The 52,763-nt window shown below is 40.5% G+C and carries 48 protein-coding genes and 1 other annotated feature (1 of these 49 running past the window's edge); of the genes, 7 read left to right on the top strand and 41 right to left on the bottom strand.

Annotated features, from left to right (window positions below; genetic code table 11):
- Nucleotides 1-225: 225 nt before the first annotated feature.
- From pstB (FFM66_RS04010) to FFM66_RS03940, 15 genes are all read right to left on the bottom strand, one after another.
- On the bottom strand, nt 226-984 hold the full coding sequence (pstB, locus tag FFM66_RS04010) for a phosphate ABC transporter ATP-binding protein PstB (RefSeq protein ID WP_048604917.1): 759 nt from the start codon (nt 982-984) through the stop codon (nt 226-228).
- Between the two features lie 30 nt (nt 985-1,014).
- A complete protein-coding gene (pstB, locus tag FFM66_RS04005; RefSeq protein WP_137605046.1) occupies nt 1,015-1,821 on the bottom strand; it encodes a phosphate ABC transporter ATP-binding protein PstB in 807 nt (268 codons plus the stop codon).
- 12 nt (nt 1,822-1,833) lie between these two features.
- Nucleotides 1,834-2,718 (bottom strand): phosphate ABC transporter permease PstA, encoded by an 885-nt coding sequence (pstA, locus tag FFM66_RS04000; protein WP_048604915.1) that lies wholly within the window; start codon nt 2,716-2,718, stop codon nt 1,834-1,836.
- A complete protein-coding gene (gene pstC / locus FFM66_RS03995; RefSeq protein ID WP_048604914.1) occupies nt 2,718-3,638 on the bottom strand; it encodes a phosphate ABC transporter permease subunit PstC in 921 nt (306 codons plus the stop codon). Before pstC ends, pstA begins: the two co-directional genes overlap by 1 nt.
- A 99-nt stretch (nt 3,639-3,737) precedes the next feature.
- Nucleotides 3,738-4,592, bottom strand: a complete 855-nt coding sequence (locus FFM66_RS03990; protein ID WP_048604913.1) for a phosphate ABC transporter substrate-binding protein PstS — start codon at nt 4,590-4,592, stop codon at nt 3,738-3,740.
- A 244-nt stretch (nt 4,593-4,836) separates the two neighbouring features.
- Nucleotides 4,837-6,285, bottom strand: a complete 1,449-nt coding sequence (cls, locus tag FFM66_RS03985; RefSeq protein WP_137605045.1) for a cardiolipin synthase — start codon at nt 6,283-6,285, stop codon at nt 4,837-4,839.
- A gap of 146 nt (nt 6,286-6,431) precedes the next feature.
- Nucleotides 6,432-7,316, bottom strand: a complete 885-nt coding sequence (gene ftsX / locus FFM66_RS03980; RefSeq protein ID WP_082147287.1) for a permease-like cell division protein FtsX — start codon at nt 7,314-7,316, stop codon at nt 6,432-6,434.
- The gene (gene ftsE / locus FFM66_RS03975; protein ID WP_048604910.1) at nt 7,309-7,995 is read right to left on the bottom strand and encodes a cell division ATP-binding protein FtsE; all 687 of its coding nucleotides are present in this window, start codon (nt 7,993-7,995) and stop codon (nt 7,309-7,311) included. The genes ftsX and ftsE overlap by 8 nt, the downstream gene beginning before the upstream one ends.
- Before the next feature lie 113 nt (nt 7,996-8,108).
- A protein-coding gene (gene prfB / locus FFM66_RS03970; protein WP_137605044.1) for a peptide chain release factor 2 occupies nt 8,109-9,216 on the bottom strand; the annotation gives its coding sequence in 2 pieces (ribosomal slippage) (nt 8,109-9,143 and nt 9,145-9,216; 1,107 coding nt in all).
- Nucleotides 9,217-9,372: 156 nt separating this feature from the next.
- Complete coding sequence (gene secA, locus FFM66_RS03965) at nt 9,373-11,883, bottom strand: preprotein translocase subunit SecA (protein ID WP_048604909.1); 2,511 nt, start codon at nt 11,881-11,883, stop codon at nt 9,373-9,375.
- 204 nt (nt 11,884-12,087) lie between these two features.
- The gene (gene hpf / locus FFM66_RS03960) at nt 12,088-12,642 is read right to left on the bottom strand and encodes a ribosome hibernation-promoting factor, HPF/YfiA family (RefSeq protein ID WP_048604908.1); all 555 of its coding nucleotides are present in this window, start codon (nt 12,640-12,642) and stop codon (nt 12,088-12,090) included.
- Between the two features lie 142 nt (nt 12,643-12,784).
- A complete protein-coding gene (locus tag FFM66_RS03955; RefSeq protein ID WP_246038416.1) occupies nt 12,785-13,324 on the bottom strand; it encodes a ComF family protein in 540 nt (179 codons plus the stop codon).
- A 143-nt stretch (nt 13,325-13,467) separates the two neighbouring features.
- Nucleotides 13,468-14,772 carry an ATP-dependent helicase ComFA gene (locus FFM66_RS03950; RefSeq protein ID WP_137605042.1) on the bottom strand — a complete coding sequence of 435 codons (1,305 nt, stop codon included), beginning with the start codon at nt 14,770-14,772 and terminating at the stop codon, nt 13,468-13,470.
- 101 nt (nt 14,773-14,873) lie between these two features.
- Nucleotides 14,874-15,197, bottom strand: coding sequence for a PTS sugar transporter subunit IIB (locus tag FFM66_RS03945; protein WP_048604905.1), 324 nt, complete (start codon nt 15,195-15,197; stop codon nt 14,874-14,876).
- 109 nt (nt 15,198-15,306) lie between these two features.
- Nucleotides 15,307-15,594 carry a DUF7662 domain-containing protein gene (locus FFM66_RS03940; RefSeq protein WP_048604904.1) on the bottom strand — a complete coding sequence of 96 codons (288 nt, stop codon included), beginning with the start codon at nt 15,592-15,594 and terminating at the stop codon, nt 15,307-15,309.
- 109 nt (nt 15,595-15,703) lie between these two features.
- Here FFM66_RS03940 and FFM66_RS03935 point away from each other — a divergent pair, with 109 nt between their 5' ends.
- Nucleotides 15,704-16,336, top strand: a complete 633-nt coding sequence (locus tag FFM66_RS03935) for a YigZ family protein (protein ID WP_137605041.1) — start codon at nt 15,704-15,706, stop codon at nt 16,334-16,336.
- Nucleotides 16,337-16,375: 39 nt separating this feature from the next.
- Here the strand turns inward: FFM66_RS03935 and FFM66_RS03930 are convergent, their stop codons facing one another.
- Together FFM66_RS03930 and FFM66_RS03925 are read right to left on the bottom strand one after the other, a co-directional pair.
- Entirely contained in the window at nt 16,376-17,080 is a 705-nt protein-coding gene (locus FFM66_RS03930) for a GntR family transcriptional regulator (protein ID WP_048604902.1), read from the bottom strand.
- Nucleotides 17,081-17,228: 148 nt separating this feature from the next.
- Nucleotides 17,229-21,473 carry a 2-hydroxyacyl-CoA dehydratase gene (locus FFM66_RS03925; RefSeq protein WP_137605040.1) on the bottom strand — a complete coding sequence of 1,415 codons (4,245 nt, stop codon included), beginning with the start codon at nt 21,471-21,473 and terminating at the stop codon, nt 17,229-17,231.
- Between the two features lie 183 nt (nt 21,474-21,656).
- Here FFM66_RS03925 and FFM66_RS03920 point away from each other — a divergent pair, with 183 nt between their 5' ends.
- Nucleotides 21,657-22,265 (top strand): TetR/AcrR family transcriptional regulator, encoded by a 609-nt coding sequence (locus FFM66_RS03920; protein ID WP_048604900.1) that lies wholly within the window; start codon nt 21,657-21,659, stop codon nt 22,263-22,265.
- 49 nt (nt 22,266-22,314) lie between these two features.
- Here the strand turns inward: FFM66_RS03920 and FFM66_RS11320 are convergent, their stop codons facing one another.
- The 5 genes from FFM66_RS11320 to map form a co-directional block, all read right to left on the bottom strand.
- A complete protein-coding gene (locus FFM66_RS11320; protein WP_171000785.1) occupies nt 22,315-22,476 on the bottom strand; it encodes a hypothetical protein in 162 nt (53 codons plus the stop codon).
- 102 nt (nt 22,477-22,578) lie between these two features.
- Nucleotides 22,579-24,645, bottom strand: coding sequence for a heavy metal translocating P-type ATPase (locus FFM66_RS03915; RefSeq protein WP_137605039.1), 2,067 nt, complete (start codon nt 24,643-24,645; stop codon nt 22,579-22,581).
- Nucleotides 24,646-24,793: 148 nt separating this feature from the next.
- Entirely contained in the window at nt 24,794-25,978 is a 1,185-nt protein-coding gene (locus FFM66_RS03910) for a glycosyltransferase family 4 protein (protein WP_048604898.1), read from the bottom strand.
- A 24-nt stretch (nt 25,979-26,002) separates the two neighbouring features.
- On the bottom strand, nt 26,003-26,917 hold the full coding sequence (locus FFM66_RS03905; protein WP_137605038.1) for a YihY/virulence factor BrkB family protein: 915 nt from the start codon (nt 26,915-26,917) through the stop codon (nt 26,003-26,005).
- Between the two features lie 22 nt (nt 26,918-26,939).
- Nucleotides 26,940-27,704, bottom strand: coding sequence for a type I methionyl aminopeptidase (map, locus tag FFM66_RS03900; protein WP_048604896.1), 765 nt, complete (start codon nt 27,702-27,704; stop codon nt 26,940-26,942).
- A 166-nt stretch (nt 27,705-27,870) separates the two neighbouring features.
- Between map and FFM66_RS03895 the strand changes: the two genes are divergently transcribed.
- Nucleotides 27,871-28,314, top strand: a complete 444-nt coding sequence (locus FFM66_RS03895) for a flavodoxin (protein WP_137605037.1) — start codon at nt 27,871-27,873, stop codon at nt 28,312-28,314.
- 65 nt (nt 28,315-28,379) lie between these two features.
- Here FFM66_RS03895 and FFM66_RS03890 read toward each other — a convergent pair whose 3' ends face one another.
- On the bottom strand, nt 28,380-28,952 hold the full coding sequence (locus tag FFM66_RS03890; RefSeq protein WP_137605036.1) for a TetR/AcrR family transcriptional regulator: 573 nt from the start codon (nt 28,950-28,952) through the stop codon (nt 28,380-28,382).
- 246 nt (nt 28,953-29,198) lie between these two features.
- Between FFM66_RS03890 and FFM66_RS03885 the strand changes: the two genes are divergently transcribed.
- From FFM66_RS03885 to zwf, 3 genes are all read left to right on the top strand, one after another.
- Complete coding sequence (locus FFM66_RS03885; RefSeq protein ID WP_137605035.1) at nt 29,199-30,434, top strand: aminopeptidase; 1,236 nt, start codon at nt 29,199-29,201, stop codon at nt 30,432-30,434.
- A gap of 116 nt (nt 30,435-30,550) precedes the next feature.
- Complete coding sequence (gene efaR, locus FFM66_RS03880; protein ID WP_137605034.1) at nt 30,551-31,207, top strand: transcriptional regulator EfaR; 657 nt, start codon at nt 30,551-30,553, stop codon at nt 31,205-31,207.
- Between the two features lie 5 nt (nt 31,208-31,212).
- Entirely contained in the window at nt 31,213-32,736 is a 1,524-nt protein-coding gene (gene zwf / locus FFM66_RS03875) for a glucose-6-phosphate dehydrogenase (protein ID WP_048604891.1), read from the top strand.
- Nucleotides 32,737-32,773: 37 nt separating this feature from the next.
- On the opposite strand, the gene ileS is transcribed toward zwf, so the two are convergent.
- From ileS to FFM66_RS03790, 17 genes are all read right to left on the bottom strand, one after another.
- Nucleotides 32,774-35,566 carry an isoleucine--tRNA ligase gene (ileS, locus tag FFM66_RS03870; RefSeq protein ID WP_137605033.1) on the bottom strand — a complete coding sequence of 931 codons (2,793 nt, stop codon included), beginning with the start codon at nt 35,564-35,566 and terminating at the stop codon, nt 32,774-32,776.
- 100 nt (nt 35,567-35,666) lie between these two features.
- Nucleotides 35,667-35,885, bottom strand: a binding site (T-box leader).
- Nucleotides 35,869-36,627, bottom strand: a complete 759-nt coding sequence (locus tag FFM66_RS03865; RefSeq protein WP_048604889.1) for a DivIVA domain-containing protein — start codon at nt 36,625-36,627, stop codon at nt 35,869-35,871. Its footprint overlaps the feature before it by 17 nt.
- Nucleotides 36,628-36,648: 21 nt before the next feature.
- Nucleotides 36,649-37,431 carry a YlmH family RNA-binding protein gene (locus FFM66_RS03860; RefSeq protein WP_048604888.1) on the bottom strand — a complete coding sequence of 261 codons (783 nt, stop codon included), beginning with the start codon at nt 37,429-37,431 and terminating at the stop codon, nt 36,649-36,651.
- A gap of 17 nt (nt 37,432-37,448) precedes the next feature.
- Nucleotides 37,449-37,712 (bottom strand): YggT family protein, encoded by a 264-nt coding sequence (locus FFM66_RS03855; protein WP_048604887.1) that lies wholly within the window; start codon nt 37,710-37,712, stop codon nt 37,449-37,451.
- A gap of 60 nt (nt 37,713-37,772) precedes the next feature.
- Nucleotides 37,773-38,357, bottom strand: a complete 585-nt coding sequence (locus FFM66_RS03850) for a cell division protein SepF (protein ID WP_137605032.1) — start codon at nt 38,355-38,357, stop codon at nt 37,773-37,775.
- Between the two features lie 14 nt (nt 38,358-38,371).
- Complete coding sequence (locus tag FFM66_RS03845) at nt 38,372-39,049, bottom strand: YggS family pyridoxal phosphate-dependent enzyme (protein ID WP_137605031.1); 678 nt, start codon at nt 39,047-39,049, stop codon at nt 38,372-38,374.
- A gap of 12 nt (nt 39,050-39,061) precedes the next feature.
- Nucleotides 39,062-40,300 (bottom strand): cell division protein FtsZ, encoded by a 1,239-nt coding sequence (gene ftsZ, locus FFM66_RS03840; protein WP_048604884.1) that lies wholly within the window; start codon nt 40,298-40,300, stop codon nt 39,062-39,064.
- 24 nt (nt 40,301-40,324) lie between these two features.
- Nucleotides 40,325-41,644, bottom strand: a complete 1,320-nt coding sequence (gene ftsA, locus FFM66_RS03835; protein WP_048604883.1) for a cell division protein FtsA — start codon at nt 41,642-41,644, stop codon at nt 40,325-40,327.
- A gap of 159 nt (nt 41,645-41,803) precedes the next feature.
- Nucleotides 41,804-42,772 carry a cell division protein FtsQ/DivIB gene (locus FFM66_RS03830; RefSeq protein ID WP_137605051.1) on the bottom strand — a complete coding sequence of 323 codons (969 nt, stop codon included), beginning with the start codon at nt 42,770-42,772 and terminating at the stop codon, nt 41,804-41,806.
- Nucleotides 42,773-42,872: 100 nt separating this feature from the next.
- Complete coding sequence (gene murG, locus FFM66_RS03825; protein WP_137605030.1) at nt 42,873-43,964, bottom strand: undecaprenyldiphospho-muramoylpentapeptide beta-N-acetylglucosaminyltransferase; 1,092 nt, start codon at nt 43,962-43,964, stop codon at nt 42,873-42,875.
- Nucleotides 43,961-45,346, bottom strand: a complete 1,386-nt coding sequence (murD, locus tag FFM66_RS03820) for a UDP-N-acetylmuramoyl-L-alanine--D-glutamate ligase (protein WP_137605029.1) — start codon at nt 45,344-45,346, stop codon at nt 43,961-43,963. Before murD ends, murG begins: the two co-directional genes overlap by 4 nt.
- Before the next feature lie 12 nt (nt 45,347-45,358).
- A complete protein-coding gene (mraY, locus tag FFM66_RS03815) occupies nt 45,359-46,321 on the bottom strand; it encodes a phospho-N-acetylmuramoyl-pentapeptide-transferase (protein WP_048604880.1) in 963 nt (320 codons plus the stop codon).
- A 17-nt stretch (nt 46,322-46,338) separates the two neighbouring features.
- Nucleotides 46,339-48,543 carry a penicillin-binding transpeptidase domain-containing protein gene (locus FFM66_RS03810; protein WP_137605028.1) on the bottom strand — a complete coding sequence of 735 codons (2,205 nt, stop codon included), beginning with the start codon at nt 48,541-48,543 and terminating at the stop codon, nt 46,339-46,341.
- Nucleotides 48,544-48,948: a cell division protein FtsL gene (gene ftsL / locus FFM66_RS03805; RefSeq protein WP_048604878.1), complete on the bottom strand. Its 405-nt coding sequence runs from the start codon at nt 48,946-48,948 to the stop codon at nt 48,544-48,546.
- A 1-nt stretch (nt 48,949) separates the two neighbouring features.
- Entirely contained in the window at nt 48,950-49,912 is a 963-nt protein-coding gene (gene rsmH / locus FFM66_RS03800) for a 16S rRNA (cytosine(1402)-N(4))-methyltransferase RsmH (RefSeq protein ID WP_137605027.1), read from the bottom strand.
- A 21-nt stretch (nt 49,913-49,933) separates the two neighbouring features.
- On the bottom strand, nt 49,934-50,365 hold the full coding sequence (mraZ, locus tag FFM66_RS03795; protein ID WP_048605333.1) for a division/cell wall cluster transcriptional repressor MraZ: 432 nt from the start codon (nt 50,363-50,365) through the stop codon (nt 49,934-49,936).
- A 161-nt stretch (nt 50,366-50,526) separates the two neighbouring features.
- Complete coding sequence (locus FFM66_RS03790) at nt 50,527-50,895, bottom strand: DUF3397 domain-containing protein (protein WP_048604876.1); 369 nt, start codon at nt 50,893-50,895, stop codon at nt 50,527-50,529.
- 174 nt (nt 50,896-51,069) lie between these two features.
- On the opposite strand from FFM66_RS03790, the gene FFM66_RS03785 reads away from it, so the two are divergent.
- Nucleotides 51,070-52,026, top strand: coding sequence for a magnesium transporter CorA family protein (locus FFM66_RS03785; protein ID WP_048604875.1), 957 nt, complete (start codon nt 51,070-51,072; stop codon nt 52,024-52,026).
- 348 nt (nt 52,027-52,374) lie between these two features.
- On the opposite strand, the gene FFM66_RS03780 is transcribed toward FFM66_RS03785, so the two are convergent.
- Nucleotides 52,375-52,763, bottom strand: partial view of a dihydrofolate reductase family protein gene (locus tag FFM66_RS03780; protein ID WP_137605026.1) — the 3' portion only. 337 nt of this gene lie beyond the right edge of the window; 389 of the gene's 726 nt are visible here — the last part of the coding sequence; its start codon lies off the right edge, out of view; the stop codon is at nt 52,375-52,377.

Here is a 52,763-nt window from a genome sequence, read left to right as displayed (position 1 = left end):
ATAAAGTGGAACTGACATCCTCGTTCATTTTGATGTATTAAATTTTCTTTTAGAAAATTTAGTTTGTTTTTCACTACCTATATCATTCCACTAGTACACTTAGATAAAGTGGAACTGACATCCTCGTTCATTTTGATGTATTAAATTTTCTTTTAGAAAATTTAGTTTGTTTTTCACTACGTATATCATTCCACTAGTGTACTTGAAAAAAGTGGTTTCTTGGTTTTAGCCGAATCTTCCTGAGATGTAGTCTTCTGTTTCTTTTTTTCCTGGTTGTAAAAAGATTTTTTTCGTATCATCAAATTCAATCAGGTTTCCATCTAAAAAGAAGGCCGTTTTATCAGAAATTCGTGAGGCTTGGGAAAGATTATGGGTAACGATGATCATCGTATATTTCTCTTTCAATTCCAACAAGGTCCCTTCGATTTTCGCGGAAGAAATCGGATCTAGCGCACTGGTAGGCTCATCCAGCAAAATGATTTGCGGATCCACCGCTAGAACACGTGCAATACAGACTCGTTGCTGCTGACCGCCAGACAAGGACAACGCACTGGTATGCAATTTGTCTTTCACATCATCCCATGCAGAGGCAGCTTTTAAACTTTCTTCAACTACCTGATCAAAGACATGCTTGTCTTTTTCACCCTTTAATTTTAACCCATAAATGATATTTTCGTAAATTGAAAAAGGAAAAGGATTTGGCTGTTGAAAAACCATGCCGATTTCTTTACGCAATTCAACGGTATCCTGCCGAGGACTGTAAATATCCTGTCCTTTATATAGAACATTTCCGGTGATTGTCACATTTGGAATCAAATCATTCATTCGATTCAATGAACGCAGATACGTGGATTTCCCACAACCGGAAGGACCGATCATTGCAGTGATCTCTCCCTTGTTGATTCCCATAGAAATGCCTTTCAAGGCTTCTTTTTTTCCATAATATAAATGCAAATCTTTTGATGCAATAATTTCCTCTGCCATAAATGCCTCCGTTTTTCTCGACAACTTGGATTACCCAAAGTGGCCGGAAACATAATCTTCTGTCGCTTGGATTTTCGGGCGGGTAAAGATTTTTCTTGTCTTATCATATTCGATTGCTTTTCCAAGATAGAAAAATGCGGTATAATCGCTGATCCGTGCCGCCTGCTGCATATTATGTGTCACAATTACAATCGTATAGTGTTCCTTCAAGTTTATCAGTGTTTCCTCCACCGTCCCAGTAGAAATCGGATCCAACGCGCTGGCTGGTTCATCCAACAAAAGGATATCCGGTTTCATGGCGATTGCTCGGGCAATACACAGCCGCTGCTGTTGACCGCCAGATAGGGCCAAGGCACTTTTATCTAAACTGTCTTTGACTTGATCCCACAAAGCGGCTTGCTTCAAACTTGTTTCAACGATTTCATCTAATTTCTTTTTATTTTTTTCCCCATGGCGTTTGAGGGCAAAAGTGATATTTTCATAAATAGATTTACTGAAGGGATTTGGGCGTTGAAAAACCATCCCAATTCGTTTGCGCATTTCGTAAACGTCGACATTGTCCTGATTGACATCGACTTCTTTGTACATAATCTTGCCGGTAGTTTTCGTATTGGCGATTCCGTCATTCATTCGATTTAAAGATCGTAGATACGTTGATTTCCCACAGCCGGAAGGACCGATTAATGCCGTGATTTTATTCTTTTCAAACTGCAAATCGACACCTTTGATTGCTTCGTTTTGTCCGTACCACACATGCAGGTCTTCCGTGTATAACGCAATTTCCTGCTGTTCCTCCATCGTGATGATATGACGATCCTCTAAATTATATTTACTCATACTTGAATCTCCTTAAGCAGATGTCATTTTCTTATAAAGTCGTTTGCCCGCTGCCCGTGCACCTATGTTGAACAACAGTACAGCAATAATCAAAACAGCTGAAGCTCCAGCGGAAACCTGCACACCATCTGGCATCGTTCCTTCGGTATTTATTTTCCAAATATGCACAGCCAATGTTTCTGCTTGCCGGAAAATACTGATAGGGCTAGAAACACTTAATGGATTCCAATTACTAAAATCCAATGCTGGTGCGCTTTGTCCGGCGGTATAGATCAAGGCAGCAGCTTCTCCAAAAATTCTGCCTGAGCTAAGGATTACGCCCGTTAAAATTCCAGGGGTTGCTTCAGGAACAACCACTCGTGTCACAGTTTCCCAGCGTGATAAACCTAAGGCTAAGCCTGCTTCTCTTTGGGTGTAATGAATGGCTTGTAAGGATTCTTCCACATTTCTGGTTAATAAAGGTAAATTGAAAAAGGTCAATGCCAATGCACCGGAAATAATTGAGAAGCCATATTGAAATTGAATAACAAAAATTAAAAAGCCGAACAAACCGACAACAACTGATGGCAAAGAGCTTAGAATCTCGATGGATGTACGGATGACATCTGTCAGCCAATTTTTTCCCGCATACTCGGAAAGATAAATCCCTGCTCCCAAAGAAATGGGAAAACTGATTAGCATCGTGATAAACAGCAAGTAAAAGGAATTAAATAGCTGAATGCCGATTCCCCCACCCGTTTGATAAGCCTTCGAAGGTTGGGTTAAAAAGCTCCAAGAAATATGAGGTACACCTCGGACTAAAATATAAAGCAATAAGGCTGCCAAAATCAAAACAATGATTCCGGAGATTCCGTATAAAACCCCAGTGGCAATTTTATCTGAGCGTTTGGCATTCATTATTTCAGTGCCCCTTTCTTCCCAATCATGCGAATAATTATGTTAAATAGTAAGGACATCAATAGAAGAATCAATGCCAGTGACCATAAGACATTATTTTCCACTGTTCCCATGATGGTATTTCCGATACCCATGGTCAAGATGGATGTCAAGGTTGAAGCGGGGGTTACCAAACCGGATGGCAACAAAGCCGCATTCCCGATAACCATTTGAATCGCCAACGCTTCTCCAAAAGCCCGTGCCATGCCAAAAACCACGGCGGTCAAAATTCCTGGAACTGCTGCACGTAAAACAACCTTATAAATCGTTTGCCAACGGGTGGCACCTAAAGCCAAGGATGCCTCACGATAATGGCGAGGAACAGCTTTCAAAGCATCTGCCGTCATAGTTGTTACGGTTGGCAAAATCATAATGAATAAGACAAACGTTCCTGCCAGAATCCCAAAACCAGTTCCACCAAAAACGGAACGAACGGCTGGAACAATGACGGATAACCCGATAAATCCATAAACTACAGAAGGAATTCCAACCAGCAACTCGATGACTGGCTGCAAGATTTTCTGTCCTTGTTTTGGTGAAATTTCTGTCATGAAAACAGCAGCGCCAATCGCAAATGGAGTCGCGATAATCGCTGATAAAAATGTCACAATAAACGAGCCGGCAATCATTGGCAAAGCTCCTACTAAAGGTTTGCCATTTGAACCAATTTGACTAGGATTCCATTCAGTACCAAACAGAAAATCAAACACATTAATTCCATCCGTAAAAAATGTTGCCAATCCACGACTAGCAACGAAATAAAAAATCGACAGCACAACCAGAACAATCAATGCGATACATAAAAAGCTGATGATTTTTCCTCGTTGCTCAATTCGCGCACGCTTCGATTTCCTTAACAATACTTTTTTTACATCTTCCAAGAGGGCTCCTCCTCAATTTGAGTGTTTCATACCATACGCTCTTAGTTTACGCCGTCAACATCAATTTGCCTTTAACTTAATGTAAATTTTGTGTAAAGATTAGTTGACGATATTTCCCTGCCAATCCCGTTCGACTTTCATGTCAGAAATCGGGATGTAGCCCAGTTTGCCTACAATATTGTCTTGGACTTCATCTGACAGCATGTATTCCATAAATTCGGCTGTCAATTTTTCTGGTTTTCCTTTTGTATACATGTGTTCATATGCCCAGATTTTCCAATCATTCGTTGTCACATTTTCATCGGTGGGCGCTACTCCGTCAACCTTCAATGTCGCTACCGCATCCGTGACATATGAAAAAGCAACATAGCTGATTGCCCCCGGCGTATCTGCCACGATTTGACGGACCATTCCACTGGAATCTTGTTCTTGGGCTCGGATAGCTGTTTTATCTTCCAACACCCACTTCTCAAAGGTACCTCGTGTTCCACTACCGGCAGCCCGGTTTAAAATGACGATTGCCTGATCAGCGCCCCCAAGTTCTTTCCAATTGGTAATTTTTCCTAAGAAAATATCCCGTAAATCTGCTAATGCAATATCTTCAATTCCGATTTTTTTATTTACGATTGGTGTGATTCCCACCGCTGCGACTCTGTGATCCTGCAATTTTGATGCATCAATGCCGCTTTTTTCTTCCGCAAAAAGATCTGAATTTCCGATTTCAACAGCTCCAGATTGAACTTGACTTAATCCGGTCCCGCTGCCGCCTCCTTGTACATTGACAAATTTTCCCGGAAATTTATTTTGATATTCTTCAGCTACCGTTTCAACAAGGGGCTGTAAGGCGGATGATCCAACCGCTGTAATCGATTCTCCGCGATCGATCCATTTTGCACAGCCGGTCAAAAGTAGGATCATTCCCAAAAATGGGAGTAAAAATTTCAATTTTCTCATTTGATTTGCTCCTTAATTGGTTGATTAAAACAACTCTATTCTACCATTATCCACTAGGAATACGAAAGCCTTATTTACTGACCACCATGAAAAGAACCCCGAGCTTTATTGTTCACTTTCTAAAATAGAAGCTGTACTAAGGAAATCTAGGCTTGTTCCTACGTTTCTGTTTTCCTGCTCCTATGCCGAAAAAAAGCAAACCGAAACGATTTCCGGCTTGCTTTTATTTCTACAAAAAATTTTCTTATAATAATGGCGAAACCAAACGACCTAGTCCTTCTTTTAACTTGATCACCACACCTCGTTGTGCGTATCGTTCTTTTGTCAATACTTGCGATTTTTTTGAATCTTCTAAAAAAGCCTGCTGAACTTGTTGGGTGATTGCTTCATCATAAATGATTGCATTCACTTCAAAATCCAATCGGAAAGAGCGGACATCAATATTTGCCGAACCAACGGACACAATGCCACCATCGATAATCATCGTCTTGGCATGAACAAATCCATTTTCATAGGTTTCAATAATTGCCCCAAACTCGATTAGTTCTGCCGCAAAAGAATAAGTAGCCCAGTAGACCAACGGATGATCCGGTTTGTTAGGGATTTGCATCTGCACTTTAACCCCTGACAATAATGCCAGTTTTAAAGCTTCATGAATTGATTCATCCGGAATATAATAGGGAGTTTGAATCAAAATTTCTTCCTTTGCCATGCTGATCATTTTCAAGTAAGTCATTTTGATTTGTTCAAACTTAGAATCAGGACCGCTTGTCACGATTTGAATCGCTTTCTTCCCATTTGACTGAATTGGCGGAAATAACTCTTTGGCATATTGGACTTCTTGAGTATGTTGGGAATTCCAATCCATTAAAAATCGGTTTTGCAAAGAATAAACAGCTGGACCATGAATCCTTAAATGATTGTCCCGCCAATAACCAAATTTTTTCACCAAACCTAAATACTCATTACCAACGTTAAATCCACCAGTATAGCCAATTTCTCCATCAATCACCACAATTTTTCGGTGATTCCGATAATTAATTCGGGGATTGATGTAAGGAACAAATAATGGGAAAAAGAACGCCACGACACCACCATGTTCTTTCAAAGGTTGAAAAAAATTCTTGCGGACTTGCGTTGAGCCCCATGCATCAAGCAGTACCCGTACCTTGACTCCCCGTTTTGCTGCGTCTACTAATGCATTTCGGACCTCTACTCCTAAGGTATCATCTCGATAAATATAGTATTCAAAATGAATATGGTCCTTTGCGTGACGGATATCCTCGATCAATTGATCGAATTTTTCCCGACCATCGATAAATAATTGAATTTCATTAGTAGATGTGTACAATGAATGCTCAAAAACCGTCAGCATATAAACTAACTGCTTGACGTTCACCTGTGCGGTAGATGGATGAGGAAATAAATCTCGCTTCAACGCTTGCCGTTGTTCTTCAATTTCCACATTCATCCCGATTTTTCCTTGCATTTTTAAATCAAAAATCTTATCCTTTGAAATTCCTCGGCCAAAGAAAATGTACAAAATAAAACCGACCACCGGAATAAACATCAATACCAGCAGCCAAGCCCAAGTTTGTGCCGTTTGTTTGCGTTCGCGGAAAACAATAATAAATGAAAGCAAAATATTTGCGACCGTCAAAATCGTAAACACATTTTCAGTAATGTACTGCACGTTTCTCCTCCTCTGTATTCTCTACTAAAGAATAGCGAAGTTGCGAAAAGAAGTAAAGGCATAACCGCTGATTTCTCCCCGTGTTTCACATTTTTTCGTCAAAAAAGCACCCTGCAAAAATAGCAGGATGCTGTCAAAATCAATTGTTAAGCTTTTAAGAATCGACGCATGGAAATGATTGAACCAAGAGAACCGATTACCATACCCAAAACGACCATCAATAAACAAATTTGCAACGTAAACGTATCCGGCTGCAATAAGCTGTAGTTGGAACGCAAGAGCATTGGATTGACTAAACGATAAACTTGACGATACCCAAAAACCATAATCAACACAGGAATCACAGCGCCTAAAAGACCAATCCAACCGCCTTCAAGGAAAAACGGCCAACGAATATACCCATTCTTGGCACCTACCAGACGCATGATCTGGATTTCCCGTTGCCGAGATAAAATAGTAATTCGAATCGTGTTGGAAATCAAAAACATTGCAACGAACAGCAGCAATACCGCTCCTGCTAAGCCCCAAGTTTTGACACCATCAGCGATTCCAAAGATTTTATCTGAATTGGCACCACCATAATCGGCCTTAAACACACTCGGCAGTTTAGCCGCTTCTTTTGAAATTTGTTTGGTGTAATCCGGACTCTGAGTGCTGACAACGAACACATCATAAAGAGGGTTACTGTCGCCTTCGAATAAATTCCAAGAATCTCCCATTGCTTTTTGGATTTTCTTTAATTCGTCATCTTTATTTGAAAAAGTGACTTTCTTTACGTGCTCAATCCCTTTTAATTCGGTTTCTAATTTATCAATATCCTCTTGTTTTGTACCAATATCGATAAAAACAGAAACATCCACGTTTTTTTCAATATCTTGTGCTAATTTTGTGGCATTCATGATAACTGCCATAAAAATTCCCACTAGAGTCAATGTGATGGTTACCGCACTGACGGAAGCGACTGTCATCCAGCCATTACGCTTCAGACTTTTCATGCTTTCTAAAAGATGTCGGAAAAAAGTTCTAATCATCGTATCCATATTCCCCTTCCGCTTGGTCACGAATTATCCGACCGTTTTCAATCGCAACCACCCGATGGCGGATCGTGTTAACGATCGTGCTGTTATGGGTTGCCATCACTACCGTCGTTCCTTGCGCATTGATGCGATCCAACAATTTCATGATTTCCCAAGAATTTTCAGGGTCAAGGTTTCCGGTAGGCTCATCGGCGATCAATACTTTCGGCGTATTGACGATTGCTCGGGCAATCGATACCCGCTGTTGTTCCCCACCAGATAATTCACTTGGAAATACCCGTACTTTATGTTTTAAACCAACCAAGTCCAAAACTTCCATGACACGTTTTTTGATGTCGCGTGGTTTTCTTCCGATAACTTGCATTGCATAAGCAACATTTTCATAAATCGTTTTCTTTGGCAACAATTTATAATCTTGGAACACGATACCGATTTCTCGACGCAATAAAGGAACATCGCGGTTTTTTATTTTCAACAGGTCATAGCCTGCAACGTTGAGGGTACCCTTTGTCGCTTTTTCTTCACGATACATAAGTTTGATAAAGGTTGATTTCCCAGCCCCAGAAGGACCGACCACATAAACAAACTCACCTTGATCGATATTGATCGTGATATTACGGATGGCTGTAGTACCATTTGAGTACTTTTTCATTACATCCTTCATTTCAATCATGGCTATCTCTCCATCTTCTTTTATTCGATACTGACGTATTATAGCACGGGAATATTTCAGCATTTTTTCACAACTTTACAGTTTCATTTCAATTGAATGAAACTTGCTGATTCTTATGCTTTATTTAATTTCATTTTTAAATATGCATCAATAAATCCATCTAAATCTCCGTCCATCACCGCTTGGACATTCCCAGTTTCATAATTGGTTCGATGATCCTTGACCATTGAATAAGGATGGAAGACGTAAGAACGGATTTGCGAGCCCCAACCAATCTCCATTTGATCCCCACGAAGAGCAGCGGCTTCTTGTTCTTTTTTCTCCATCTCCAATTGATACAATTTTGCCTTCAACATGCTCATGGCTGTATCCCGGTTTTGAAATTGTGATCGTTGTGCTTGACTGGCAACCACGATCCCTGTTGGAATATGTGTGATTCGAACAGCAGAAGAGGTTTTATTGATATGCTGTCCACCAGCACCGCTTGCCCGAAAAACATCGACTTTCAATTCATCCGGATTGACTTCAATATCAATGGTATCATCCAATTCCGGCATCACATCCACCGAACAAAAAGAAGTATGACGACGATTGGCTGAATCAAAAGGAGAAATTCGAACCAACCGGTGAACTCCTTTTTCTGATTTCAAATACCCAAATGCATTGTGTCCCTTGATTAATAAAGTCACACTTTTGATACCAGCTTCGTCCCCAGACTGATAATCCAGCATCTCCACTTGATAGCCATGCTGTTCGCTCCATCGCGTGTACATTCGCAAAAGCATGCTGCCCCAATCTTGGGATTCTGTTCCGCCAGCACCAGGGTGTAATTCTAAAATCGCATTGTTGCGATCGTAAGGTTCATCCAATAGCATCGCTAATTCATAGCTTTGCATTTTTTCCTGTAATTTCTGTAGGCGTTCTGACAATTCTGTTTCCATTTCCGAGTCAGATTCTTCCTCCAACATTTCTTCCATGACTGTCAATTCTTCCACTTCATCTGTCAATTGATGAAATTGATCGTAGGCTTCCTTACGGACATTGTTTTCACCAATGACTTGTTGTGCAGCTTCGGCATCATCCCAAAATCCCGGTTCTGCCATCTGAGCTTCCGCTTGAGCAATGTCTTCTTCCAACTGATCTAAGTCAAAGAGACCTCCTGAAGCTGACCGTTTTTTCTTTCATTTCTGTTAATTGATTTCGCATTTCCGCTAATTCCATTGGATAAGTTCCTCCTTAAAATGATGAAAATTTTTAAAATTTCCACTGTTTTTTTCATGCAACAGAGGCTGGAACTTAACTCAACAATTGCGAGCTACGTCCCAGCCTTCCATTTCCACACGCGTATCTTTTAAAAGATACATTTATCGCCTAGATTCAGGCGTCTTTGCCATGACAATTTTTGTATTTTTTGCCGCTTCCGCATGGGCAAGGATCATTACGCCCCACTTTTTCAACGTGTACTGGTTTTTGTGGTGTTTCTTCTGTCTGCTCGGTTTGTTCTGCCTCACCTTGTGCCACTTGTTCCCGTTGAACGTTTTGGCGAATTTCTGCCTTCATGAAGAGTCGTGTTGCCTCATATTCGATAGCACCCACCATGTCTTCAAACATGTTGTACCCTTCCGTTTGGTATTCTACCAATGGATTGTTTTGTCCATACGCCCGCAAACCGATTGATTGACGCAATTGATCCATCGCATCAATATGGTCCGTCCATTTTGTATCAACAACCCGTAGGATAACAACTTTCTCAAATTCCAATAATTGTTCAGGGCTGTTTAACTGCGCCGCTTTTTCATCAAAAATTCGTTGTGCTTCTGCGAAAAGAGCATCTTTGATTTCTTGCGGTGTTTTTCCTTTGAAATCTTCTACGGATACTTTGTCTTCGTGTACCAGCGCATTGCCGGCAAAATCAACGATTCCTTCCAGATTCCATTGGCTTTCTTCTAACTGAGTATGGCTGTCTACAACGCGTTCAATCGTCCGTTTGACCATATTCATCAAGGTCTGAGATAAACTCTTGTCTTCCATGATTACTTCTTGACGTTGTCCATAGATGACTTCCCGTTGTTCCCGCATAACATCATCGTATTGCAAAACATTTTTACGGGTATCGTAGTTATTTCCTTCAACCCGTTTTTGGGCAGCTTCTACTTGACGTGTCAGCATTTTACTTTGGATCACGGCATCGCCTTCTTCAATCTTCATCCGATCCAAGAATGCTTTGATCCGTTCTGAGCCAAAGCGTTTCATCAAATCATCTTCCAGAGAAAGATAAAATTGTGAAACCCCTGGATCTCCTTGACGTCCAGAACGTCCCCGCAACTGATTATCGATACGACGTGATTCATGACGTTCCGTTCCAATAACTGCCAAGCCGCCAAGTTCTGCAACTCCTAAGCCAAGCTTGATATCGGTTCCCCGACCAGCCATGTTGGTAGCGATGGTGATGGCACCTTTTTGCCCTGCATTTAAAATGATTTCGGCTTCTTTAAAGTGATTTTTCGCATTCAAAACTTCATGTGGAACTTTTTCTTTATCCAGCATGTTGGATAGCAATTCTGACGTTTCAACGGCTACTGTACCTACCAGCACTGGTTGTCCCTTACGGTAACGTTCCTTAATATCTTGAACCACCGCATGGAATTTGCTTGATAATGTCGGATACAATAGGTCTGCCCGATCATCCCGCACGATTGGTTTATTGGTTGGAATTTGGAAAACCTGCATATTGTAGATTTCTCGGAATTCTTCTTCTTCCGTTTTTGCTGTACCGGTCATCCCAGCAAGTTTTTTATACATCCGGAAATAGTTTTGGAAGGTGATTGTTGCCATGGTTTTGCTTTCATCTTCGATTTCCACGCCTTCCTTAGCTTCAATCGCTTGATGCAGACCGTCAGAATAGCGACGGCCATCCATGATCCGTCCAGTAAATTGGTCTACAATTAAAACTTTCCCTTCTTGAACAACATAGTCAATATCCAGCAGCATGATATAGTTTGCCCGCAAGGCTTGATCCATGTGATGAGTCAGGGCAGTATTTTCAATATCATAAAGATTATCCAAACCAAATGTTTCTTCGGCTTTTTCGATTCCACTTTCTGTCAGACCAATCGTTTTTGATTGGATATCAATTTTATAATCTTCTTCATTTTTCAAACGTTTTACAAAATTATCTGTTCGCGTATACAATGCCGTTGATTTTTCAGCTTGTCCAGAAATAATCAACGGAGTCCGCGCTTCATCAATCAAAATCGAGTCTACTTCATCGACAATCGCATAGTTTAACGGACGTTGCACCATTTGATTGCGGTAAACTACCATGTTGTCCCGCAAGTAGTCAAAGCCTAATTCATTATTGGTACTATAAGTGATGTCGCAGGCGTAAGCAGCACGCTTTTCTTCTGATGATTTAGAATTGATATTCAATCCCACAGTCAAGCCAAGAAAATTATATAACTCACCCATTTCCGTTGAGTCACGAGTAGCCAAATATTCATTGACCGTAACTACGTGAACCCCTTCACCGGAAAGTGCATTTAAATAAACCGGCATCGTGGCAGTCAATGTTTTCCCTTCACCTGTCCGCATTTCAGGAATATTCCCATCGTGCAAGACCACGCCACCCATCAGCTGAACATGGTAAGGATAAAGACCCAACACCCGTTTGGCAGCTTCACGAACAACTGCAAAGGCTTCTGGTAATAATTGGTCTAACGTTTCTCCCTTTTGATAGCGTCCACGAAATTCATCTGTCTTATTTCGCAATCCTTCATCTGTCAATTTCGCCATTTCATCGGCAAAGGTTTCTACTTGATCGGCTATCGCAGACAGCCGTTTTAATTCTTTTTTATCATTTTCAATCAGGGTTTTTAAAAAATTGGCCATACGTAAATAAATCTCCTTTAATTTCCATTTTCTCAGTTCTAAAAGAAACTCTCCATCCTATTCTATCATTAGTTTTCTTCAAAAGAAATAGCTAGAATCTCATTAGAAGTTTGTCATGAAAAAAATTTAACTTTTTCGATTGATTTTTGAGAGAAAAAAGAAGATACCCACTGAAAGCGAGTATCTTCTTGAAAATTTCAGAAATCAATCGGTTTCGATCAAACCATATTTGCCGTCTTTCCGACGATAAACGATGCTGGTACCATTTGTTTCCGCATCTTCAAAAATGAAGAAGTTATGTCCCAACATGTTCATTTGCAATACAGCTTCTTCACTGTCCATTGGTTTTAGAGAAAGACGTTTTGTACGTACGATATCTAATTCTGATCCGTTTTCTTCACCAGGCTCCTCATTAAAGATTGCCGTGGCTGCTGCTGTATCAGGTAATCCTGTTTCACGAGACTTGCGGTTGATTTTTGTTTTGAACTTGCGAATTTGGCGTTCTAACTTATCAACGACCAAGTCAACACTTGCATATAGGTCAGGCGAAGTTTCTTCTGCCCGTAAAACCAAATAAGGAAGTGGGATCGTTACTTCTACTTTCGCCGTTTTTTCTGTATAAACTTTCAGGTTCACATGTGCTGTTGCATTAGGTACATCATTAAAGTAACGTTCTAATTTCCCAACTTTTTTTTCGACATAGTCGCGAATAGCATCTGTAACTTCAATATTTTCGCCGCGTACATTGTATCTAAACATAACAATTGCCCCTTTCATCTACCAATAAAAGAAGGAGAAAGGACCACTCTTTTTTCCTTCTTCTTACCTTTATTATATCGAACTCTAATGCTTTTGCAAACTTAAACGCTAACAAATTCATCGAATTTTAAGTCCCGTTATTTTATCGAGCAAAAGAGAATGTTCGAATGAGCTTTGCATCAGCTTTTAGCAAGACCTCTGCACCATGAAAAAGCGTTCGACCAGTGGTATAGACGTCATCTACCAACAAAATTTGTTTATTTTTGACTTCTTCCATCGGGACCGCCAACTCATAAGGCTGCTCCATTGCTAGCCGTTCCTGGCGATTTTTTTGTGCCTGCGGTTTTGTATCCATCTTTCGTTGAAGAAAGGCATAACGGGGAATCCCGGCAGCTTCCAACACTCCCTCCACTTGGTTAAATCCTCGTTGAGCAAACCGCTTGGAAGATAACGGAATGCCACAAATCAAAAAATCGGAATAGTCGCCTAATTCTTTTTTAACTTCTTTTGCGATTACTTGTCGCAGGCGATAATCTCCTAAAAATTTATAGGCATGCAGCCAGTCTTGAAAACCTGAATCATAGTGATACATGGCTCGATGTGCAAAATCATAGTTGCTGTATTTTTTTCGCCAATAGTCGCAATCATTGCAACGAAAACCCGGCGAAACAACTGGCTTCATACACGTTGGACAAGTTCCTTCTCTTGAAAGTTTCGCTAATTTTTTTTGACAGACTAAACAGCATTCTCCTTTAAGCTGCCATGGAAAAAATAGTTCTGTCAGCAATAAATTGCGAATAATCGTTTTTTGACACCACAGACACTTCATGTTTCCAGCCATTTCTTAGCAAGCAGATTCATTTCACGAATTTCTTTGCATGCGTTACGAATGCTTCGGGTTTGCTTATCATAGAAAAATAAAACTTCCCCTTGATTAAACTCTCCTTTACGATCGACTCTACCGGCGATTTGGACCAACGCTGATTTGCTGAAAACCGGATGATTGGCGCCTATTACGATGACGGAAACATCCGCAAAAGTCACTCCTCGCTCTAAAATCGTGGTACAAAGCAAGACATCATACGCTTCTTCCCGCATTTGCTGCACCTTCTCTAATCGCTGCTCATCTTCTGCAGAAACTGCCTGAATTTGGTAGTCCGATAAGATTTTTTGCAGTGGTATGACAAGTGCCTTCATCCATTCAATTTTCGGGCAAAAAATGAGCACCCGATTCTTTTTTCGCAAGTTTTTCACGATTTGTGCTAATCGTTTTAACTTGCCAAGAGACTGGGGCAATCTCTCCCATTGATGAAACCAGACCAGTTTCGGTTCAATCAATGGACGTTGATGAAAGCGCAAAGGCAGTTTTTCTACAGAAAATGTTTCACTGACTTCTTTTACTAATTTTTCAGAAGGTGTCGCAGTCAAATAAATGCGGCACCCGTCTTTTTTGGCCGCCTGCTTACTGGCAAAATAAAGGCGCGAATCCCCTTCATAGGGAAAGGCATCAATTTCATCGATAATCAATAAATCAAATACTTGATAAAAGTGAAGCAATTGGTGGGTCGTCGCCACCAAAAAAGCAGTATCTCGATAGTCTTCTTCCGCAGCTCCATGACTCAACAAAATATCCTCTTGCGGAAAAGCTTCCTTAAATCGTGGAAACAACTCCCGACAAACATCGATTCGTGGCGAAACTACTGCTACCCGCCCGCCAGTTTTTAAAGCACTGTAAATCACCGGAAACAGCATCTCGGTTTTCCCCGCCCCTGTTACTGCCCACACCATGGTTCCTGCTCTCTTTTCAAATTGCTGTTGCAACTTATCGGCAACTCGTTGCTGATACACCGTCAATTGTCCTTGCCATCCCCAAAAAATAGAACAATCTTCCCTTTCAATTTTGAGTGTTGGTGTAAAAAGAACGGCATCGCTAGTAATACGCCCAAATTCGATACAGGCGGGACAATAATAAACACCGTTTGGCAGCTGCAACTGGTCTTTTTTTTCTTGCGACCCGCAACGCATACAACAGATTTCCCCCTTCCTTTCAATCATTGCCTCTCGAAAGGTTCCTTCTGTATCTGCTAAAGCTGTTTTTATTATGATTTGTTGTCGTCCCGTCCACTTCATGTCTTTTTCCCTCCCTTAAAAGGAAGTACGAAAAAGTCTGCTTATTTTTTTTCAAAAAAAATAGAAGCCGAAATTCGGCTTCGGCTTCTATTACTAGCTGCTTATTTTTCGTCGATTAATGTCAACGCTTGTTTCAATACTTTTTCACCATTCATCATGCCGTAATCTGCCATGTTGATGACATCCATTGGAATACCTTTTGGTGCCAAACGTTTTTCGAAATCACCCTTCATAAAACGAACTTGAGGGCCTAAAAGTAAAACGTCTACATCTTTCTTTTCAAGATTATTGTCAGCATCAGAAGCTGCGACCGCAAAGATATCTGCTTCCAAACCGTCTGCTTCCGCCGCTTTTTGCATTTTTGTTACTAACAGACTGGTACTCATACCAGCTGAACAAACTAACATAATTGTTTTTTTAGCCATGATTATTCTCTCCTTCTACAAATAAAGGAATAATTTTCAATATTGTTATCCCTGTATCTTATTATAAAACAACTACTCATTTTGTCAACGCTTTCCACTTTATTGAAGATTAATGGAGCAGCCAACTGGATTTAACCAATTTATTAAACACAACGTACTCTTTTTCCAAGTTGATATGAACGACCTCATATCCGGCATTCAGCCAGGCATAGGCGCCTTGCTCCGGATGCTTGTGGTCATTGGCCCACCAATCGGTTTGCTGCCGTGCCGATCGAGGCAGACCTGTAGAAGGAAACAGCAATTCATCAAATTGTGTAAAGGTCAGGGTGACCTGTGAACCACCATTCTTTTTTAAATAATGTGTGATCACATCATATTTTTTTCTGCGTTTGCCCATTTCCTTCACCCCTCTTTTATTATCACTATTTTTTGAAAATTATGCAACCGCTAGCTTAGTTGCAACTTGTCTTTTCTTTCACTATACTGAAAGAAAAAAGGAGAACTCCATGCTGGCTACTTATCTTACTATCAAAGAAGACGGACAAGCAGAAACAGAAATTAAAAAATCTCGTTTCATCTGTTCGCTAAAACGAGTACAAACAGAAGAAGAAGCAAAAGAATTCATTCAAGCAATCAAAAAAGAACATTGGAAAGCCAACCATAATTGCAGCGCATTTTTGTTAGGAGAAAAAAATGAGATCCAACGTAGCAGTGATGATGGTGAACCCAGCGGTACTGCCGGTATTCCCATGCTTGAGGTCTTGAAAAAAAACAACTTGATCAACGTGGCGGCAGTTGTCACCCGTTACTTTGGCGGGACAAAATTGGGGGCTGGGGGCTTGATCCGTGCATATTCTCATGCGGTTTCTAACGGTCTGGAAAAAATCGGCATCGTTCAGGGAAAATTGCAGCAGGAAGTTTTGGTAACCATCCCTTATCCATTAGTAGGAAAACTGCAACACTTTCTTGAAACCCAAAAAATTTCGGTGAAGGATACCATTTTCGCCACTGATGTTACAATGACCTGCATGATTGATGAAGAGCAGCAAACCCTTTTTATCCAGCAAGTAAATGATTTGTTAAACGGCAAAGGTCAATTTGCCAAAGGAGCCGTCAGCTATGTAGAAGAGCCCATCTAAAAAAAGAACTAGAAAGCACATGTTCCTAGTTCTTTCCTCTTATCTTTCTAAATAAAATTCAAAACGATTGCCGACATATTGGGTCCGCACATATTCAAAAGGTTGACCATCTTGCAAATAGGAGATCTGGCGCATTCGTAAAATGGCATCTCCTCGTTTGATTTGTAAATATTCTGCAATTTGCTCAGAAGCCAACATTGCTGAGACCGTTTGATTTGCAGGACCAATCTTTTCCCCTTTTTCTTCCAACGTTTTATAAAAGGACTTGGTGATTTCTGATTTACTAAAATCATGGATCAGCTTTTCAGGGATACTGGCCACTTCAAAACAAATCGGAATATCATCGGCAAAACGAATTCGTTCCATTCGCAGAATACTTTCATTTTTTGTCAGATGAAGTTTTTCCAGCTCTGAAGAACTAGGCGCTGTCACAAAATACGATACCACTTTGCTTGAAGGTACCTTTCCTTGGGAGAGCATAATTTCAGTGAAGCTGGTGGTACCAGACATTTTTTCTTGAACTTTTTGGCGAGCGACATAGGTTCCTGAACCTATTTTTCGATCTAAAATTCCTTCATCAGCTAAAGTTTGGATTGCTTGCCGCAAGGTCATTCGACTAACACTAAATTGGATGGCCAGTTCCCGTTCGGAGGGCAGTCGATCACCGATTCCCCAGACCCCTTCTTCAATTTGTTTTTTGATTTGATCATGGATTTGGATATAAACTGGTAAACTATCAGACACGATAGACTCCTCCTTAATTCTTCTTATCGAACATTATAACTGGTATATACCTAACTTGGCAAATAGAAAATACAAAACAGGCTGTTTTCCACGAGAAAAACAGCCTGTTTTGCTATATCGTTACTTTTTGTTTTCATTTTGGTACAGTTTATTGATGTACCGTTTGTTTCTTGATTGCTTTATTGGCTGTCGCCATCATCAACCGAATGCGGTTCAATTGATTGACGATGGAAACCCCGGGATCATAATCGATTGCGGCAATATTTGCCATTGGGTATTGGTGCCGTAATTCTTTAATCACGCCTTTTCCAACCACGTGATTTGGTAAACAGCCGAAGGGTTGCATACAAACGATATTGTTGACGTCATTCTTCAACAAATCGATCATTTCACCTGTTAGGAACCAACCTTCCCCCGTGTGGTTACCGATTGAAAGAATTTTTCCAGCATCCTCTGCCAATTGGTAGATGGAATGAATCCCTTCAAAGCGTTGGGATGCCCGTAAGGCCTTATCCATCGGTTTTTCAACAAATTCAATCACACGAATGGCAAATTCTGCCAATGTTTTGCTCTTCTTTGCCATGCCAAGATTTTCATATTTCCAAATTTGATTGTACAAAGAATAATTCATGAAGCCAATAATATCTGGCACCACCGCTTCAGCACCTTCTGATTCCAGTAAGCGCACGATATCATTGTTGGCAGTTGGTGAATATTTCACTAAGATTTCGCCTACAACACCGACTCGCGGCTTCACTTCATCAGACAATGGTACCGAATCAAAATCCGTCACGATTTTTTTCATGTTGCGATTAAACAGCGTCAACGAACCATTCCGAATATTTTTTTCAACTTTTTTCAGCCACTCTTGATGCATGCGATCAATTTGTCCTTCTTCCAATTCATAAGGACGTGTCCGATAAACGACACGTTCAAAGAGATCGCCGTATAAGAAAGCAACAACTAATCGTTTTAGCATCGGCAACGTGAACTTGAAGCCGGGATTTGATTCCACACCCTTGTTCCCCATCGAAACAGAAACCACCGGAACTTGACCAAACCCGGCATCTTTCAATGCCTTACGCAATAATGGAATGTAATTAGTTGCCCGACATCCGCCACCGGTTTGTGTCATCAGTACACTGGTATTGTTTAAATCATATTTTCCACTTTGTAGTGCTTCTACCAGTTGACCGATGGAGATAATTGCAGGATAGCAGGCATCATTGTTTACAAATTTCAAACCAACATTGATTGCTTCCCGATCTTCTGCCGGCAAACAAACCACATTGTACCCAGATGCCTTCAAGGCTGTATCTACCAGTCCTGATTGATGAATCGGACTTAACATTGGTAAAAGCAGTGTATGTTGTTTTCGCATTTCTTTGGTGAAAATGATTTTTTCCGGTTCTTCAAAACGTTTGACCGGCTCAAAATTCATTTTATCCCGCTCTTTTACTGCCGCTTTTAATGAACGCAAACGAATTCGGATCGCACCTAAATTCGAGCCTTCATCGATTTTCAATACGGTGTAGATTTTTCCATATTGCTCCATGATTTCTTCTACTTGATCCGTTGTCACTGCGTCTAGTCCACAACCGAAAGAATTCAGTTGAACCAGTTCCAGATTTTTTGATTTTGCAACTACTCTGGCTGCTGCATACAAACGAGAATGGTAGACCCACTGATTTACCACCCGCAGATTACCAACATCACCCAAATGAGAAATACTGTCTTCTGTCAATACATGGAATCCTTCTTGAGTAATGACTTCAGCAATACCATGATTGATTTCCGGGTCCAAATGATACGGACGGCCAGAAACCACGATTCCACGTTGATGGGTTTCCTGTAGCATCGCCAAGGTTTCTTCCCCTTTTTGCCGGACATCTTCTTTAAACCCTTCAAGTTCTTCGTACCCATGGTGCAATGCGGCTGTAATTTCTTCGTGAGTGATTCCTAAATCTTGGAAAGTTTGATACAGCACGTCAGCTACGGATGCTTCATTTGCCAAATTGATATAAGGATTGCGGTAATCAACTTTTCCCTCTCGAATGTCATCCACATTATTACGAATCACATCCGGATAACTTTGGACGATGGGACAATTAAAGTGATTATCGGCATTGGCTGATTCTTGTCGTTCAAAAATTACGCCTGGATAAAAAATCATTGGGATTCCTTGATCGATCAATGCTTGAATATGTCCATGGGTGATTTTTGCCGGATAGCAAGCCGTATCGCTTGGGATTGTCTCCATGCCTTTTTCATACAAGCCTTTATTCGAACGCGGAGACAATTCTACCCGAAAACCTAAATCAGTAAAAAAAGTATGCCATAAAGGATAATTTTCATACATGTTCAAAACACGAGGTATCCCAACCGTTCCACGAGTTACTTCTTTTTTCCGTAAAGGACGATATTTGAATAATCGTTTGTATTTGTAATCCACTAAATTTACTTTGCGATCCTCTTTTTTGATTTTGATCCGTGCACCGCGTTCACAGCGATTGCCGGTGATAAACTGACGACCATCAGAAAAAATTGTCACGGTCAGCATGCAATTATTTTCGCAAAGCCCACAATGCGTAAATTCCTTTTCCGCAGTAAAAGCATCTAATTCTTCAAGAGAAAGCATGGTGCTTTCTTCGCCAATATCATAATTTTCCAAAGCGATCAATGCCGCACCATAAGCCCCCATCAATCCAGCAATCGATGGTCGAACGACTTGACGACCACTGATTTCTTCAAAAGCCCGCAGCACCGCTTCATTATAAAAGGTCCCGCCTTGGCAAACGATTTTTTCACCAAGTTCTTCGGGACGACGAATTTTAATAACTTTGTAGATAGCATTCTTGATGACTGAATAAGACAAACCCGCCGAGATATCCCCAACCGATGCTCCTTCTTTTTGAACTTGTTTTACTTTTGAATTCATAAAAACCGTACAACGAGAACCGAGATCTACCGGTGCTTTTGATTGTGTGGCGGCCAAAGCAAAATCCTTCACGTCATAATTCAATGATTTTGCAAATGTCTCGATAAAAGAACCACAACCGGAGGAACAGGCTTCATTTAATTGGATTGAAGACAAAACACCATCCTTGATGGTCATGGCCTTCATATCCTGCCCACCGATATCCAAAATAAAATCTACTCCCGGTTGAAAATGGTTTGCTGCCTTATAATGGGCCATGGTTTCCACTTCACCGATATCGACTTTCAACGCATTTTTGATTAAGTGTTCGCCATAACCAGTAACCGCCGTTTTGCCAATAAAAACATCTTCTGGTAATTGATGGTACAACTCTTTTAATACCCGAATCGTTGTTTCCAGCGGCTGCCCTTCGTTGTTTCCATAGAAAGAATACATAATGCGGCCGGATTCATCGACTAGGGTCACTTTTGTCGTCGTAGAACCGGCATCAATTCCAAGAAAAGCTGCCCCTTTATGTTGCGCCAATTCTTTTTCTTCCGGTGTTGCTTTAGCATGACGCGCACGAAATGCTGTCAATGCCTCCTCATCTGCAAAAAGTGGCTGCAACGTATCACTAGGTTTTAATTGCTGTTGATTCCCGGAATTTAACCGAGTCAATAAATCCGCCAGCGTGGTTGGTTCGGCTGTTTCTGCATAAAAAGCTGCACCCATCGCAACAAAAAGCTGCGGATTTTCTGGAAAAATTACATTTTCCGGCTGAATATCCAGCGTTTCGATAAATCGTTTTCGCAATTCTGACATGAAAAACAGCGGACCACCTAAAAATGCCACGTTGCCTTTGATTTTTCTACCGGCAGCTAATCCAGCAATCGTTTGGTTGACGACCGCTTGAAAAATACTCGCTGCAATATCTTCTTTGGCAGCTCCTTCATTAATCAGCGGCTGCACATCGGTTTTAGCAAACACGCCACAACGAGAAGCAATTGGGTAAAGGGTTTGGTAACTTTTTGCCAGCTCATTTAACCCATTGGCATCTGTTTTTAACAGCACCGCCATTTGATCGATAAACGCCCCGGTTCCCCCAGCACAACTTCCATTCATTCGCTGTTCTAACGAGCCTTCAAAGAAGGTGATTTTCGCATCTTCTCCTCCTAGCTCAATCACACAATCGGTTTGAGGAATCACTTCTTCTACCGTACGTGTACAAGCGATTACTTCTTGGACAAACGGAATTTCCAAGACTTCTGCCAGACCAATTCCACCGGAACCTGTAATATTCATTGCAACGGAAGCATCGCCAATAATGGCTTGGGCTTCTTCTAAAATTTTTTTTGTCGCCGTTTTAACATCTGAAAAATGCCGTTCATATTTTGCAAAAATCGTTTGGTTTTGTTCATCAAGGATCACCAGTTTGACCGTAGTTGATCCCACATCGATACCTGCTCTTAATTTCATACGATTCATCCCTTTTCATAAAAAATCAAACACTTTGTTGATTATCTTACAAGTCGTTTGATATAATACTTATGTCTATTTTAAATAGAAGCAGTTGATTTTTCAATAAACAAAGGACTTTCAATTGTGAGATAAACAACAATTAACGATTGTTTGTCGGGTAAAAAGAGAGGAATTTCACAAATGGCTAAAAAAACCGATCTACGAGTCAAACGTACCAATAAGATGATCATTGAGGCCTTTATCAAACTGGTGGAAAAAAAAGGATATGAACAGGTAACAATCCAAGACATTGCTGACGAAGCAATGATTAATCGTGCAACTTTTTACGCCCACTATAAAGACAAGCCCGATTTATACGAAACGATTTTTGATTACGCAGTTACCGCCTTTTCCGCCATTCTTGATCCAACGGAATTAGTAAAAGGCAACCGCATTAAGCTAAAACAAATTGAATTTGTACTGACCAATATTTATTTGAGTATCCAAAAGAATCGTGCTTTTTACTTAACGATTATGGACGGGTCCTCCAATGAACTGCTGCGAAAAAAAATTGCAGATATTTTATACGATCAATACGCCCACGTCTTCGATCGCTTAAAAATTACCGAAAATGATATCGAAGTTCCCATGGATTTCATTATTGAATACATGACATCCATTTTTATCGGGACACTGCACTGGTGGTTGACCACCAGCTCAGATATGACACCAGACCATCTGGCAAAATTGGTTATTAAATTGGTAGGTAATGGTCATTTAACTGTTTTAGGTATCGAAATTGAGAAATAAAAAACTGTTTAGAAGCTGTCAAAACACAGCTTCTAAACAGTTTTTTATTTTAATGATTTTTTGACTGCCACTTGATGGTGTGGCGGGTCGGGCGCTGTCCGGAGATTTTTACTTTTGCTTTCTTGACATCCACTGCTACTTTGTATCGTTCCGTTTTCAACAAATCATAGACTTTTTCAGCCGCCTCAGTGATCGTTTCACTTAATTTCATTACCAAACACCTCCTCGCTTTACTACTAGCTTAGCTTATTGTCTTTTTTTCGGCAATTAAAAGAAAACCAGACGGATTTTTTTCGTCTGGTTTTTCCTGATTTTATTCTTTCACTCGCAAACAACGCATGGCGTTTAATACCGCTAGTAGTGTCACCCCTACATCAGCAAAAACCGCAGCACCCATTGAAGCAAAACCGATTGCCCCAAGAACTAACACGACTGCTTTGACCGCTAAAGCAAAGACAATATTTTGTTTGACGATCCGCAAGGTTTTTCTTGAAAGGCGAATGGCAGTTGCTAGTTTCGAAGGAGCGTCATTCATAATGACAACATCTGCCGCCTCGATTGCGGCATCACTGCCTAACCCCCCCATCGCAACACCAACATCTGCCGTTGCCAAAACCGGGGCATCATTGATTCCATCCCCAACAAAAGCGACAGTTCCTTTTTCCTTCATGATTTCAGTTAAATGCGCAACCTTATCTTCTGGAAGCAATTCACTAAAAACGTGAGAAAGACCTAATTTTTTCCCAACATATTCGCCAATTCGATGGTTATCTCCGGTCAACATCACCGTATTTTTCACACCCGCCTGCCGCAAATCTTGAATTGCTTTAGCTGCATCTTCTTTAATTTGATCGGCAATGACCAAATACCCCACAAATTGTTGATCGATAGCGACGTAAATCGTTGTGCCGATTGCTTCGACTCTTGGCAGTTGAACATTTGAAAATAACTTTTCATTTCCAACTAGCAATTGTTTTCCATTGACGCTGGCTTGAATGCCTTGACCGGCAATTTCTTGAAGATTTACGGCTTTTGGCAAACTGAATTTGCTTGCCGCATCTACGATTGAACGAGCGATTGGGTGAGTCGAATATTGCTCGACCGCAGCAGTATAAGTCAAAAATTCATCCTCTGGCAAATTAGTTTCAATTTGTTGTAGAGCAAAACGACCTTCTGTCAATGTTCCTGTTTTATCAAAAACCACCGTTTCAACGGTTGCTAAAGTTTCTAAATAGTTACTACCCTTAATCAAAATCCCTGCTTTGCTGGCACCGCCGATTCCACCAAAAAAGCTTAGGGGAACAGAAATCACCAATGCGCAAGGACAAGAAATGACTAAGAAAGTCAACGCCCGATACAACCATTCATGAAAATCTTGTTGAAAAAATACCGTTGGTAAAATCACAAGTAATGCAGCTAAACCTACAACAGCTGGAGTATAGTACCGAGCAAACTTTGTGATAAATTTTTCTGCCGGTGCTTTTTGACTGCTGGCATTTTCTACTAAGTCAAGAATTTTGCTAACCGTTGCTTCGGCAAAGGGTTTTGTAACTGTAATCGCCAACCGACCTTCTTGGTTGATGCTTCCACTTAAAATTTCTTGTTCCGGTTCTAAAAATTGCGGAACGGATTCTCCAGTTAATGCAGATGTATCCACGTAACCACTTCCTTCTGCAATAATCCCATCCAACGGCACTCGCTCGCCAGGATTGACTACCACTACAGAACCCACGACTACTTCTTCCGGTGAAACGATTTTTTCCCCCTCATCCGTACGAATACGCGCAGTGTCTGGACGCACGTCCATCAGCGCCTGCACATTTTTACGAGAACGATCCACCGCATAATCTTGGAAAAATTCACCGATTTGGTACAACCACATCACCGCGATGGCTTCCGGGTATTCACCGATTGCCAAAGCTCCAACCGTTGCCACAGTCATCAAAAAATTTTCATCAAAAATTTCCCCTTGAAAAATGTTTGAGACGGCCTTTTTAACAATATCTCCGCCAATCAAAAGGTACGTTAGGATAGATAGAATCGGTTGCCATAACCCCTTTGGTTGCAAAAGAACCAGACCGAAAAACAGTCCACCAGTTACTAGGATTCGCAGCAGCACCTGCCGAGATTCACCAGCTTCTTCTTGGTTCTGCTTTTTTTCTACCGGTCTAACAGTGACCTCTGGCTCTAATTTTTTTATAAGCTTTGTTGCTTCCTCTTCCACACTGTCACAGGTATCCTTTTCACAGGTAATAGACATTCTAGTGGTGGCAAAATCGACCGTTGCCTTTTCTACACCCGGCAATTTTGTAACTGCCTGTTCGATTTTTGCCGCACAACTGGCACAATCCAAGCCATCCAATGTATATTTCTTTTCCACTGAAAATTCCTCCCCTCACAAACATATGAATGCTCTTTCATTTTTAATTATAAATGATTGGTCATTCATATGTCAAGCGGATCTATTTCCTTTCAACCAATTTTTTACAAAAAAAGAAAACCAACAAGCTGTCAGTTTTCTTTGATTGTTATTCCGCTGAATCTGAGTGGTCATCCGAATCTTTTTTCCTTTTTTCTGTATCTTCTGTTTCATCCGATTCTTTTTGGTTTTTGTCTAAAACAGATTGGCGAAACTGGCGATTTCCTAGAAATTTTAACGTCCGCATCAACGGCTGCCGATTTTCTCCCACCAGACCGATCAACTCGATAAAAATCTCTAAACCAAAGGCCGTACTGATCAACAATAAAATCGTCGCCCAAGTGCTTGCATAATTCATCAACAGCGCAATGAATGAAAAAACCAAAGCTAACGCATAAATTGTCAAAACTGCGCCGCGGTGCGTAAAGCCCAGTGATAACAACCGATGATGCAGGTGCATTTTATCTGCCGAAGAAATCGGTTGTTTATTGAAGCGACGACGGATGATGGCATAAACCGTGTCTGTGATAGGCACACCCAAAATAAACATCGGTGTCAAAATGGTGATAAATGTCGCATTTTTTAACCCCTGTAAGGACAGAATCGAAATCATGAAGCCTAAAAACAGCGCCCCGGTGTCTCCCAGATAAATCGTTGCCGGATAAAAATTATAGGGAAAAAAGCCAATGATTGCAGCCACCAGAGAAAAAATGATGATGGCTAGGAAAACGCCTCTCGTTGGTAAAAAGAAGTAACTGATCAAGCCGATTGTGGTTAACCCGATAATTGAAATTCCCGCTGCCAAGCCGTCCAATCCATCAATCAGATTCACTGCGTTGGTAATCGCCAGAATCCATAAAATTGTCACCGGTAAACTCAACCAGCCAAGATCAAATTGACCAAAGAAAGGTAAAGTAAAGGTGCTGATGCGAATATCTGCGACAAAGAAGGTTTCCAATGCCGCCAACAAGATTCCCAGCGTTTTTTGCATGGGAGAAAGTTCAAATACGTCATCTAATAATCCGGTGATAACCACGATAGCCCCACCAAGCAGCATCGGCCAGACATAATGAAAAGCCAGCGTGTCATTGTACTCCCACAACAATGCGATACAAAAAGAAAGAAAGATACTCAACCCGCCTGCTGTCGGCATCGTCTTCGTATTGATTCTTCTTGCACCCGGTTTGTCGACTGCGCCGATTTGAAATGCCAGTAGTTTCACGATTGGCGTTAAAACCAGCGAAAGCAACATGGTTGTAAATAATCTAACGATAAAACGAAAAGTAAATCCCATTGAGCAAGCTCTCTTTCTAGATAGTTAATCTTTCTTTTTTTCACTGAATTTTGCGGAAAGCTCCGATACTGGACTTTTGCGTTCTTCCACTTCTTTTCCAGTCACCGTCTCTTCGATAATCCCATTAATGATACCCCCAAGGATGATGATTGTTGCAGCCAGATTCAGCCAAAGCATCAAGACGATAAAACTTCCAATAATTTGATAGCCGCTGAGTCGTGCGGCAAAAAATTTTGCATAAAGACCAAATAATTGTCCCAAAAGCATCCAACCCACCGTAGCAAAAATCGCTCCCGGTACAGTCGAGCGAACTTTGATTTTCGCGTTGGGCACTAACCAGTAAATCAGCATCATTACAATCAGCAAAATCACGATTGTCAACGGCCACTTCAAAGTTTGGAACGTATCGATAATGGTTCCGGGAAAATGCAGAACGGGTTGCAATACATCTAAAACAATCTTACCAAAACCGAGAACCAGTGTCACCCCAACGATTGCTCCCATAAAGAAAACAATTGTGACGAGCGAAACCAACCGTACCAGAATAAAATTCTTGCGGTTTTCTACCCCATAGGCTTTGTTCATTGCTGTTTGCAGTGCGTTGATACTTTGACTAGCTGACCAAATCGTGACTAATGCCGAAATCGATAAAAGTCCCCCTGAGCCTTGTGTCAAAAGATTTTCAATCGCTGGTCCGATAAATTGATACACCTGCTGAGGGATTAGCTCTCTGACGTAAGGGAGCACAGAATTTGGGTCAATAGACAAAAACGGCAGCACATTTCCGATAGCAATCACTAAAGGAAAAAGAGAAAGCAATAAATAATAGGCAACTACGATTGATGACGTACCCATTTCCGAAGTCATAAAGCGAGTGTATGTCGTTTTAAAAAAGCGCATAACTTTCGTGTTGTTTTGTAACTTACGAATAAATTTCATTGCATTCTCCATTTCTTGCTGCTTAGTAAGTTCCCTCTTCCCCTTGAGAAGTCAAAATTTTTGGCCCGTCTTTTGTAATAGCAATCGTGTGTTCAAACTGACAGCTTAATCCACCATCTAAGGTGTAGGCTGTCCAACCATTTGGGTCCATCTTCATTTTCCATGTTCCGGTATTGACCATAGGTTCTACGGTGATGACCATTCCTTCTTTTAAACGCAATCCTTTTCCTGCTTCACCATAATGAGGAATTGAAGGACTTTCGTGGATTGTTGGTCCAATGCCGTGTCCAACAAAATCCCGAACAACAGAAAGATTTTCCCCTTCTACATAAGTTTGGATTGCATGACCGATGTCACCGATTCGATTGCCGATAACAGCCTGTTCAATTCCCAAATACATGGATTTACGGGTCACTTCCATCAAGTGGTCCAATTCAGGTGTAGAATCACCTACAACATAGGACCAGCAAGAATCAGACATCGCACCTTTTAAATCAATACACATATCCACTTTAATCAAATCCCCATTTTTCAATGGTTGCTTGCGAGGAAATCCATGACAGATTTCTGTGTTGACACTACAACAAGTCGCATATTTATAGCCTTCAAAGCCAATTTGTGCGGCAACTCCGCCATGGCTTTCAATAAAATTGCGAACAAAGACTTCGATATCCCAGCTTGAAACACCTGGTTTGATAAATGTGCGCAACTGTTTATGGACTTCCGCCAATAATTCACCAGATTCCTTCATTAATTCAATTTCTCTTGCTGATTTTAATGTAATCATTTTACTATCTCCTCTTTTCAAATCGTTCTTATTTTACCATAGTAGCGATTTTTCGCCAAATGCTGTTTATTTCACTTCGGGAGGAGTTTTCTTTCCAACCTACATTTGCTATAATTAAGCCGAGCCTAGAAGGAATAGTTTATAGAGAAATCGTAGGAGGAACCTCATGACTGTAGCAAAAATCGTTTATGCTAGTATGACTGGAAATACAGAAGAAATCGCGGATATCGTTGCCGAAGCAATGGAAAACTTAGCGATCGATGTCGAAATCAATGAATGTACACAAGTGGATGCCGACGAATTTGAAGATGCAGATATTTGCATCTTAGCGACCTATACATATGGTGATGGTGAACTGCCAGATGAGATCGTTGATTTTTATGAAGATCTGCAAGAACTTGATCTGAGCGGAAAAATTTATGGCGTTTGCGGATCTGGAGACACGTTTTATGATGATTTTTGCAAATCCATCGACGATTTTGACGCTGTCTTTGCCAAAACAGGTGCCACAAAAGGAGCGGAAAGTGTCAAAGTTGATTTGAACGCCGAAGAAGAAGATATCGAAAATCTGGAGACCTTCGCCAAAAAACTTGTCGAAGCAGCAAAATAAGTTGACGAAGCAAGAGGGACGCGCTTAACTGACGCGTCCCTCTTTTTGTCTGTTTTTAAACAGGCTTAATAGTTTAATTGTACTGCCAACTGGTCATTGAGAATATCTCTGATACTTTCTTCCATCAATCCTTTGATCTGATCTTCTGTCGGAGCAATGATTCCGGAAGACATCAAGGAAGCAATACCCGTCGCAACGATCCAAGTACCCATATGAAGTTCTTCCAATTCTTCCTGAGATAAGTTTTGGTAGTTTTCATCATCTTTTACAGCTTGAACAAAATAATCGTAAGAAAATTTCTGGATTTTTTTTCCGCCGCCGTATTCTTCCAAATACATTGCGCGGTAAAGTCGTCGTTTGGTGGTGGCAAATTCTATGTAGTTCAACGCTAAGTCAATAATCGTATTGCCTGTATGTTCAATCGGAAAAACATCGGTCGCTAAATAATTTAAAATTTTGTCAATCAGCGCATTTTTTAAATCATCCATGTTTTGAAATTCTAAATAAATCGGCTGTGTCGAGCAATTCATCTCTGCAGCGATATTTCTTGCCGTAAAGCGAGCAAATCCATCTGCCGCAACAACATCATACGCCGCATCTAAAATTTGATCTCGGGTAATTGTTTTCTTTCTTGCCATGATATTTTAATCTCCTTCGTCATTTTGTATATCGCTTTCATTTTTTGCCTGAATTTATTGTATCATGTTTTTTTTTATCTGACAAAAACTCTTTTTTCTTCTTTTCAATTTATAGAAATAATTTCACTTGTTTTTTCAACATCAAAAAAAATTTTCAAAATCATAGCACTTTTGTTGTCTTGTCATTTTCCCAGTGTTATCATAAAAATGGTTATCTAATTATTAAAACCCTTTAGGAGGTAAATTATGGTACTCGCAAATTTTAAAGAATATCTAAACAAATATGCACAACTGATTACAGAGGTGGGTGTCAATGTTCAAAAAGGACACACAATTGTTATTCAAATCAGTGTGGAACAAGCAGAATTAGCCCGCTTACTTACAGAAAAAGCCTATGAACTTGGTGCATCAGAAGTCATTGTTCAGTGGACCGATGATTTTGTCCAAAAAGAATTTCTAGCGTTCGCAGCCCAAGACCGAATTGAAACGGTACCGCAATATAAAGTCGACCAAGCCGACGATTGGGTGAAAAAAGGTGCCAGCCGCATTAGTGTTGTCTCTTCCAATCCTGATTCACTGGCTGGAATTGATACTCATCGCGTGGCAACCTACCAAGCAGCCAGCGGAAAAGCTTTATTGAATCTGCGAAAAGCTACCCAAGCAAATAAAGTTAGCTGGACTGTGGTAGCCGCCGCTGGCCAAGACTGGGCACAAAAAGTTTTTCCAAATGATACACCAGAAACAGCCCAAGACCGTTTGTGGGACGAAATTTTCAAAACTACCCGTATCTACGAAGCAAATCCTGTAGCTGCTTGGAAAGCCCACGACGAAAAATTGCAAAAAAAAGCAGATGAATTAAATAAAGAACAATTCACTGCGCTGCATTACACTGCTCCGGGAACAGATCTGACGATTGGCTTGCCTAAGAATCACCTTTGGGAAGGCGCCGGCAGTTTTAATGCCCGCAACGAAAAATTCATGGCAAATATGCCAACGGAAGAAGTTTTCACTGCACCTGACAGCCGCCGGGTAGATGGCTATATCTCCAGCACGAAACCTTTAAGCTATGCGGGAACGATTATTTCCGGAATGACTTTTACTTTCAAAAATGGAAAAGTCGTTGATTTCTCCGCAAAACAAGGACAAGAAGTCTTGAAAAAATTATTAGAGACAGACGAAGGCGCTACCCACTTAGGTGAAGTTGCCTTAGTTCCTGATCCGTCCCCAATCTCACAATCCGGGATTACCTTCTTCAATACGTTGTTTGACGAAAATGCCTCCAATCACTTGGCATTAGGTTCCGCCTATGCCTTCAGCATCCAAGGAGGCACGGAAATGAGCGAAGAAGAATTGGACGCTGCCGGATTAAATCGCAGCCAAACACACGTTGATTTCATGGTAGGCTCTGATCAAATGTCGATCGACGGGATTCGCGAGGACGGTTCGACCGTACCAGTGTTCCGCAACGGTGACTGGGCATAAACGCTAAAAAATCGAGGCGGAAGCTTCGATTTTTTTGTAATGATTAATAATAGTAAATGCTGAGCTTTTTTGGTAGAATTTACTAGGATAGTCGTTGATGGAAAGGGTGAGTGAGAATGACTCCAAATCGTGAAGATTATTTAAAAATAATTCTAGAATTAGGCGGCGATGAAAACAAAATCAGCAACAAACAAATCGTGGCTGGCTTAGATGTATCCGCAGCCTCCGTCAGCGAAATGATTTCAAAATTAGTAAAAGAAGAACTTGTGGAACATTCCCCCTATCAAGGGGTTCAGCTAACACAAAAAGGCTTGAAATCTGCCAGTACTTTGATCCGCAAGCATCGCCTATGGGAAGTTTTTCTCGTTGAACATTTGAATTATTCGTGGAATGAAGTTCATGACGATGCAGAGGTTTTGGAACACGTCACTTCCGAACGTCTTGCAAAACGGCTGGAAAACTATTTGGGCACCCCGGAATATTGCCCCCACGGCGGAAAAATCCCTCGATTTGAAGAATCCATCCATGAAGAAAAACGCCAAACCTTGGCTGATTATGGCATCGGAACTTCCTTGAGAATCGCTCGGGTTTTAGATGAACGTGAATTACTGGATTATCTTGTCGCTATCGATTTGAAAATCCATGAAGAATATGAAATTATCGATGTTGCTGCCTACGAAGGTCCGATTACAATCAAAAATGATCAAAAAACCATCGCTGTAAGCTACAAAGCAGCAAGTACGATTTTTGTTGATCCATTAGATAAGGAGTGAGACCTATGTCAGAAAATAAAAAAGTTCTCTTCACCATTTTTGGTGCGACCGGGGATTTAGCACAACGAAAGCTTTATCCTTCCCTTTTCCGTTTGTATCGAAAAGGTGACATTCAAGAACAATTTGCCGTGATTGGAACGGCTCGTCGGCCTTGGAGCGATGAACATTATCGCGGTATCGTTAAAGAAACCATCGCTTCTCTAAATCCAACAGAAGAAGAAGCTGAAAAATTTGCCGCTCATTTTTATTACCAATCCCATGATGTGCAAGATACTGAGCACTATCTCACGTTAAAGAAATTGACCGATACACTAGATCAAAAGTACCAGCTTGACGGCAATCGTCTTTACTATTTGGCAATGTCGCCTAATTTCTTTGGGGTAATCGTAGAACATCTGCAATCACAAGGAATGCTGGATTCTACTGGATTCCATCGCATCATCATTGAAAAACCTTTTGGCTCCGATTATGAAACAGCCAAACAATTGAATGAAGAGATTAATGCGGTGTTTTCCGAAAATGAAATTTATCGGATCGATCATTACCTAGGCAAAGAGATGATCCAAAATATTTCTGCAATCCGCTTTGCAAATAATATTTTTGAATCTATGTGGAACAATCGCTATATCGACAACGTGCAGATTACGTTGACAGAAAGTTTAGGCGTGGAGGATCGCGGCGGTTATTACGACCGTAGCGGAGCCTTAAAAGATATGGTCCAAAACCATATTCTGCAAATCTTATCTTTGTTAGCGATGGAACCACCGGCTGCTTTTTCAGATCAAGAAATTCGTGGTGAAAAAATCAAAGCATTGAACGCAGTCCGAGTTTATACAGAAGATGAAGTGCGAGAAAACTTTGTCCGAGGACAATACAGCAGCGGAAGTTTGGAAGGTACAAATTTTGCCTCTTACCGGGAAGAACCAAATGTCAGCGAAACCTCTACAACCGAGACCTTTGTTGCCGGTAAATTTAAAATCGATAATTTCCGTTGGTCTGGCGTTCCTTTTTATGTTCGGACCGGTAAACGTCTGACGGAAAAAGGAACCCGTATCAATATCGTTTTCAAACAAGTGCCTGTCAATTTATTTAAAGCCGACATCAAGGAACCTTGCGAAAATAAAAAGCTCCCACAAAATGTTTTGACGATTTATATTCAACCAACAGAAGGTTTCAGCCTTTCTCTTAACGGCAAAGAAATCGGACAGGGCTTCAATACCCATCCGGTCAAATTGGATTACCGCAATAGTGCCGAGGCAGTAGAAAACAGCCCAGAAGCTTATGAACGCTTAATTTTCGATGCCTTAAATGGTGACAGTACAAACTTCACCCATTGGGATGAAGTTGCTCAATCTTGGCGAATCGTTGATGTAATCCGTGGTGTTTGGGATAAGGATACTCCAGACTTTCCGAACTACGCAGCTGGAACAATGGGGCCACAAGCGGCCTTTGACCTGCTGGAAAAAGATGGCTTCGAGTGGATCTGGCAACCAGATGAATGGTACCGCGAACGCAATTTATTAGATTAAAAAAACACTTCCCGACTTGAAATCGGGAAGTGCTTTTTTAGTTTTCGAAACCTTCTGCTACTGCTTCCGCAAAGTTTTCTTCAACAATATGCGCACAATGTCCACAAAGAGTTGGCAGTTTTTCATCTGAACCGACATCTTTTCGGACTTGTCGGCAACGGTCACAAACTACACCATCTGCTTTTTCCACCAGTAAGGCAACCTCTTCAAATTGATGTGCTTCATCAGGTACCGGTGTTCCGGCAGCCTTCACTTCAAAATAATCTGGTGAAACAATCAGTAATTGTGCAATGTTTTCATCTACTGCTTTTAGCATTGCAGCAGTTTGTTCATTTGGATAAACAGTTAGTTTTGCTTCTAACGATTTACCGATTAATTTTTTGTTCCGTGCTTCTTCTAACGCCTTCAAAACATCATCACGGAAATCCATAAATGCTGTCCAAGTATCCAACAATTCTTGTTGATTTGCAAATTCTTCATATGCTGGGAATTCAGCCAATTGTACATATTCTTTCTCTTCACTCAAGAAAGACCAGATTTCTTCTGCTGTATGAGGAATGATTGGCGTTAATAATTTTGTCAAAGCCACAGCGGTTTGATAGAATACCGTCTGCATGCAGCGACGTTGCGGATCATTTTCTGCTTCAATATACACAACATCTTTTGCAAAATCCAAATAGAAAGAGGAAAGATCTACCGTCAGAAAATTCATTACTGTTTTGTAGATATGCAGGAAGTTATAGCTTTCGTAGCCTCCACGCAATTCTTTCACCACTTGATTCAAGCGTACAGTCATATATTTATCCACGGAACGCAAGTCTTCATAAGGAACCGCATCTTTTTTAGGATCAAAATCGGCAGTATTTGCCAACAAGAAGCGCATCGTGTTACGAATTTTTCGATAAACTTCTGCAACTTGTTTCAAAATATCCATTGAAACTCGGACATCTGCTTCATAATCAACACTGCTGACCCATAGTCGTAAAATATCGGCACCCATTTGCTTGATTACCGTTTCAGGTACAATGGTGTTTCCTAATGATTTACTCATCTTGCGTCCTTCACCATCTAGGGTAAAGCCTTGGGAAAGCACTGCTTTATATGGAGCAATACCATTGATTGCTACACTGGTGGTGATACTGGAGTTGAACCACCCGCGATATTGATCTGATCCTTCCAAATACATATCAGCCGGGAAAGTCAATTCAGGACGTTGACGAAGGACCGCTTCATGGGATGAGCCAGAATCAAACCAAACATCCATGATATCATTTTCTTTTGTAAACGTTCCATTTGGTGAACCTGGGTGGCTAAAGCCTGCAGGCAACAATTCCTTGGCTTCCCGTTCAAACCAAACATTTGAACCAAATTCAGCAAATAACTGAGCAACATGTTCCACTGTTTCTGGTGTAATGATGGCCTCACCGTTTTCTGCATAGAAAATTGGTAATGGCACACCCCACGCCCGTTGACGAGAAATTACCCAATCTCCCCGGTCACGAATCATATTGTATAAACGTGTTTTTCCCCAAGGAATGATCCAATCAACTTTTTCAACTTCATCCAAAATATCTTGACGGAATTTATCGATTGAAGCAAACCATTGCGGTGTAGCCCGGAAAATAACGGGTTTTTTCGTCCGCCAATCATGGGGATAGCTATGGGTGAAGAAATCTAATTTCAGCAGAGCGCCTTTTTCTTCCAATAATTTTGTGACCATTGGATTTGCTTTGTCATAAAAAATCCCTTCAAATCCTGGCGCTTCATCTGTGAAAACACCGCGATCATCAAGAGGAGATAACACATCCAAATGATATTTTTTACCCACAATATAGTCGTCTTCCCCATGACCAGGAGCGGTATGAACAAGTCCAGTACCAGCATCCAAGGTTACGTGTTCGCCACACATGACTAAAGACGTACGATCATAAAATGGATGTTGTGCAGTCATGTATTCCAATTGCTTTCCAGAGAACTCTTGCAAGACAGTGACTTTTTGCCAGCCTAATTCTGTCGAAACCGTTTCTAATAAGTCTTTTGCCACCACATATTTTTTGCCATCCGCTTCAACTTGCAAATAGGCAAATTTAGGGTGAACAGAAATTCCTAAGTTAGCCGGTAACGTCCAAGGTGTCGTGGTCCAGATAATAAATGATGTATCGGTATCCAACAAATCTTTGCCATCAACGACTTTAAAGGCCACGTAGATCGAAGCTGATTTTACATCCTTATATTCGATTTCGGCTTCTGCTAAGGAAGATTCACTGGACGGTGACCAATAAATTGGTTTCAATCCTTTGTAGATATAGCCTTTTTCAGCCATCTTGCCAAAAACGCGAATTTCAGCCGCTTCATACGCAGGATCCAATGTAACATATGGATGATCCCAATCACCGGAAACACCTAAACGTTTAAAATCAATGCGTTGTTTGTCCACCTGAGTCAACGCATATTCTTTACATTTTTCACGATATTCAGCTAACGTCATTTCTTTGCGTTTGATTCCTTTATTTGCCAATACTTGTTCGATTGGCAGTCCGTGGGTATCCCATCCAGGGACATAAGGCGAACGAAAGCCAGACATCGATTTTGAACGGATAATAATATCTTTACTGATTTTATTTAGTGAGTGTCCAAGATGGATATTGCCGTTTGCATAGGGTGGTCCATCATGTAAAACAAAGGTTGGTTTTCCTTCGTTTAATTTTTGACGACGTTGGTATAATTCATTTTCTTCCCATTCTTTTTGCCATTCAACTTCTCGATTAGGCAAATTGCCCCGCATTGGAAAAGCTGTTTTTCCAAGATGTAAGGTATCTTTGATTTTCATCTTTGACCCGCTCCTTTTAATCAATTAACGAAAGTCTCGTTGTGCAAATCCATTTCTGTTGTTTCCAAAAAATTTTTCAAATAAAAAAACGCTCCTCCCAAAAAGGGACGAACGTTTGTCGTGGTACCACCCAAAATATGAAATCTAAAACTAGATTTCCTCTTGTAATCGTTAACGGAATTACCCGTTGATTTTTACTGATTTTCAAAATCAAAACTGGTAGAGGATCTTTCTATTTGTAGGGTTTCACTAGACTCTCACTATCACTAGCTCGCTTTTAAAATACAAATAGCTTTTCTGTTCTACTTATTGGTTTCTTCGATTTTATTTAAAAGTTCTTTTGCATCATCAAGCGTGGTTACTTCCGTTTTTTCTGGAACACCGATGATTTTTTCACTTGATTCAACAATGGAAACACCAGAATTATCATTTGCTTCTGCCTCTGAGTTTACTTCAGAACCATTTTCATTGTCAAGCTCTTTTGCAACAAGTTCTTTGAAAACTTCATGTCCATCTTGTACATAACTTGAAAATGGTTTTAAGATTTCATCCCACTCTGGGCTCTTGACTTGTTCCAGTTGTGATTGCAACATCAACGCCAGATTTTGATGGAAGACCCGTGTTTTCGTCTTCAAATCATTGGTTTCCGTTGCTAATTGACGCGCATTTTGTGTAGCATCATTCAAGATATCTTTTGCTCGTTGTTCTGCAGAAGTCGTTAGTTGATGTGCTTGCTTTTCAGCCGTTGCAATCATTTCATCCGCTTTATTTTGTGCAGAGGTCACGATCACTTCCGATTCCTTGCTGGCGCTTGTTTTAACTTTGTCTGCTGTGTCTTGTGCCACGATGATTGATTGATTCAATGCATCTTTCAGTTCATTGAAATATTCCAATTTTTCTTCCGCATGTTTCAATGATTTTTCCATTTCACGATTCTTTTGAACCAATTCTTCGTAGTCACGAACAATCAGGTCTAAAAAGTCATCAACTTCGTCTTGATTGTAGCCTCTCATTTTTACCGGAAAGCTCTTATTTTGGATGTCTAATGGAGATAGTGCCATAGTTTATTCCACCTTTATTCATTATTTACGTAACACACCAAGCAACAGCCGGATCTTTTCTTTTTTTGTTGTTCCTTCTAACCCTTGAATCTGTAAACGACCAAATCCTCTTACTGAAACGATATCCAGTAAATCCAGAACAAAATCTGGTCGTGCAGCCTCCGCCCAATTCACCTTTACTTTTCCTGCCTCAATTAGCTGTTTTGAACGCTGACGGGAAATATTATAGATACTGGATACAACTGTATCTAACCGCAAAGAACTGACTGTTGCCCGTTCTTCCGTCCAACCATCTTTAGGAATCAAAATATCCGTATAATTTTTTTCTTCCAAACGAACACTGACATTGCCAATTTTAGTCACCTGCAATTGGACAAAACTGCTGACCTCTGTCGCAACAAAAACCTGCCAGTTGGTGCCGTCAGAAATAATGTCACCGAAAAATTCCCGTTTGATTCCCGTTCCAACCAGAGTGCCAAGGACTTTTCCATGGCTCAAAGAGGCAAATTTTGTTGGGTAGTTGATTTCAAAAAGCGTAATCTCAAAATCACTACTCGTCGGTTCGTAATAATCAGGAAAAATCAAACAACGCTGACGTTCTGCCTGCTCATACCCACCATAAAATTGGAATTTCAAATCGGTCGACTGTCGAACCAGCGTCTCCACAATGTATGCTTGCCGCGGATCTAAAAAATCGGTCAAGTAGGGTGCGTACTGCATTTGAACCTGTTCAATCCAATCTTGAACGGCGTCAACAAAAGGGTGCTCTTCTGTGCGGAAATGTTGATAGACATTTGCATTCAAAGAAACTCCCCCTTTTTTTACATTATTCTAAACAGAATCATCGTAATTGCCCGACTTGCCAAATTCAAAACGATGACTGCAACCGCAATCGTAAAATCAATCGGTCCAACATGTAAGGGCAATCGGTCAAAAAGACTTAAATATGGTTCACAGATTTTTTTTAAAAAACGTCCGAGTGCTGACTGATACCCACCGGGAAACCACGAAAGCAATGCATAGATCACTAATAAAATCGTATAAAAATAAATTGCTTGATTAAAATAATAAAGTAATGTGCTAATAAGTGCTTCCTCCTTGTTCCACTAACTTATTGATACAAGTGGAACTGACCATTTGTAAGTTTATAGATCGAACATATTCGTGTCCATTAAACTTTGGGCAGCGCCATCGATTTCAACACCACTTGGGGTACAAAGAAAGATTTCATCCCCCACTCGTTTGATATCACCATCTTGTGCATAGACAGTTCCTGTCAAAAAATCAACGATACGACGCGCCTGTTCTTCTTCAATCAGATGAAAATTAACCAACACCGATTCGTTATTCAATACATGCTTTGCAATATTCATCGCTTCAGAATAAACTCTCGGCTCCAAAATCGTAATTTTTCCAGACTGACTTTCCCGAGACTCCGCTTTTTTTCTTAAAGAACGTTGTGTCTGCGGTTGTGTCTGGTGCAGAGAAACAACCTTTTTTTCTTCTGCAGGATGAGACTGAGATTGTGCTTGCGGTTTTGGTGTTGATACTGGTTCACTTTTAGCAACCGCCACATTTGTGTTGTTATAATAACGATTTGAAGTTGCAGCAGTTTTTGATACTGCTGGTGTCGCTTGAACGACAGTCTGTTCAGGAGCTGCATATTCTTCATACTCGTAATCTTCATCAGCCAAACCAAAAAAATTCGCTGCCTTACTAAAGATCGACATCTAATTTCCTCCTTTTACATGTCTTTTACCAATGCTGTTCCTACCCGTATAAAGGTTGCTCCTTCTTGGATAGCAACGGAATAATCATTGCTCATCCCCATACTCAATTCTGTGCAAGGGGCATAAGATAGCTGCTTTTTTTGCTCATTTTCTTGAAGTAAACGTAGTCTGCGAAAAATTTCCCGCTGCTCTTCTTGGGTGGAATCAAAAGGTGCCATCGTCATCAGTCCAACGACTTGAATTTTATCAAAGGCAGCCAATTCCGAAATAAATTCTGAAAGTTGATCAGGAGAAATCCCCTGTTTTGTACTTTCCCCAGAAATATTAACTTCAACAAAACACTTGATAACTTTTTCCCCTCGCTTTTGGATTTCTCCAGCAAGTTTCAAGCTGTCAAGGGCATGAAAATAGTCTATCTCATTTATAATCAATTTTACCTTTCTCCGCTGCAAATTACCAATGAAATGCCATATAACCTGTGGAAAATCAGTCATTTCTTGTTTTTTCTCTAAGAATTTTTCTACACGGTTTTCTGCGCAATTCAACACACCAGCTCGGAGGACGTCTTTTGTTTTCTCAACATCGATCGTCTTTGTTACAGCTACGAGGGTAACCGAATCCTCGTTTCTACCAACAAGAGCACATGAATTCTGTATCTCTTGTCGGACCTCCCGCAAGTTGTCAGAAATCATGTGCTCTGCCTCCTATCGTTTACGACGGAAAAATGGTGGTGTACTTAATTCATCGTCGTCATTTGACTTCACTTCATCACGATTGAACGTATCGAATTCTTTTTTTTCGATGTTTTCAAATTGTGTGTCATCAACTCTTGGGCGAACATTTTGTTCTTTGCGAATATCCCAATCTCCAAATGCGTTGTCTTCTTCTTGAACAGGTTTTGCTTGTTCCATGTCTAAGACAGGTTTTTGGGGAACATTATGAAGTTGACTTTGTCGGGATGACCGGTTTGACCGATTTTCCTTTTTTGTTGGATCAATTCCTGTCGCAATAACTGTTACACGAATTTCATCGCCTAGATCTTCACTGATAGAAGTACCAAGAATGATATTCACATCACCAGTTGCGGCATTTGCAACGATATCTGATGCATCTTGTGCTTCAAATAAAGTCATATCCAATCCACCGGTAATATTTAGCAGGACTTGTTCTGCACCATCGATGGATGTTTCCAACAATGGAGAAGAAATAGCTTTCTTCGTTGCTTCAATCACACGGTCTTCACCACTAGCAACACCGATTCCCATTAAAGCTGTTCCTTGATTTTCCATCACTGTTTTTACATCGGCAAAGTCAAGGTTGACATAGCCTGGTGCAGTGATTAAATCAGAAATTCCTTGAACACCTTGTCGCAAGACATTATCTGCTTCACGGAATGCTTCCAACATTGGCGTTTTCTTATCAACAACTTCCAACAAACGGTTGTTGGAAATAATCAACAATGTATCTACATTTTCTTTTAGTTTTGCAATACCTTCTGCTGCAAAGCGACCGCGTTTTGGTCCTTCAAAAGTGAATGGACGTGTAACAACACCCACAGTCAATGCGCCGATTTCCTTTGAAATCTTCGCTACGATCGGTGCGGCACCAGTACCAGTTCCGCCACCCATACCAGCAGTGATAAAAATCATATCTGCGCCGTCTAAAGCTTCACGAATTGATTCTTCACTTTCTTCTGCTGCTTTTTGTCCAACTTCCGGCTGTGAGCCAGCACCAAGACCACGGGTATATTTAGGTCCTAATTGAATGACCGTTTCAGCTTTTGAATTTTTTAAGGCTTGAACATCGGTATTTGCTGCGATAAATTCAACGCCTTTTACATTTTCTTCAATCATACGATTCACAGCATTGCCGCCGCCACCGCCGACACCGATTACTTTAATCACAGCGCCGTCATTGATGTTGTTATCAATTGAAAATTCCATAGTGTGTACTCCTCCTGAGGTTGATTAGTCGAAAATATTGGAAAAGAAGTCTTTGATTTTATCAGTTACACTTCCACCAGTTTTTTCTTCTGGTTCTTCTTCATATGTTTCTTCTGGATGGTCAAAGGTTTCATAGTTGATTTCTTGTTGAACGGCTGCTTGTTGCACCGGTTGTACTTTTTCGCCGGTTACAGCTGTTTTTGCTAATTGATAGACCTCACTAAGGTTCGCTGTATAATCAACGATACTGATGACATTGGTAAATACCGGATTACGCAAGCCCATGTGATTTGGCACATATAACTTAACATTCGTATCGAAGATTTCTTGTGCCAAGTCAACAACACCTGGTAAACTTGCTGCACCACCGGTCAAAATCACACCGCCCGGTAAACTCAAAGCATCAATTTCTTCTAAAACTTCTTTTGATTTAGCAAAAATTTGTTCCATCCGTGCTTCGATTACTTCTGAAAGGTAACGTTCATCGATTTTTACTGGTTCAGATTTCCCAATCACATCAACAGGAAATTCTTCACTAGCTGAAGTACGTTCAGGATAAGCATCCCCATAATTGATTTTTAATGCTTCTGCATTATTGAAGGATGTATTCAAAACAGTCGAGATATCTTTGGTTACATACTCGCCGCCTTCTTGGTTGACGTGCGTAAATTTCAACTGCTTGTCGTGCATGACCGAAGTCGTTGTTTGACCGCCGCCGATGTCGATTACGGTCGTACCGAAATCTTTTTCGCCGTCAGACAAAATTGTTTCGGTTAATGCAAGAGGTGTGATCACCAGTTCATTGACGACCAGACCGGCTTTTTCTGCACATTTACGAATATTGTGAAGAATCGTTTTCGGTCCTGTATATACAACACCGAACATCTCTAAACGAACGCCAATCATTCCGCGTGGATCTTTGATTCCTTCAAAGCCATCAACGGTAAATTCTTGCGGTAAAATCGTGATAATTTGTCTTTCTGGAGGTGTAGAACGGACTAAAGCGGCAGATGCCACATTACGAACATCCTCATCGGTAATTTCTTTTGATTCACTGTTAACAGCGATCATTCCTTGGCAATTTTCAACTTCTAACAGCGTTGCCGGTACACCGACACTCACACTGCGGATTTGAATACCTGCTTTTTCTTCCGCTTGTTTTACTGCACGTTGAATTGCTTGGACTGTTTTTTCAATATCGACGATGATTCCGCGATTGATTCCTTCTGATTTAGCATTCCCTACACCAATGATGTTCATTTGGTTGTCCACATATTCAGCAACTACAACTTTTACAGAAGTAGTACCAATATCAAGACCTACATACATTCCCGTCTTTGCCATGAATGGGATTCCCTCCTACTTTATTCCATATACCGCGAACAAATACTGCTCGTATTTATATACCATTTGATTAATTTATTCACTGCTACCAATTCTACCACAAAAAGCGGACATTTAGAAACCTGTTAATGAAAAAATATGTGGAAATTTTATTGATTTTTATTGATTTTCACTCTCTTGTGGCTCTGAACTCTCAGTTGTTTTTTTCTCTTCTTTCGGGTAGGCATAAGTAAAAATTCCTACCTCCATGTCCACAATGCCTTTTTCCTTCATATCTTTTGCAACCTGTGGATAATATTGCATTTGTTTTGTTAGGTTGGAAATATTTACGATCACCTGATTGCCATCGTTCATATAGAGATTCAGCAATTCATCGTTGCTTTTTGTAGGTGCATAATTAATTTGCGAAATCCCGCTGCGAATTTCTTGAGACAATTTTCTATACTTCTTTAAGACAGATAGGATTTTTTTCTCTGACGTAAAATTTTCTAAAATTGGTAAATCCTGAGTTGGTTTTTTCAGCGTTTCTTCCATCACTTGCCCATTTTCTAAAATCGGTGAGTAGGTATCTCCTTTTGCCAGAAGTGCCACCTCCTGATATTCTGTTACAGTCAAATGAAAGTGATTGATATTTTCGATTGAAAGTGACGTGCTCTTGATTCTTGGCTGTTCCGCAGTCAGTTTTTCTTCATTCTTCCCACGTTGGAAAAATTGAGTCCACAGGTTTTCTTGCAAGCGAAAATTGGTATCTTTTAAAATTTCTGCGGTAGCTACTTTGTTATTCCCCGAAACAGTAACTTTTGCCAGCTTACTCAAAGGTGAAACGTAATACAGCGTGAAAAGCAAGGGAATCGTGAAGAGTACGATTAAAAAAATCAATCGGCGATGAAGAAGCAAATCCCGCTGAGATTTTATTTTTGGTAAACGATCTGCAAATGAACCATTGGTCGGCTCTCCTTTGCTTTCTTCCATCTCGACATCGTCCGTTTTCGTTTCATCGGACGCTTCTTCTTCCACAATTTCTTCCGTCATCGTATCCGGACTACCATCAATGATTGATGGCGACCAGCTTGGTTGATCGCCTTTTTCTTTAAGATAACTCAAATTAGCTTTTTGCCACGGTGTCAACTCCGCCTCATTGATTTCTGGTTCTTTGGATTCAGATTCCTTTTTTGTCTCATCAGGAGTTTTTTTGCTAATGACGATCACCACCTTAAAAAATAAATACTTAAATCAATGTCTGTACTAAGTTGAATAGTCGTTCTGCCGCATCAGGTATACCTTGCTCCTTGGAGGCAGCCGCCATCTGTTTCCGCAACTTCTTGTCTTCCATGATTGCATCAATTGCTAAAACCAGTGATTCACCAGTCAGCTCATCGTCGCGAATCATTCTCACGGCACCATGATCAACAAGACTTTGGGCATTCTTCGTCTGATGGTCATTTGTCACATAAGGACTTGGTATTAAAATCGCCGGTAAGCCTAATGCCGTAAATTCTGCAATTGAGGTTGCTCCGGCACGTCCAATCAGCAAACTGGAATTTGCCATGACTTCAGCCATTTTATCAATATACGGCTTAACACTGACAGTTGTCAATCTATCAAGTGAAATCGTTTCATTCTTTTTAATTTCTTCAAAATACCGTTCTCCCGAGGCATACAGGACCTGGTAGTCTTTTTGGGCTAACATCGGTAACGCAGCAACCACTGCTTGATTGATTTTTAGCGCTCCCTGACTTCCTCCAAAAATCAACACGGTTTCCTTCGCCGGATCTAAATCGAATTCTTTTAAAATATCAGATTTCCCACTGTCTCTGACTTCCGTTGCTCGAGGATTTCCTACAAGCACTGTCTTATCTTTTGGAAAGAAAGCAGCAGCATCTTGAAAAGCAATTGCAATTCGATCTACATAGTGGCTTAGAAATTTATTGGTAATACCGGGAACACTGTTTTGTTCATGAACGATGGTTGGAATGTTCAGCTTCGCAGCAGCATAAACAACTGCGCCAGAAACATACCCGCCCGTGCCGATTACGATATCCGGTTTGAATTCTTTTACGATTTTTTTTGCTTGGCGAATACTTTTCATAAACAGATGAATAGTTTTAAAATTATCCAACGATAAGCTTCGCTTAAATCCTTGAATTTCCAATGTTTCAAAAGGAATATCTGTTTTAGGTAAAATTTTGTTCTCCAGACCTTTTTTCCCACCGACATATAGAAACTTTGCAGTTGGATCTTGTTTTTTGACATATTTCACCAAAGCTAACGCGGGATAGATATGTCCACCCGTACCGCCGCCAGTTACTAAAACTCTCACTCGTTTTCGCTCATTTCTATTTGTATTTTCAGCGCTTCGATTGCTGCAATAAATCGATCCCCGCGAACTTCAAAATTAGGGTATTGATCCCAACTGGCATTTGCCGGAGATAGCAAGATCGTATCACCCGGTTGGCTAATTTCATAAGCCAAAGGAACCGCAGTCTCAGCATTTTCTGTAAAGATTATCTCTGGAATTTTGGCTTTTTCTGCTGCTTCAGCCAATTTATGCTGTGTTTCGCCAAAAACTATGATAGCTTTGATTCCAGTTAATGAAGGTACGAGTTTATCAAAAGAATTGCCTCGATCCAATCCCCCGGCTAATAAAATGAGTTTTGAATGTTCAAAACCGCCAAGTGCCATTTCAGTTGCCAGAATATTCGTCGCTTTCGAATCATTAAAAAATTGTCTTTTTTCAATCACATCAACAAACTGCGTCCGATGAGGAACACCGGTAAATTGTTGCAAGGCCATTCGAATCTTTTCGGCAGAAATTCCCCATATTTTGGCTACGGCAATTGCTGCAAGTGCATTTTCAATATTGTGTTTTCCTGGTACACCCAGTCTGTCAGCTTCAATAATCGGTTCTCCTTTGAAATATAAGATACCCTCTTGTAAATAAGCACCTTCGACTTTTTCTACTGTTGAAAAAGGAACAATGGTTGCTTTTGTTTGATGGCTTAACTTTTGTAATTCTTCTTGATTCCAATTCAAAACAAGAAAATCATCCGCCGTCATATTTTGTTGAATGTGCCATTTTGCTTTCACATACTCACTGCGGCTGCCGTGGTAATCCAAGTGTGCTTCATAAAGATTAGTAATTACGGCTACTTTAGGGTGAAAGGTTTGAATTCCCATTAGTTGAAAACTCGAAAGCTCCATTACTAGTACATCTTCTTGTTGTGCTTTTTCTGCAACGGAGCTCGCAGGAAATCCGATATTTCCTGACAAACGTGCAACGCCAGAAGTCAGTCCGGCATTCAACGTTCGCTCAATCATAGTAGTTGTCGTCGTTTTCCCATTTGTTCCGGTGATTCCGATAATTGGGCAGTCAGCAATTTGATAGGCCAATTCCACTTCTGTGATGATTGGCATTCCTTTTTCTAACGCTTTTTTGATTAAAGGATGTGAATAAGGAATACCGGGATTTTTAACCATCAAGGAGAAATCCTCATCCAACAATTCAATTGGATGCTGACCAGTGATGACTTTGATTCCTAAAGCCAAAAGATCCTGTGCTTCGGGATTTTCATCAAAGGGCTTTCCGTCATTAACGGTGACAAGTGCGCCCAATTCATGTAACAATTTGGCCGCACTGAATCCACTCTTTGCTAATCCTAGCACAAGAACTTTTTTATTTTTATACATTGTTATTTTTTTCATTTTCTCCATCTCCTACAACACAATCACTAAAGTAACAATCGAACAAACTAACGCAATCAACCAGAAGGTAATATCGATCCGCCATTCAGACCACCCGCTCATTTCAAAATGATGATGAATGGGTGACATCTTAAAAATTCGTTTTCCCGTTAATTTAAATGATGTTACTTGTAACATCACACTTGCAGTTTCACAAACGTAAACAAGTCCTATAAGTAATAGTGTCCATTCTTGATGAAGAAGAATCGAGATTGCTGCTAATAATCCCCCTAAGGCTAATGAGCCCACATCTCCCATAAAGATTTTTGCCGGTTTATGGTTGTAAGGAAAAAAGCCCAGCAAACCGCCGATGACGCTTAAACAAATGATCAATACATCAAACTGTTTCTGTTTCCAAGCAATGATGCCATAAGTAGCAAAGGAAATAATGCCGAGAATCGAAACTAACCCATCGATGCCATCGGTCAAATTGACGGCGTTAGAAAAACCAACTAGCCAAAAAATCACGAAAATGCCATAAATCAACGAAAGATTCAAATCATAACCAAAAAGATTTAAGGTATTTCCATTACCATCCATCAGGTATACACCATAAAAAACGACTGCACCAACAATTTGACCAATCAATTTTTGTAAGGAGGTCAATCCCATATTTCGTTTCATAAAAATTTTGATGAAGTCATCTAAAAAACCCAGCAATCCATAAAGGAATAGGATAAATAACAGAATAGACAGTGCAGGTGTCAATTCCTTTTGCCACGCTCCTACCCAAAGTCCCGTAAGAATACTACTGATAAGGAAAACGACACCACCCATCGTTGGGGTTCCCGCTTTGACATTATGCCATTTTGGGCCTTCCGTTCTGATTTCTTGTCCAAATTGTTTTACTCTGAAGTAACCGATAAATAAAGGCATTATCGCAAACGTCATTGCAAAACTACTCACGATTGGCAATATCATTTTCGTCCATTCCATTTTCTTCTCTCCTCAAATCAATTATTCTGTAGGGTAAAGGTGACTTCTTCGTTGATTTTTTCATAAGGGGCAACACTTTGTTCTACACAATAGCCTTCCCCGTCAAAATTCACAGTAATATCCAGTAATTCTCCTAGTTTCAGCAAATCGGCTTTGGACCATCCGCTGGTATCCGGCATAGTGAATTCATCACCCGTCGTTTTTAGCAACAGCCGCTCTGAACTCATCAACTCAGAACCACTTGGTGTCGATTGTTCTTTTACTTTTTCACCGTTTCCGATAACGATAGGATTCAGTCCACTCTTTGTCGCATCATTTGCAGCTGTATCAACAGCAAGATTGCGATAATCAGCAACGGTGATTGTTTCAGAGTTTTCTTTGTCTGGCTGACTTTCTTCCGTTTCTTTAAAGTCCATTGCCCGTTTTAGTAACGGATTACCAATACTTGCCAATGCATCTTGTTCCCAAGTTTCCGGTACTTTCATTGTCATATATAAAATATACTCTGGTTCCTCGGAAGGAATCATCTCCACGATTGAGTAGAGATAGGAAGTTTCCCCTTCCAAATACCCACCATCTTCAGCGACCACTTGGGCAGTTCCGGTTTTAGCGGAAATATTGTATCCAGGAACCTCATAATGCCCATAGGCACTTCCGTAGTTCTCACTTTCAACAACATCTCGCATATACTCCCGCACTTTAGAAGCAGATTCTGCGGAAACAGGTTGTCCAAGTACTTCTGGTTGAGTTACCCGTTCTTTGCCGGTAGCAGGGTCAACGATTTTACTGATATATTGTGGTTTCAACATTTTTCCGTCATTAGCGATTGCAGAAAAGGCCTGCATCATTTGAAAATTCGTTACCCCAATGGCCTGACCAAAGGAACTCATTGCTTGGTCCACTACATTTGAAGTAGGCAATATTCCTACATTTTCATCCGGCAATCCAGAGTAAGTACTTTTCCCGAAACCAAACTGTTGCAGGTAACGTTGCCAACGGGTTCCCAATTTTTGTTCCAGTTTGACCATGCCAACATTACTTGACCACGAGAGCGCTTGGCGCATGGTTAGGACACCTTTTGCCCCTTGGTCATGGTCATTGATGGTTGCGTCAGCTACCTTGATTTTCCCAGAGACGAAGGTTTCATTCTCATTGAATACTCCATCATCCAATGCCGCAGCAGTCGTCATGACTTTCATGGTTGAACCTGGTTCATACCGATCCTGTACCAATAAATTGCGCCATTCAAATTCGCCGTCTTTAAATTCCGTTTCCGTTTCTGGATTAAAGGTTGGCCGTTGTGCCATGGCTAAAATTTCGCCAGTCTTGGCCTCCATCAACATTGCAGTCATATTTTCTGGTTTGTATTTTTTATTTGACGCATCCATTAACGTTTCCATATAGGTCTGCAGACGACTATCAATCGTTGTATAGATATCTTGCCCATCTTTTGCCTTAACTTCTTCTGCAACGGTTCCTGCCAAAGGGTTTTGATAGTTGTCCTTCTGATAAACAACCTTTCCATCTGTTCCACTCAACACATCATTGTAGGAAGCTTCCAGACCTAAAATTCCTTCTAAACCTTTGTCTATACCGTTTTTATCGACTTTTGACTCAGCGATACCAATAAAGTGAGAAGAGAAAACACCGTTAGGATAAATACGTGCAGGATGGTCATCGAAATACAGCCCGGTCAATTCTTGTTCTTCCAGCGTTTTTTCGATTTCTTCTTTTTTCGCTAACGTGATTCCTTTACCATTTTTTCCAAATTCCACTTGGTACCGTTCATCTTTTAGACCGTTTTCCAATTGTGACAGGGCGTATTTCTTTTCCATCCCCAATTTGTCATGGAGGATCTCAGCCAGTTTATCAAAGTTCTTTTCTTCGGCATATAACTTTTTAGAGCCGGTCATATATTTGGTGGATAGAATCGCTTTGACAGAATAGGAAGTCGCATCTTCCGCAATCGCAATCCCATTCCGATCATAAATCGTTCCACGACGAGCTTTTACTACACTAGACCCTTGGTACAGGGCTTCTGTTTTTTCTTTTAGTGAGGTACCAGCGACTTGACCAACGACCACTAAATAAGTCAGTCGAGCGGCAAATAAAAAGAACAACCCAATACTCGTAGCAAATAAAATAATACCTACTTTTTTGCGATTGTTCATCGGATTTAAATTTTTATTTTTAATGTATCGTTTGATTCGTTTAAAGCTCATTTACTTCACTTTCCTTAAGTTATCATCATTGATCGTCAAGCCTTGTTTTTCGGCAACCTTTTTGATGCGTTCCGTTTTGGAAAGCTCACTTTTTTCTTGTTCCAGACGTGTCGTTTCCTCATTTTGTTGTGTCGTTTCCGCTTGGATTAACGAAACATCATGCTCAAGTTGACTGATATCCGTGCGCACATAAATAGTAAGAACTGCTAGACCAATAATTGCGGCAAAAAGGATGGCACCTATCAATTTTTCAAGTTTGCTGATCCGTTTTAATCTGCGGGCTGGAGAATGAGGAACTTCAATAATCTCTGGCCGTTCAGGAGGTGTTTGAGCGGATTTGTTTGGTTGTGGTTGTTCGATGAGTGGTTCGGTATAACCATAATCGTGGGCTTTCAATTCCGCCATCTTAACTCTCCTTCCTTCTCGCTTTCTCTGCAATACGCAATTTTGCGCTTCTTGAACGATTGTTTTCAGCCAGCTCTGCTTCCGAGGCAACCAGTGGTTTTCTCGTAATCAGTTTTAGTTCTGGTTGGTATTCATCAGGAACGACCGGTAATCCCGGTGGAAGATCCTGTGGACTGCTGTATTCTTTAAACATTGTCTTTACGATTCGATCCTCTAATGAATGGAAGGTAATCACGCTGACTCTGCCATTTTTTTTCAGTAATGCAATGGCCTGTTCCAGTGATTCCTCAATGGCACCCAATTCATCATTCACTGCAATTCGAACAGCCTGGAAAATCCGTTTTGCCGGATGTCCGCCTTTTCTTCTTGCCGGTGCCGGAATGGCTGCCTTGATTACTTCAACTAATTCACCGGTGGTTTCGATCGGTTTGTTTTTGCGAACCCGTTCAATTTCCCGAGCAACTTGTTTTGAAAATTTTTCCTCGCCGTAACGATAGAAAATTTTTACTAATTCATGAAAATCATAGCCGTTGATGACATCATAGGCAGAAAAATCCGCACTCTGATCCATACGCATATCTAATGGTGCATCTTGATGGTAACTAAATCCTCGTTCGGCTTCGTCCAATTGAGGCGAAGAAACTCCTAAGTCGTACAAAACACCATCCACTTGACGGACACCCAACTGGGCAAGTTCGTCTTGTAAAAAGCGAAAATTACTTTTGATAAAGGTCACTTGTCCCTTTTCAACATAAGGTGCCAAGCGTTGTTTCGCATGGTCGATTGCTTTTTGATCTTGATCGAAAGCATAGAGATGTCCTTTTGCTCCTAATTGGCTCAACAGATATTCACTATGACCTGCGCCGCCTAATGTGCAGTCAACATATACACCATCAGGATGAATTGCTAATCCATCGACAGTTTCTTTTAGCATTACCGTATAATGTTGAAATTCTGCAGTCATTTGTTTGCCTCTTCCTATAGCCTATAGCCCAAAATCAATCATTGTTTCAGCGATTTCATCAAAGTTTTCCTCTGCTTCAATCGAGAATTCATTCCAGCGTTGTTCATCCCAAATTTCAATTCGATTTGCTACACCGGTAATCACGCAATTCTTTGTCAAATCTGCATGCTTTCTTAATGTCGCCGGGATATTAATCCGACCTTGTTTATCAATTTCACATTCTGTCGCTGCAGAATAAAAGAAACGGACAAAGGTACGGGCATCTTTTTTTGCTAGGGGCATTTCATTTAATTTTTTTTCTAAATTGTTCCATTCAGGTAAAGGGTAACCAAATAAACAACCGTCTAATCCTCGTGTCACCACAAACTTTTCGCCAAGTTTTTCACGTAGTTTGGATGGTACGATTAGTCGGCCTTTTGCATCGATCGTATGTTGGAATTCTCCCATAAACATCGACAAATATCCCCCAATCTCCACCTGATATTCATAGTCTACCACAATCCCCCACATTCCACCACCTTTTCTATGAAATGTCATGAGAAGTTTTTTGACTATTTTTTACCAAAGATTTTGAAAAGATTGGAGCCCTTTTGTCGCGTTCTTTAAAAGTCTTTTTATAAATAATGCAGCAGATTCAGGACGATCAAAACAACATATACGATAATCGAAAGCAGAAATACTAAGCGCCAAAACATTTTCCCATAGCGGGCATATAAAATCTCACCATAGTAATACGCTTGAAAAACCGCCACGATAATTCCCGTAAATAAAATCGAAATGAAAAAATACGGTAAAAAGGAAGTTTCAAAGGTATTTTGTGATAATTGATGCAAGCCCAACCACAAAAAAGGCACACTAATATCAGGTGCTTTGATTTTTAACCGCTTTTGTAACGAAAAAGTGGTGACTAAAAAATTGGCTGCGAACAGCACGATAATCGGAAATAGATACCAAAACACTAAAACTGGCGTAAAACTTTGCATAATGCAGTTCCTTTCTTTTTAACTAGAGTAACTATACTTCATTTTCTTTACATAGATGTTTCAGTTCGTTTAAAAGTTTATTCAGATATGCAGCCTTTTCTAAAAAAATCAGAGGCTTATCCGAGAAATCCTTACTCTTTTCCCTTATAATAGTAGTAACAAGGATGTGAGCAGATGATTCAATACTATACGATCACAGATAAAAAGCTGGTGCTCTGTGGAGACAAAAAAGAGGATGCCTTATGGTTGCATATCGAAAAACCGGAGATTGAGGAAATCAGTGAAATATCGAAAAAATTTCAACTACCAAGTGATTACTTGACCGCCATTTTGGATGATGCCGAGAACTCCCGTGCAGAAGGCTTGGAGCAGGAAACTTTTTTGCGACCGGTTCTTTTGTTGCTGCAATTTCCCTATGTTTCGACAAGTCCCAGCGGGTATTTGCAATTTGAGACCTTCCCCCTTTCGTTAATCATTACGCCAGACAAAAAATTGATCAGCGTATCAAATTACCACCCAACATTTTTCAGCAAACTGATCCAACAACCTTTACCCAACAATGACATGAGTGATCGGGTCAATTTAACACTAGAGATTTTGTGGCATTTAGTCTTAACCTACAATGATCATTTGCGGGCAATTAAAGGACAGGTGGAAAAACTAGAAGGTCAAATCCAAGTCTCCACCCAAAATAAACATCTGTATCAAATCATGGATATTCAAAAAAGCTTGGTCTTATTTGAAGCAGCGACCGAGGCGAATTTTAATACCTTAAAAGAATTGGCCCATTCCCCCGAATTCAAAAAGAATCATGCGTACCGCAACCATCTCCATGATATTTTGGTGGAAACAGAACAATCGACGACTTCTGCAAAAATCCATTTGAAGTTAGTGAATCAGATGACAGATATTTTTTCTGCGATTGTTTCAAACAATTTAAACAATGTGATGAAAATCCTGACTTCATTAACGATTGTCCTGACAATTCCAACAATTGTCGGCGGCTTTTTCGGAATGAACGTGAAATTGCCCTTTGCCTCTCGAGCGGACGCCTTTTTTCTGATATCAATTGCTACCTTAATTTTATGCTATATCACGATTTATTATTTAAGAAAAAAAGATTTGTTGTGAACACCTTTCAAAAAAATTACCTATCTCTCCATCAAAAAATGCCTATACTACGACAGTAAATGAAAGTTGCTGATTTTTCAATAACAATCAGCAAGTGGCGCATTTTTCAAGTAAATGTTTCTTTTTCAGTCACAAAATTTTATACTGCAAAAGCGATGAGAGACTCAGTCACACAGTCTCCCATCGCTTTTAGATTGTTGTTGAAAGATGATACTCCCACGTGGAACAAAAAATACACGGTATTTACTTCTATTGTATTCGTAGTAATTTCCTGTTACAGGACTACTTTTTCGAAAGTATTTTTTATGTAACTATACACTTGAGACATTTTCTGTTTACGCCAATTTTTCATTGCTCTTTTTTGATACCCTCTCTAGCAAACAGAAGATGGACACCCCCACCATCAATTGGTGTTGCTTTCTTCAATGGAAAAGCCGTATTGTGATAATCAGCCCATAATTCTACAAAGGATTTCTCATCTCTATTTCCTTCCACATAAGGAGCAACCGTCAAAGATATTTCATCAATCAAATCTTCCTTGAAAAATGCTCCGTTGATAACAGCTCCACCGCACAATACCAGCGTTTCCACACCAAATTCAGATTTCAATTTCTTCAATGCTAACTCAATATCCATCTCTTCTTCGCCAGCAAAAATATAAGGAATACCGACCTCTCTTAAATATGCAAGGTATTCTTTTTTTGCTTTCTTTGTCAAGACCTCTACTAATAGAAGCC

This window comes from Enterococcus songbeiensis (assembly GCF_005405265.1).
In the GTDB taxonomy this organism is placed as follows: Bacteria; Bacillota; Bacilli; order Lactobacillales; family Enterococcaceae; genus Enterococcus_C; species Enterococcus_C songbeiensis.
Note: the sequence above shows the minus strand (reverse complement) of the source record. Positions and strands in the feature narration are given on the sequence as shown.

Excerpts from the sequence above, each read along its gene's own strand:
- FFM66_RS03905 (WP_137605038.1), bottom strand. The coding sequence starts at position 26,917 with ATGAAATTTATTCGTAAGTTACAAAACAACACGAAAGTTATGCGCTTT.
- efaR (WP_137605034.1), top strand. The coding sequence starts at position 30,551 with ATGACTCCAAATCGTGAAGATTATTTAAAAATAATTCTAGAATTAGGC.
- FFM66_RS03925 (WP_137605040.1), bottom strand. The coding sequence starts at position 21,473 with ATGAAATTAAGAGCAGGTATCGATGTGGGATCAACTACGGTCAAACTG.
- FFM66_RS03895 (WP_137605037.1), top strand. The coding sequence starts at position 27,871 with ATGACTGTAGCAAAAATCGTTTATGCTAGTATGACTGGAAATACAGAA.
- FFM66_RS03865 (WP_048604889.1), bottom strand. The coding sequence starts at position 36,627 with ATGGCACTATCTCCATTAGACATCCAAAATAAGAGCTTTCCGGTAAAA.
- FFM66_RS03850 (WP_137605032.1), bottom strand. The coding sequence starts at position 38,357 with ATGTCGATCTTTAGTAAGGCAGCGAATTTTTTTGGTTTGGCTGATGAA.
- ftsA (WP_048604883.1), bottom strand. The coding sequence starts at position 41,644 with ATGGCAAAGACGGGAATGTATGTAGGTCTTGATATTGGTACTACTTCT.
- FFM66_RS03810 (WP_137605028.1), bottom strand. The coding sequence starts at position 48,543 with ATGAGCTTTAAACGAATCAAACGATACATTAAAAATAAAAATTTAAAT.
- murD (WP_137605029.1), bottom strand. The coding sequence starts at position 45,346 with ATGAAAAAAATAACAATGTATAAAAATAAAAAAGTTCTTGTGCTAGGA.
- FFM66_RS03885 (WP_137605035.1), top strand. The coding sequence starts at position 29,199 with ATGGTACTCGCAAATTTTAAAGAATATCTAAACAAATATGCACAACTG.
- FFM66_RS03990 (WP_048604913.1), bottom strand. The coding sequence starts at position 4,592 with ATGAGAAAATTGAAATTTTTACTCCCATTTTTGGGAATGATCCTACTT.
- pstB (WP_048604917.1), bottom strand. The coding sequence starts at position 984 with ATGGCAGAGGAAATTATTGCATCAAAAGATTTGCATTTATATTATGGA.
- FFM66_RS11320 (WP_171000785.1), bottom strand. The coding sequence starts at position 22,476 with ATGAAATTAAGTGAAACGATCACTGAGGCGGCTGAAAAAGTCTATGAT.
- ftsX (WP_082147287.1), bottom strand. The coding sequence starts at position 7,316 with ATGATTAGAACTTTTTTCCGACATCTTTTAGAAAGCATGAAAAGTCTG.
- FFM66_RS03790 (WP_048604876.1), bottom strand. The coding sequence starts at position 50,895 with ATGCAAAGTTTTACGCCAGTTTTAGTGTTTTGGTATCTATTTCCGATT.
- ftsE (WP_048604910.1), bottom strand. The coding sequence starts at position 7,995 with ATGATTGAAATGAAGGATGTAATGAAAAAGTACTCAAATGGTACTACA.
- FFM66_RS03935 (WP_137605041.1), top strand. The coding sequence starts at position 15,704 with ATGCTGGCTACTTATCTTACTATCAAAGAAGACGGACAAGCAGAAACA.
- zwf (WP_048604891.1), top strand. The coding sequence starts at position 31,213 with ATGTCAGAAAATAAAAAAGTTCTCTTCACCATTTTTGGTGCGACCGGG.
- FFM66_RS03955 (WP_246038416.1), bottom strand. The coding sequence starts at position 13,324 with ATGAAGCCAGTTGTTTCGCCGGGTTTTCGTTGCAATGATTGCGACTAT.
- FFM66_RS03910 (WP_048604898.1), bottom strand. The coding sequence starts at position 25,978 with ATGGGATTTACTTTTCGTTTTATCGTTAGATTATTTACAACCATGTTG.
- FFM66_RS03920 (WP_048604900.1), top strand. The coding sequence starts at position 21,657 with ATGGCTAAAAAAACCGATCTACGAGTCAAACGTACCAATAAGATGATC.
- FFM66_RS03945 (WP_048604905.1), bottom strand. The coding sequence starts at position 15,197 with ATGGCTAAAAAAACAATTATGTTAGTTTGTTCAGCTGGTATGAGTACC.
- pstB (WP_137605046.1), bottom strand. The coding sequence starts at position 1,821 with ATGAGTAAATATAATTTAGAGGATCGTCATATCATCACGATGGAGGAA.
- FFM66_RS03845 (WP_137605031.1), bottom strand. The coding sequence starts at position 39,049 with ATGATTTCTGACAACTTGCGGGAGGTCCGACAAGAGATACAGAATTCA.
- FFM66_RS03940 (WP_048604904.1), bottom strand. The coding sequence starts at position 15,594 with ATGGGCAAACGCAGAAAAAAATATGATGTGATCACACATTATTTAAAA.
- FFM66_RS03890 (WP_137605036.1), bottom strand. The coding sequence starts at position 28,952 with ATGGCAAGAAAGAAAACAATTACCCGAGATCAAATTTTAGATGCGGCG.
- FFM66_RS03950 (WP_137605042.1), bottom strand. The coding sequence starts at position 14,772 with ATGAAGTGGACGGGACGACAACAAATCATAATAAAAACAGCTTTAGCA.
- mraY (WP_048604880.1), bottom strand. The coding sequence starts at position 46,321 with ATGGAATGGACGAAAATGATATTGCCAATCGTGAGTAGTTTTGCAATG.
- FFM66_RS03785 (WP_048604875.1), top strand. The coding sequence starts at position 51,070 with ATGATTCAATACTATACGATCACAGATAAAAAGCTGGTGCTCTGTGGA.
- ftsZ (WP_048604884.1), bottom strand. The coding sequence starts at position 40,300 with ATGGAATTTTCAATTGATAACAACATCAATGACGGCGCTGTGATTAAA.
- ftsL (WP_048604878.1), bottom strand. The coding sequence starts at position 48,948 with ATGGCGGAATTGAAAGCCCACGATTATGGTTATACCGAACCACTCATC.
- hpf (WP_048604908.1), bottom strand. The coding sequence starts at position 12,642 with ATGTTTAGATACAATGTACGCGGCGAAAATATTGAAGTTACAGATGCT.
- secA (WP_048604909.1), bottom strand. The coding sequence starts at position 11,883 with ATGGCCAATTTTTTAAAAACCCTGATTGAAAATGATAAAAAAGAATTA.
- map (WP_048604896.1), bottom strand. The coding sequence starts at position 27,704 with ATGATTACATTAAAATCAGCAAGAGAAATTGAATTAATGAAGGAATCT.
- rsmH (WP_137605027.1), bottom strand. The coding sequence starts at position 49,912 with ATGACTGCAGAATTTCAACATTATACGGTAATGCTAAAAGAAACTGTC.
- pstA (WP_048604915.1), bottom strand. The coding sequence starts at position 2,718 with ATGAATGCCAAACGCTCAGATAAAATTGCCACTGGGGTTTTATACGGA.
- ileS (WP_137605033.1), bottom strand. The coding sequence starts at position 35,566 with ATGAAAATCAAAGATACCTTACATCTTGGAAAAACAGCTTTTCCAATG.
- mraZ (WP_048605333.1), bottom strand. The coding sequence starts at position 50,365 with ATGTTTATGGGAGAATTCCAACATACGATCGATGCAAAAGGCCGACTA.